The following is a 57,671-nucleotide window of genomic DNA, read 5'->3' on the forward strand; positions in this document are numbered from 1 at the left end:
AATTAAGAGAGATAGTTTGTGAATAATCTGAAAGGCCGGGTTTAATCCGGCCTTTTTTATTTCAGCAAGTTCTCTGTTAGTTTACTTATGGATCGCAAGGAGGCTGCCGAATAAGGTAATGGCCGCCAGGCTATCGACTCTTTTCTGCTTCCCTATGCGTTGTATCCAAAACCATTCTAGCCTTTATGCGATCACGATCAGTCGCATTGCATCCTGCTATTCCCTTCTATGTAGGCCGATACCTCCATCTGTTGATTTAAAGATGAGTATCTCTATCATCAGCCACCATCACCTGATAAGTGCGACAAAAGTTTAGCTGTGATTATAAGTTTTCAAGTCATTTGATTTGAATGACGCCAGCGCTTGACAAAGGGCCTTTCAGCGGTTCCGCATTTTAAAGACATAAGCAAGGCGTTTGACATGCGGAGGCTTATATAAGTAGTCAAGAATCAAATTTACTCTCAGATTCACCTGCATAACTGAGAGCACGGCCGCACGCCGAGGGGTCGAAAATCTCCTTCGCTGGATATTGAACTTAAATCTTGCAAAAGAAACCAGCAGCGTTTGCAAGCACTATGCACCAATACCCACCTGAAATTACTTTCAAAACAAAGCAAATCACTTTTATAAATCCAAATTAAGGAAAAATTATTCGTGAAGATGATTTTTAAAAAAGCAATTCACTATATATTTACCAATAGAATTTGGCTTATTTCTGCAATAGCTATTTCATTTCTTGTTCCATGCAATACTGGATATGGGAGTCTTGGAAATGCATGCCTGACGTTCGTAATGTTTGCGGTTGCAAGAAAAAATAAAATAGCACTGAGTTTGTTATTTATATTGTTTATCGCCATCATCTTATACATGCCAGCCGGGCACTCCTACGGAAGAATAAATATAGGCCATGCGGCATCCTTTTTGCAAACAAACACGTCCGAAGCAATTGAGTTTATTAAACTAAATGTTATCGGTATTGTTTTATGTTGCTTGGCAATGCTTTTTCTCTTTATTTTTGTTATTGCATCATGGGGTTCAAATTCAAGTTCAAAAAAAATCCAGTATTTATTTCTTATTGTGTTTGTTTTATTAAATATAAATTCGTATCCAAAACGATTTGCCATTGCAGCGTGCATGGGGTTCTCAGAGGCAAAGGCTGAAGTTGAAATCTTAAAGCAAGGTATTTCAGTTAAAGATCAATTCACTATCATCAAAAAAAATATTCAGTATAAAAATATATTAGTCATTATTGGTGAAAGCGTTACGCGCGAATACATGTCTGTTTATGGCTATCCGCTAAATACAACGCCGTGGCTAAAAAATGCCAATGGTGATTTTTATACGAATGTAATTTCACCTGCGCCAAATACCTTTCTCTCACTGCCAAGAACACTGGCAAGGTTTGATGAAAATAAAAAAGAAGCCGCAAATAATATTGTAAATTTATCAAACAAAGCAGGTTTGGAGACGTATTGGGTGTCAAATCAAGGGCGCATTGGGCGGTTTGACACTCCGGCAACAATTATTGCGTACCATGCCAAGCACAAGTTTTTTTTAAATAGCGGAGATTATGACGGCGAAAGAAATTCTGATGACTTTCAAATGCTGCCTCATATAGGCAATATCATTCGTGGTAAAGAGGATAAAGTGATATTTGCACACATGATGGGTTCGCATCCCAATCCATGCGACAGGCTTCAGTCCTATCCATTACACTTCAATACCGGCAATAAAATTATAGATTGCTATCTCTCATCAATTCAAAAACTCGATTTATTTATAAAGAGTGCTGCCGAGATTTTAGAGCAGAATGGTAAGCCTTATGTGATTTTTTATTTTTCGGATCACGGGCTAACCGTTGATAATTCAAGCAATCCGGTTCGGCATGGCAATTCTCTTCGAGAGAATTATGATATTCCATTTTTTATTATTGATAATAAATCCACGGAGCATAGATTAATAGATGATCAATTTATTAATTCTACGTTTTTATCGAAATTCTCTGAGAGGGTTGGTATTGAGTACAAGCTCCCTTTGGATGGGGTGCTGAATTTGGACAGTATGATTTATAATGGTACTTCTTTCATTAATTATAAATCGTTACCAACTTCCAAAATAATTGGCGGTAAACCGTAAAGGAGAAGGTGGAGCGCCGCGTTGCAGTGGTTAAGCAGGCCCAGAAAAATATGACCCCCCGAAAAACCGGGGGTTCGTCAGCAGCAAAAAACGCCTGACACTGTCAGGCGTTTTGCTTTGTCAGCCAGGCATTACCACTTGTAGCTGACGGTGGCGCTGATATTGCGCTTCTCGCCGTAATAGCAGGCGTAGCTGCTGTAGCACGAGGCTACGTAGGTTTTGTTGGCCAGGTTGTTGGCGTTGATCTGCAGCGTGCTGCCTTTCAGCGACGGGCTGAACTGGCCCAGTTGCAGCCGTAGCCGCAGATCGTACAGCGTCACTCCCGGAATCGTCAGGGTATTGGCGCTGTCGGCCCACATCCAGCCGGTATGGCGAATGCCGCCGCCCAGATTGATGCCGTTGTCAAAGGCATAGTCCAGCCACGCCGTGGCCTTGTGTGCCGGGGCCAGGTACGGTGTTTTGCCCTGGTTGCTGCCTTCGGTCACTTCCATGTCGGTATAGGTATAGCCAGCCAGCAAGGATAGCTGCTTGCTCAGCTTGGCATTGGCTTCCAGCTCGACACCGCGCGAGCGTACTTTGCCGATGGGGTCGTATGCGAAGGTGGTGGCGTTGTACTGGGCAACATTGCTTTGGCGCAAGTCGTAGACGGCGGCCGATAGCTGGATGTCGTTGGTCGGCTGATAACGGATACCGACTTCGCTTTGCTTGCTTTGCATCGGCTTGAGCACATTGCCATTGCTATCGGTGGCATAGGCCTGGCTGGGATCAAAGCCTTCGCTATAGCTCAGGTAAGGGCTCAGGCCATGGCCGCCTGGTAAACCAGCCCCAGCCGACCGGTGGTCTTGCCACCGTCCCAGCTATTGCTGACACCGGTGCCGGTATTGGTTTCCGACACCTTGGCCTGGTCGTGGCGCAGGCCGCCGGTTAGCTTCCAGTTGCCCCATGCCAGCTGGTCTTGCAGGTAGACACCGGTTTGCTCGCGTTTGCGATCAAAGTACTTGTAGGACAGCGGGTGGCTGCTGTCGTCATACACGGTGTTGAAGGGGTTGATGGTGGTGCCGGTGTAGGTATAGGAGTTGTCGCCCTTGTTGCGGCTGGTCTGGTAGTCCACGCCAGCCAGCACGGTGTGCTTCATCCCCAGTGCATTGAAGTGGGCTTCCAGGCTGTTGTCGATGATGTGGGCGGTGGAACGTTCGCTGGAGCGGGCATAGGTACGGTTCAGCAAATCGGAGCTGTCCGATACCCAGCCGACATCGGAGTATTGGCTCAGGTCGGTCTTGCTCAACTGCAGGCGGTATTGCTGGCGGAAGGTCAGCACATCGTTGAAGCGGTGCTCCAGCTGATAACCAAAGTATTGCTGATCGCGGCGCATGCCGTCGCCACTGGAGCCTTCATTGAAATCGGTGGAGATGGTTTTGCCGTTATGCGGTACCACGGTGCCGTAATAGGGCAGGGTGCCGTGGTAGCCGGTGCTGGGGTCTTTTTGCAGATAGGCTTGCAACAGCAGATTGGTGCTGTCGCTGATTTTCCAGTTCAGCGAGGGGGCCAGCACATAGCGCTCGGTGCTGGCACCGTTTTGTTGCTGGTCGGCGGCGCTGCCCTTGGCCACCAGGCGGTAGGACAAGTCGTCGCGCCCGGCTACCGCCCCGCCAAAATCAAGCCCCAGCCAGCGTTGCTGGTGATTGCCCACGGTCAGCGATAACTCGTGGTAGTCCGATTGCAGCGGCCGTTTGCTGGTGATGGCCACCACCCCGCCCGGGGCCGCCTGGCCATAGCTGGCTGAGGCCGGCCCGCGTACCACATCCAGCCGTTCCACCACATACGGGTCAATCTGCAAGGTGTTGTAGCCATCCGGGTCGCCAAACAGGCGCAGGCCGTCGAGGAATTCATTGGCAGTGGGATGGTCGCTGAAGCCACGCAGCACGATGTAGTCGTAGCGGGTGGTGGAGCCTACCGCGCCGGTAAACACCCCAGGGGTGTAATTGAGTGCTTCGCTGATGGTGCGGGCTTGCTGGTCTTCAATTTGCTGACGGGTAACCACGGACACGGCCTGCGGAATGTCCTGCAGCGGTGTATCGGTTTTACTGGCGCTCTTGCTGCTGCCCACCTGATAGCCCCGGGTGGGGGCTAGCGCATCATTGCCTTGATCGGCGCTTACTTTCACTGTGTCCAGCGTGGTGCTGTCTGTGGCGGCATAGGCCTGTTGCACGGCCAATGCCAGGCTGGCCATGCACACTGCATGACCCAGAGCCAGGCTGGCCGATGGGTGCTTGTTGCTGCTGTTCATCACGGTTTCCTTGATGGGTGACGGATACCGCTTCCCGCGTCCGGCCCCCTGCCGGCTTGCTCAACGAGAAGCGTTCGACCATGACTGCGGTGTGAGACCGGCATCACGTCGATGCTATAATGCTATTGATAATTATTATCATTCGCAATAATATTGTGAAAATTCAGATTGCAGGAGTGGAATTCATGACGGCAAGCAGCACGCAACAGGTGGGATGGCGGGCTTCCTGTAAGCCCGTGGCGCTGGGCTAAGTACCCGCCACGACAGCCTTGTCCGCCCGGACGACCCTGCAGGGGTTGGCCGGTGCCGGGCCTCCCACTCACTGGCACAGCCAGTTCCCGGAGCGATGAAAACATGAAGCAGATTCTTGTCCCGCAAGCCGCCTATTCCCGCTTGATTGTCAGGAGGGTGATGGCATGAACAGCAAGATCCACGATTTTGTTGCCATTGGCATCGGCCCTTTCAACCTGGGCCTGGCCTGCCTGACCCAGCCGCTGGACGGCCTGGACGGTGTCTTTCTCGATCAGGCCAGCGGTTTTGACTGGCACCCCGGCATGCTGCTGGAAAATGCCACGCTGCAAACGCCGTTTCTGGCTGATCTGGTCACCATGGCGGACCCCACCAGCCGCTTCAGCTTTTTGAATTACCTCAAGCACAGCGGGCGGATTTACGCCTTTTACATCCGCGAAGACTTTTTCATGCTGCGCCAGGAGTACAACCAGTACTGCCAGTGGGTGTGCGCCCAGTTGGACAGCTTGCGCTGGCAGCGCAGGGTGGAGCGGGTGGAATACGACGAAATCAACCATCTCTATCAGGTGCATTGCCACAACCTGGCCACCGGTGAGAGCGAGCTATACCGTGGCCGTCATCTGGTGCTGGGTACCGGCACGGTGCCGCTGTGGCCCGCGTGCTGCCAGTCGGTGCAGGGGGTGGCCAGCCACTCCGCCAGCTATCTGGCCGACAAGGCCAGCTTGCAGCGTCAGTCTTCCATCACCATTGTTGGCAGCGGCCAGAGCGCGGCAGAGATTTATTACGACTTGCTGCAGGACATCGACCGTTACGGCTACCAGTTGAACTGGCTGACCCGCTCGCCGCGATTCTTCCCCTTGGAGTACACCAAGCTGACGTTGGAGCTGACTTCGCCGGAGTATGTGGATTACTTCCACCGGCTGTCGCTGCCGCAGCGCGATCAGTTGTTGCAGCAGCAAAAAGGCTTGTTCAAGGGCATCAATGCCAGCCTGATCAACGACATTCACGAACTGCTGTACCGCAAGCACCTCAACGGCACGCCGGATACCCTGCTGCTGGCCAATACCGCGCTCACCGCTTGCCGCCATGACAAGGCCAGCGGGCGCTTTGTACTCAGCTTGCAGCAGCAGGAACAACAGCAGGACTTCCAGCTGGAGACCGCCGGGCTGGTACTGGCTACCGGTTATGGCTACCGGCAGCCCGCCTTCCTGGCATCCATTGCCGGGCGTATCCAGCGCGATGAGCAAGGCCGCTTTGCCGTGGCGCGCGATTACAGCATCGATGCCGACCACCGCCTGTTTGTGCAAAACGCCGAACTGCACACGCATGGCTTGTCGTCGCCGGATCTGGGCATGGCGTGCTACCGCAATGCCCGGTTGATTCACAGCATCACCGGCATTGCCCACTACCCGGTGGAGCAGCGCATTGCCTTCCAGCAATTCTCCGTGCCGCCATCGCAGCCCGCGCCGGAGCGGATGAGCGCATGAGGCGGGCATTGCTGGCCCTGACAACGCTGGCGGTGGTGGGCGATGCGGTATTGCTGCCGTTTTATCCCCAGTACTTTGCCAGCCGCTTCGGGGTGAACGATGCCAGCCTGGTGGGCAATTATCTGGCGGCCATTTGCCTGGTGGTGATGCTGGCACTGCCAGCCTGGGCGGCACTGGCGCGGCGGGTGGACTTGCTGCGGCTGTTGCCGCTTACCCAGTTGGCGGCGGCCTTGCTGTGCCTGTGCGCTGCCTTCTGCAACAGCATGACGGCCTTTTGGCTGGCTTCGCTGGCCATGGTGGCGTGCAAGGCCAGCTATCTGCTGATCTACCCCTTGCTGATGAGCCAGACCCCACCGCAGCAGCATGGCAGCCTGATTGGCCTGCTGTCGGTGATTGTCCATTTTGGTGGCATTGCCGGTGCCCTGCTGGGCGGCGCTTTGCTGGGTCTGCTGCCACCGGGGGACGTGTTCTTGCTGATGGCACTGGCCGATCTGCTGCAAATGGGCATCTGCCTGTGGCTGTGTCGCCAGCCGCACGCTCCCGCCGCGCTGGCCGAGCCGAAGGAGGACGCCGCCGCTGCGGTGGCGGTGCCCGGCGCACTGTGGCGGTTGGGACTGCTGATGCTGTTGTTCTATTGCAGTGCCTATCTGGTACGCGGCTTTTTTGCCCTGTACTGGCAGCAGCAAAGCGGTATCGACAACAGCCTGCTGGCCGCTGCGGTATTTGCCCTGCCTGCGGTCATGGCTTTGCTGGGGCTGTGGCAGGCGCGGCGGCGTCAGCAGCGCGGCCTGACATCCGGCGGCCTGCGCCATCTGTGGTGGTTGGGGGCGGCGGGCTTGCTATTGCAGGCACAGCCCTGGCTGCCGCTGTTGTTGCTGGGGCGCTGCCTGTTTGGTTGGGCGCTGTTTCAGCTGACGGTGTGGCTGGATGTGCAATTGTTCCGCCACAGCAGCCCGGCACGTTATGCCCGTGACTACAGCCGCATCAGCCTGTGCCAGAACCTGGGCGTGTTGCTGTCCTCTTCCGCTGCCGGTGCGCTGGTGGCAGGCCATGGCTTGCTGGCCCCGTTTGTGGTGGCCGCGCTGGGGCTGCTGCTGTGCTGGCTGTTATCCCCTGTCTTGCTGCGGGAACCTGCCCCGGCATTGTCCCAAGGAGTTTGCCCATGACCACGCCTTCCCCCTTGTTCAGCCGTCAGGTGGCGGGGTTTGGCTGCTTTCGCCTGCATGACTTGCGCATTGCGCAGGACATCCCCTTGCTGCATGACTGGGTACAGCGCGATTACGCGCGCTATTGGGGCATGCAGGGGCATGAGCTGGCAGCCGTCAGCGCCGCCTATGCGGGCTTGCAGGCCAGTGGCCATGCCCAGGCCTGGCTGGCCTGGCTGGATGAGGAGCCGGCTTTCCTGATGGAGCGCTACGACCCGGCCCATGACGAACTGGGCCGCCATTACCCGGTACAGCCCGGCGATATCGGCATGCATCTGCTGCTGGCACCGCCAACCCGGCCACGCAGCGGTTTTAGCAAGGTGGCGATGGATACGGTGCTGGCTGCGCTGTTTGCCGACCCCACTGTCTGCCGCGTGGTGGTGGAGCCGGATGTGCGCAACGACAAGATCCACCAGCTCAATCGCTATGCCGGTTTTGTTTATCACGGCGAAATCCAGCTGCCGCACAAGCGTGCTGCACTGGCCTTCTGCACGCGGGCGCAGTTTGCCGCCCACCTGCAGGCCATGAGCAGCCAGCCCGCGTGTACACGCTGACAATATTGACCCTGCCGGGGTGGGCGCCATCTGGCTGCCACGCCCCGGCCTAAGGAACACCATGCAAAACCTCAATCATCAACATCCGCAACAACTGGTAAGCCATTTGCAACCGGCCGTCTGGGCCAAGGTCAACCGCCTGCTGGTGCGCAAGGCCATTGCCGAGTTTTCCCACGAACTGCTGCTCACGCCGGTGCTGCAATCCCGGCAGGATGACTGGGGCAGCTACCAACTGCCCATTCCGGATGGCAGTGGGGAATACAGCTTCCGCGCCCGTGTGCTGGCGCTGGAACATTGGCTGATCGACCCGGCATCCATCCAGCGCACCGTGCAGGGGGCCGCCGCCGAGCTGGACGCCTTGGCCTTCATCATCGAATTCAAGACGGTGCTGGGCATTGGCGATGACATGATGCCGGTGTACCTGGAGGAGATCAGCAGCACCCTGTATGGCAGTGCCTACAAGCATGCCCGTGGCGGCTTGAGTGCACAGGAACTGACCCGTGCCGATTTCCAGTCGGTGGAAACTTCCATGATGGAAGGGCATCCGGGTTTTGTCGCCAATAACGGTCGTATTGGTTTTGATGCGGTGGATTACCTGCACCATGCACCGGAAGCGGCGGCACCGCAGCGGCTGATCTGGCTGGCGGTGCACAAAGCGCGTGCCACCTTCTCGTGCGCGGCTGACCTGGACTACCAGCGCCTGCTGCAAGAGGAGCTGGGCAGCGAGGCACTGGCCGGCTTTGCCAGCCAGCTGGCGGCGCAGCAACTGGAGATGGACGACTACCTGCTGATGCCGGCGCACCCGTGGCAGTGGTTTAACAAGCTGGCCATTTCCTTTGCTCCGGAAGTGGCGCAGCGCCATATCGTCTGCCTGGGATATGGCGAGGATGCCTATCTGGCACAGCAGTCCATCCGCACCTTCTATAACATCAGCCAGCCGCAGCGCCGCTATGTGAAAACCGCGCTGTCCATTCTCAATATGGGCTTCATGCGCGGGCTGTCGCCGTATTACATGCTGGCCACCCCGGCCATCAACGACTGGATCCGCCAGCTGGTGGACAGCGATGCCTATCTGCGCCAGCAGGGTTTTGCCATCCTGCGCGAAGTGGCTTCCATCGGTTTTCGCAATCCCTATTTCGACAGCGGCATCAGCAAGGATTCGCCGTACAAAAAGATGTTGTCGGCACTGTGGCGCGAAAGCCCGGCGTCCTTGCTTGGGCCGGGAAAACGGCTGATGACCATGGCGGCGCTGCTGCATGTCGATGCCGACGGCGCCTCCTTGCTGGCTGCGTTGATCCACAGCTCCGGCCTGGATGCGCGCAGCTGGGTGGCCCGCTATCTGCAAGCCTATCTGGCACCGCTGCTGCACTGCTTCTATGCCCACGAGCTGGTGTTCATGCCGCATGGGGAAAACCTCATCCTGCAACTGGAAAACAATATCCCGCAGCGCGCCATCATGAAGGACATTGCCGAAGAAGCCGCCATCCTGAACCCGGACGCCGCCTTGCCTCCGGCGGTGGCCCGCTTGGCCGTCAAGGTGCCGGAAGAAATGAAGCTGCTGGCGCTGTTTACCGATGTGTTCGACGGCTTCTTCCGTTACCTGTCCGCCATGCTGGATGAACATTGCGGCCTGCCGGAGCAGGCGTTCTGGCAGGAGGTCGGTCAATGCGTGCGCAACTACCAGGCGCAATTCCCGCAGCTGGCCGAGCGCTTTGAGCGCTACGACCTGTTCATGCCGGAGTTTGCCCGCTCATGCCTCAACCGGCTGCAACTGGGCAATAACCAGCAAATGCTGGACCTGGCCAACCCGGCGGGCAATCTCAAGTTTGCCGGTACCTTGTGCAATCCGCTGGCCAGCCATGCGGCTACTTGATGAAGCATCCGGCGGCACCCTGCCGCTGGGCAGTGTGCTGCCACTGCTGGCCCAGGCCTTGCCCGGACTGGAGGGCCGGGTAGGGCCGCCCGCACCGGATGAGTTTGGTGTTGACCACGCTGGCAAGGCCATCGAGCCGTTGTTGCAGCAGCTGCGGCAGCAGCATCCGGAAGCAGGCCCGCATTACTGGGGCTGCCGCAGCTGGAGCCTGCTGCTGTGGCAGCCTGCCTATGCCACGGTGCTGGCGGTGGAGCTGGCTGGCGTGCTACCCGATTTCACCATGCTGCACCAGCGTCTGCTGCCCGGCATGGTGGCGGGCTTCAGCCTGCCGGATCACACCCTGCTGCGTGCCACTGCCGCCAGCCTGCGCCAGCAGGCGGCACGGCAACTGGCGGCCATCGCCGCCAGCCTGCATGTCCAGTTGCATGCCCGGCAGCCCTTGCACCCCAAGCTGGCTGGCCGCCTGCTGGCCGACTGTGTGGCCGCTGCTTTGTTGCGGCTGCAACAGCAGCGCCCGACGCTGGATAACGCCACCGTAACCGACTGGTGTGAGCAGTGGCTGGATGCCTTGCAGCTGCCGCAGGCCAGCGGCTTGTGGCCCGTGGCGTTGGAGCAGGGCGGCGAGCGGCTGGCACTGGCACGGCGCGCCTGCTGCCAGCACTTTCGCCGTTGTGACGGGACACTGTGCAGCACGTGTCCGAAATTAAAACCGGCAGCGCGCATTGCGCTGCTCAAACAGGAGTGGGCACAACAAGATGTTGAGCTTGCATGATATCCAGGTGCAGCGTCAGGGACGCCGCCTGTTAGACATACCGTCCTTGCAGCTGGACGGGACGGCATTCACCGTCATCCTGGGCCATAACGGCTCGGGCAAATCCACCCTGATGAATGTGCTGGCCCGCCAGTTGCAGCCGGATCGGGGGCAGGTATTGCTCGATGGCGTGCCCAACGCGCGTCTGTCGGCCCGCCAGTTTGCCCGTCAGGTGGCTTATTTGCCGCAGCGGCTGCCGGATGCCGCCGGGCTGACGGTGACCGAACTGGTGGCCTTGGGGCGTTATCCCTGGTGCGGGGTGTTTGGCCGCTGGGGCGCGGAGGATACCGCCATGGTGCAGCAGGCCATGGCCGATACCGATGTCAGCCAGTATGCGGCACGGGCGGCGGACAGCCTGTCCGGTGGTGAGCGCCAGCGCGCCTGGATTGCCATGCTGCTGGCCCAGCAGTCGCCGTTGCTGTTGCTGGATGAACCCACCTCGGCGCTGGATCTGGCCCATCAATACGAAATGATGGGCTTGCTGCGCCGCTTAAACCAGCAAACCGGGCGCGGCATGGTGGTGGTGCTGCATGACCTCAATCTGGCGGCGCGCTTTGCTGACCGCATCATCGCTTTGCAGCGCGGTGCTTTGTATTTTGACGGTACTCCGCTGGCGCTTTTGCAGTCGCCGCGCCTGTCCGGCCTGTATGGGATAGAAATCCGCCTGCTGCAGCAGGACGGTCAGCCCTGTCCGGTGGCGGTGGTGGCCTGAGATGGAACATGTCATTGCCAAGCCTGGCCTGTACGGCCGACTGCCTGGGGCGCTGTACTGGGCATTACCGGGATTGAGTGTATTGGCGGGCCTGCACCTGTGGCTGGACGGAGGCCTGCCACCTGCTGGCGCGTGGTGGCAATTGCAGGACGTTGCCAGCCTGCAGTTTTTTTATGCCAGCTTGCCACGCATGGTCATGGCCTTGCTGGCTGGGGCGGCGCTGGGCCTGTCCGGCAGCCTGCTGCAACAGCTCAGTGGCAATCGGCTGGTGTCGCCAATGACGCTGGGTATTTCGTCCGGTGCCTGGCTGGGGGTGGTGCTGGCCGCCATCGTGCTGCCGAACCATCCGTCCTTGGCCAGCGGCTGGCCGGCCTTGCTGGGTGCCATGCTGGCATTGGCGCTGGTGCTGCTGCTGGCCGGGCCGCGCGGCTTGAATGGCTTGCCGCTGGTGCTGGCAGGCATGGCGGTGAATCTGCTGCTGGGCGGCATGGCCACCATGCTGGTGTTATTGCACGACCAGTACGCCAGCAATCTGTTTGTCTGGGGGGCCGGAGACCTGGCGCAAATCGACTGGCAATGGACGCAGTGGCTGTTGCCGCGCCTGGCTCCGGCTGTGTTGCTGTTGTGGCTGGCACCGCGTCCGCTGGCCATGCTGTCGCTGGGCGTGGCTGCCGCACGCGGTCGGGGACTGGCGCTGGGCACCATTCTGCTGTTGCTGCTGGCGGCATTGTGGCTTGGTGCGGTGACGGTGACGGCGGTGGGGCTGATCGGCTTCATCGGCTTGTTGGCACCCAATCTGGCCCAGTTGCTGGGCGCACGTCGTCCACGGGCGCAACTGGCTTGCAGCGCGCTCTTGGGGGCGGCGTGCTTGCTGGCGAGCGATTGTCTGGCGCTGGCCATCGGCCAATGGGCGGGCAGCAGTCTGCCCAGCGGCGCGGTGACGGCCTTGCTGGGTGCGCCACTATTGCTGTGGCTGGTGCGCCGCAGCCTGACTACGGCACAGCAAGAGGCGGTATTGCAGATGCCCGGTGGTCAACGCCAGTGGCGAACCGCTTACAGCCTGATGCTGCTGGCCGGTGTGCTGTGCCTGTGGCTGCTGAGTGTCAGCCTGGCACCCGGCCCCGATGGCTGGCAATGGCGCTGGCCGGATGCCTTGTTATGGTCGCTGCGCTGGCCGCGCAGTCTGGTGGCGCTGAGCGCCGGCGCGGGGTTGGCGCTGGCGGGCGTGTTGTTGCAGCGCTTATTGCGTAACCCGCTGGCCAGCCCCGATTTGTTGGGCTTGTCTGCCGGCTCCACCTTGTGCATGTTGCTGGTGTCCGCTTGGCTGGGGCGCTCCTTGCTGCAGGGCGGCACCATGCTGGCGCTACTGGGAGCCTTGCTGGTGCTGGCTGGCCTGCTATGGCTGGGTCGCCGCCATCAGTATGCGCCGGGGATGATGGCCCTCAGCGGCATTGCATTGGCTGCCATGCTGGATGCCCTGCTGCAAACGGTGCTGGCCAGGGGCACGCCCGACAGCCTGGCGGTATTGGCCTGGTTGTCCGGTTCCAGTTACCGGGTGACGCCGGGCCAGGCGCTGGGGCTCAGCCTGGCGGTTTTGCTGTTGGCCGTGCTGGCGCTCGCCTGCCAACGGGTATTGACCTTGCTCAGTCTGGGAGATGGCCTGGCGCAGGGGCGGGGCCTGCATCTGCTTGCCGCCCGTCTGGGCTTGCTGCTGCTGGTGGCATTGCTGACGTCGGCGGTCACTGCGGTGCTGGGGCCGGTGGCATTTCTTGGTTTGCTGGCACCGCATATCGCCAGCATGCTGGGCGCGCGCCAGTCGGCAGGCCAGTTGCTGGTGGCTGGCTTGCTGGGGGCCGGTTTGCTGTTGCTGGCCGACTGGTTGGGACGGGTGCTGATTTATCCACGGCAACTGCCGCTGGGCATGCTGGCATCGGTTTTGTGTGGTTGTTATTTCCTGTTGTTGCTGGGGTGGCAGCGCCTGCGGCGTGGAGGTGGTCAATGAGACGTGCTTGGGTTTGCATCCTGTTGTGGTGGGCCGTGCTGGGCCAGGCCATGGCTGGCAGCCTGGATGAACTGGCGCTTGCCCCGGCCATGCCAGCGGCCAAGCGTATTGTGGCGCTTAACTGGGAGGCGGCAGAAAACCTGCTGGAGTTGGGAATCACCCCGCTGGCGGTGGCGGATGCCGACGATTACCGCCACTGGGTGGCGCAACCCTTGTTACCCGCCAGTGTGGTGTCGGCAGGCAGTCGGCTGGAGCCGAATCTGGAATTGCTGGCCAGTTTGAAGCCCGATCTGATTTTGAGCAGCCCGGTACTGGAAACGGTACGGCCTCGGCTGCAAGCCATTGCCCCGGTGTTGAGCATCGACGCATTCCGCCAGAACGAGGACCACGCCAAGGCGGCTGAAGCCATTTTCCTGCAACTGGGCCGCGTGCTGGGACGTCAGCCGCAGGCGGCTGCCAGGTTGCAGCAACTGGCCCAGGGTTTTGTCCGTTTACGCCAGCAATTGCAGGACAAAGGCGCACAGCGCCTGCCTCGGGTGCAGGTAATCCGTTTTGCCAATGCGTCCAACGTGTATGTGTATGGCAGTAATGCCATGCCGGTACTGGCTTTGCGTCGGCTGGGGCTGCGCACCACCAGCACGGCGGCGGCTTCGGTCTGGGGCATCAGCCCGCAGCGGGTGGTGGATCTGGTGGCCTGGCGCGACGATGTGGTGCTGTATCAAGAACCATTTGCCGAAGCCGGGCGGCTGTTTGTCAGCCCGCTGTGGCAAGGCATGCCCTTTGTCCGGCAACAGCGCCTGGCAGCGGTGGCCCCTGCCTGGAGTTATGGCGGCGTGGGGTCGCTGTATTATCTGGCGCAGCGCATGACGGCTGCTTTGTTGCAGTTGCCGCTGCTGGCTGACCAGCCGATGGCAGAGAACCGGCCTAGCCGCCGGTCATCGACATAAAGCGCACCACCTGCTGCGGCTGCTGGATGAATTCGTGTTTTTCCGGTTTCAGTTCGATGGCGCTGCGAATGGCAGCTTCCAGTTCGGCATCACTACAGCCGGCACGCAGCAGCGGGCGCAGCTCCAGTTTTTCTTCCTGTCCCAGGCACATATACAGGGTGCCATCCACCGACAGCCTTACCCGGTTACAGGTGGCACAGAAGTGCTGCGACATCGGGGTAATCAAGCCCAGGGTAAAGCTGGCATCGGCATTCTGCCAGTAACGGGCCGGGCCGCCACCCAGGCTGCGGCTGCTGGCAATCAGGCCGTGCTGGTGCGTCAGCTTGTCCAGCAACTGGCTCAGGTCCAGTCCTTGTGCCTGCTGACCGGTGCTGCCCATGGGCATGGCTTCGATCAGGCGCAGGATAAAGCCTTGCTGCATGCAGTAGGCCAGCATGGATTCGATATCGCCATCATTCACCCCGGCCAGCGGCACCATATTGATCTTGATGCTGGCAAACCCGGCGGCTTTGGCTGCGGCCAGTCCGTCCAGTACCTTGCCCAGGCTGTCGCTGCCGCTGATGCTGGTGACGCAGTCGCGGCGCAAGGAATCCAGGCTGATATTAAGCCGGTGCAGCCCCGCGCTTTTTAGCGCGCCAGCCTGCGCCGCCAGTTGGGTGCCATTGCTGGTGAGCGACAGATCTTCCACACCGGGCAGGGCTGACAGTGCCCCCACCAGTTGCGGCAGGTTGCGCCGCAGCAGCGGCTCGCCACCGGTCAGGCGGAAGCGCCGGGTACCCAGCCGGGCAAAGGCCGCCACCACGCGTTCGATTTCGTCAAAGCGCAGCCAGTTGGCTGGCTCTTCGAAGCCCTTGAAGCCCTTGGGAATGCAGTAGCTGCAACGCAGGTCGCAGCGATCGGTGACGGATACCCGCAGATAGTCGATGGCTCTGCCAAAACGGTCGGACAGCATGGCTGGCACCAGTAGGGGAGAATGGTTGCCAGTGTATGCCGCTGCTTCAGTCTTGCCAGTTGGCCAGTGGTGGGCATGCATCTAGGTCAGAGGGAGTAGGGCGGGATGGCAGAGCGGGCAGGTGGTGTCCTGCCCGGCTTATCCGGCGGCGATGACGCAGTTGCGGCCCTGGTTCTTGGCCTGGTATAGCGCGCTGTCCACCCGCATGATCAGGCTTTCTACCGTTTCCTGTTCCTGGTGGATGGCTACGCCAATGCTGACGGTGATGGCGGGCAGCTTGTCGTGGCGCGTTTGTGCCACGGTCTGGCGCAAGGACTCGGCCAGGTGCAGGGCGTTGTCGCGGCTGGTTTGCGGCAGCAGGATGACAAATTCTTCGCCCCCCCAGCGGCATACGCTGTCCACGGCACGCACACGGGATTCCAGCGTCTTGGCCAGCCATACCAGCACTTCGTCGCCGGTAAAGTGACCGTAGCGGTCATTGATGTGCTTGAAATTGTCGGCATCCAGCAGAATCAGGCTGAAGTCATTGCCAAAGCGTTGTTTTTCCTGAATGGAGCGTTCCAGTTGCAGCAACAGGTGGCGGCGGTTCCACAGCCCGGTGAGCGGGTCTTTCAGGGCGGCTTGTTCCAGTTCGGATTTCAGCCGCTTTTGCTCGGTGATGTCGTGAATCACGCACAGCATCAGGCGTTTGCCGTTAATGATGACCGGGCCGGCATAGGTTTGCACGTCGCGCAGGCTGCCATCAGCCAGGCGGTGGACAAAGCTGAGCGGCTTGTGTCCGCCAGGCAGCTGGGCAATGTGCTGCATCACCGGCAGGATGGCCCGGCCCATGGCATTGATTTCCCAGGTGTGCTTGTCGGTGAATTCGGCCCGGCTGTAGCCATAAAAGCGGATGGCGGCCTGGTTGACGTTGACGATGCGGCCTTCGTCGGCAGGGTCGATCAGCAGCATGGGGGCGCTGTTGGTCTGCATCAGCATTTCGTGAAAACTGCCTTCTCGCCCTGCGGCAGCCGGTAAGGAATGCGGTGATGTAATGCTGGAGAGCATGCCTTCCACCAGAATGGCATGGCGGCCATCGTCCAGCAGCAAATGCCCCAGATGGCAGCCCAGGGCCTGGGCTTCGTCCTGTTTTTGCAGTGTCCAGATTTCTACCACTTGCTCGTGCTGCAACATGGTGGGCGTGTAGTCGGCCAGCTTTTCCTGAGCGCGGGCCGACAGGCAGCCGCCGCGCAGATCGGCCACGGTTTGCCGGCTGGCCATGGCCAGTGCCTGCCGGTTGGCAAACAGGATTTCATCGGTGGCCGGCAGGATGATCCATACCGGGGTGGTGAGCGCGTCCAGCAGCGCATATGCATTCATGGCGGCAAGCAGGCCAGAGGGGGCCGGTGATGGGGTTATACATGACATGGTAGTTGTCCTTTTGCCGGCCTTCAACATGGATGCTGCTGAATCCGGCAAGGTTTCAGGGCAACTTGTCCAGGCCGTGTTCGACGGCAAACAGGGCAGCTTGTACCCGGCCGTTCAGGTTGAGCTTGCGCAGAATGTTCTGCACATGCACCTTGATCGTGCTCTCGGCCAGGTCCAGTGAGCGGGCGATTTCCTTGTTGCTGACGCCTCGGCTGAGCCAGGCCAGGATTTCCCGCTCGCGCTGGGTCAGTTGCTCCACCCCGGCGCGCTTGCTGCGGGATGCTTCGCCGCCGCGCAACTGCAGCAGCAGCTTGGAGGTCATTTCCGGGGACAGCACGCTATCCCCCTCCACGGCGCGGCGGATGCTTTCCAGCAGGAAGTCGGCATTGATGTTTTTCAGCAGATAGCCACGCGCACCGGTTTTCAGGCATTCGGCCAGGTCTTCGCCGTCTTCCGATACGGTCAGCATCAGTACGGCCAGTTGCGGCTGGGTCACCAGGATTTGTGCCAATGCCTCGCGGCCATTCATTTGCGGCATGTCGAGGTCCAGCAGCACGACATCTGGTTTCAGTTGCTCGCACAGTTTCACGCCTTCCAGACCGTCGGCGGCTTCGCCCACGATTTCAAAGTCGCTTTGTCTTTGCAGCAGGGCTTTCAGGCCGCTGCGGAACAGGGTGTGGTCGTCGACCAGCAGGATACGGGTGGTTGTCATGCAGCTTGTCTTTCGGTATGGGGTAGCAGCAGGCTGACTTCGGTGCCGCCGTCGGCATGGGCTTGAATGTTGATCTGGCCGTGAATGCGCGCGGCGCGCTCTTGCATGATGGACAGCCCGACGTGGCTGGCACGGCGGCTGGCCACCAAGGCTTCGTCAAAGCCGCAGCCATCGTCGCGGATCTGCATGTGGAAGTCGGCATCGTTGCGAATGTCCACCCGCACGCGGCGGGCGTGGGCATGCTTGCGTACGTTGGACAGTGCCTCTTGCAGGATGAAGATCACCTGCAGTTGCTGTTGCGGATTAAGTGCCAGGCCGTTGCCGCTGAGGTTGAGCAGAGCGGGGACGCCTGCCTGTTTTTCAAAGCGGTCAAGCAGGGTGCGTACTGCGTCGCCGAAGTCTTCCTTGTTGATGCGGGTGCGGAAGTTGAGCAGCAGCTCGCGCACGTCTTCGTAACACTCCTGTACGCCGGTGCGGATGAAGGCCAGGTTTTCCTGGGCCTGTTCGGTGTGCTTGTCGGCCAGCGCCGCTTCCAGCATCTGTACCTGCAGGTTGAGGAAGGACAGCGACTGGGCAATGCTGTCGTGCAGGCCCTGTGCCATCAGATTGCGCTCTTCGGCCACGGCAAATTGCTGATCGCGGGCGGCCAGGCGCTGGTTTTCCACCGCCACGCCCAGATGACTGCCCAGGGTTTCCAGCAAAAACTGGTCTTGCGGGGGCAGTTTGGGGGTTTGGTAAAAATACAGGGTGAAAATGCCGACATTGTTTTGGTTATGCCGGATATGAAACACCGAAATGCTGGCAAAGCCGGCGCGCTGACAGTGCTTTTCCTCAATGACTGGCAGGCGGTCAAAGCGGTGGATGACGGACACCGGCTGTTGTACGGCATCGCCGCACAGGCAGCCGTCGATGGGGGCGCAGTCGTCGTGCTCCACCATGTCCTTTGGCAGGCCTTGCTGGGCAATCAGCTCCAGTCTGCCGCGCTTGAAATCCACCAGCCGCACACTGCCGGCATCCGCTCCGGTCAGTTCGATCAGCCGACTGATGAAGCCGCTGCACATATTGTCCAGCGTGTGCGAGCCATGCAGGAAGGCCGTGACATTGTAGAGTGCCGCCAGCTGGCGGTTTTTTTCTTCCACCGAGCGGGTTTTGCCCGCCACTTTCTGTTCCAGCGTGGTGTAGAGGTCCTGCAGGCGGTCTGCCATCTGGTTGAAGCCGGTGGCAATGGTGGCAAATTCGTCATTGCTGTCCACTTCAACCCGTGCGTCCAGCTTGCCGTCACGCAGACGCATTATGCCTTCACCCAGGGCGTTGAGTGGGCGGATGACCAGCAGGAACAGCAGGAACATCATGCTGAAGGAGCCAACAATGGCCATGGCAATCAGCGCCATCTGGAAGAAGCGCAGCAAGGTGGTATTGCGTGCATTGTCTTCTTCCACCAGCCTGACCAGCCGGTCGATGCGGTTGACGAAGCTGGCTATGTCGGGCCGTTCCATCTTGCGGCTGCTGGTGCTTTGCCCGGCGGCGGCTTCCAGCAGCGGCAGCATGTCGCGCTGCCAGGATTGTTCGATGCTGGCCACCTGCTGATGCACGGATTGATTGTCAGGCAGAAAAAGCGGCCGGGCCGGGTCGCCTTTTTTCAGGCGGGCCAGGATAAAGGCAAATTGCTGTTCTTCATCATGCACCGTGGCCAGCGGCGCGCCTTCGCTTACCTGCAGGGCGATGTGGTAGCTGCGCATGCGCAGGCTGCCGGCATCGTTGATGGCGGCGGCGCCGCCTTCCAGCTTCCATGACAGCACCAGGGTATAGCCGATGGAGGTCATGGCCAGCAGCAGCCAGGCAATGGTCAGCATCAGCAGCTTGGTGGAAAGGCTGCGCAGTTGCGGGGTCTGGTAAAGCATCATCTGGGTACTGGTCCGGTAAGGCTGGTGGGGAGCAGGATCGGGCCGACGCAGGGCCAGAACCGTGTCTGTTTCCAGCTTAACAATAATGGCAGCAGAGTGTGGCGACAATTCACCACAAGATGGAGTATCCGTCATGATTCCTTACCTGCTGCAAGCCACGGCTGGCAAGGATTTGCGCTTGTATATCCCTCATAGTGATTAGTTCCCCTTCCCCATCTGCCGTTGTTGCCTAGCTCCTCATGCCGCCCGCAGTGCTGCTATCGGTGAATATTTCCCGCGCCCATAAAAGGGTTAAATGTCTATATCCCAATAGTGGAGCAAAAGCATCATGGCTTCTTTACGCTTCAAGCAGTATGCCGTGCTGGCATCCAGCACCGTGGCATTTACCATCTGTTTCATGATCTGGATGATGTTTGCGGTACTGGGCATTCCCATCAAGCAGCATTTGGGCCTGAATGAAACCGAATTCGGCATTCTGGCGGCCACGCCGGTATTGTCCGGTTCGCTGATCCGTGTGCCGCTGGGCATCTGGACCGACCGTTTTGGCGGTCGCATTGTACTGTTTTTGCTGATGCTGATCTGCGTGCCCTTCATCTTCATCATGCAATATGCCACCGCTTACTGGCAGTTCTTGGCCATTGGCCTGCTGGTGGGCCTGGCTGGCGGGGCTTTTTCGGTAGGCACACCTTATGTAGCGCGCTGGTTCAAACCGGAACAGCAGGGCATGGCCATGGGTGTATTTGGTGCCGGTAATGCCGGTTCCTCGCTCACCAAGCTGGTGGCACCGGGCATCATTGCCGTCGGTGGCTGGCAACTGGTGCCGTCGGTATACGCCGGCATCATGCTGGTGACTGCCATTTTGTTCTGGCTGTTTTCTTATCAGGATACGGCGCATCTGGTCAGCAGCAAGGCAAGCCTGCGCTCCCAGTTGGCCCTGATGAAAGACCCGGCCGTGCTGCGTTACTGCCAGTACTACTCGGTGGTGTTTGGCGGCTATGTGGCGCTCGCCTTGTGGATGACCAAGTACTACGTGGGCGAGTACGGCTTTGACATCAAGCATGCGGCTTTTCTGGCGGCCTGTTTCTCCCTGCCTGGCGGCGTGCTGCGTGCCATGGGTGGCTGGTTGTCCGACCGTTTCGGCCCCTACAAAGTCACCTGGGGCGTGATGTGGACCTGCTGGGTTGCCTTTTTCATCCTGTCTTACCCGCAAACCGATTTCAGCATTACCACCACGCACGGCGTGCAAAGCTTCCATATCGGCATGGGCGTAACCCAGTTCACCCTGATGCTGTTTGGCGTGGGCATTGCCATGGCCATCGGCAAGGCTTCGGTGTTCAAGTTCATCGCCAATGAGTTTCCCGACAATATCGGCGCGGTATCCGGTGTAGTAGGCCTGGCTGGCGGCATGGGCGGTTTCCTGTTGCCCATCCTGTTTGGCGTGCTGCTGGATGTGACCGGTGTGCGCAGCAGCGCCTTCATGCTGCTGTACGGCACGGTGTGTGTGTCGCTGGTGTGGATGCATTTTTCTTTCAAGCCTGAGCAGGGCAAGGCTGCGGCCAAAGTGGCTCGCCAATCGGCCTGAATGCTGCAACCCCATTTTTGATTGACGGCCAAGGTGCCGTCAGGGAGGACGTGATGTCACATGTACTGGACCGGTGGGAACCGGAAAACAAAGACTTCTGGCAGCAGGAAGGCAAGGCAGCTGCCCGGCGCAATCTGTGGATTTCCATCCCCGCGCTGATGCTGGCCTTTGTCATCTGGCAGGTGTGGAGCGTGGCCGTGCTGAATATGCCCAACATCGGCTTCAGCTACAGTCAGAACCAGCTGTTCTGGCTGGCCGCGCTGCCGGCGCTGTCGGGTGCCACGCTGCGGATTTTCTACAGCTTCATGGTGCCGATTTTTGGTGGCCGCAAGTGGACCGCCATTTCCACTGCCAGCCTGCTGATTCCGGCCATCGGTATCGGCTTTGCCGTACAGGACCCCAATACCAGCTATATCACCATGGTGGTGCTGGCTTTGCTGTGTGGCTTTGGTGGCGGTAATTTCAGCTCCTCCATGTCCAATATCAGCTTCTTTTTCCCCAAGGCGGAAAAAGGTACGGCGCTGGGCCTGAATGCCGGTCTGGGCAATCTGGGTGTATCGCTGGTGCAGTTTGTGGTGCCGCTGGTGATTACCATGGGCGTGTTCGGTGCCTTTGGTGGCGAACCGCAGGTATGGGTGAAAGCAGCCGTACACAAGAAAATGTGGCTGCAGAATGCCGGCTTTGTCTGGGTGCCCTTCATTGTGATGGCCACCATTGCCGCCTGGCTGGGCATGAATGATATTGCTTCGGCCCGCGCTTCTTTTGCCGATCAGGTTGTTATTTTCAAGCGCAAGCACAATTGGCTGATGTGCTGGCTGTATATCGGTACTTTCGGTTCCTTCATTGGTTTTTCTGCTGGCTTTCCGCTGCTGATGAAAGGCCAGTTTCCGGATGTCGATCCTACCAAGTACGTATTTTACGGCCCGCTGGTGGGGGCGCTGGCGCGCCCGGTAGGCGGCTGGCTGGCTGACAAGATTGGCGGTGCCAAGGTAACCCAGGCGGTATTCCTGCTGATGATGCTGGCTGTTGGTGGTGTACTTACCTTTTTGCCGAATGCAGGTCAGGGCGGCAATTTCCAGGGCTTCTTTGCCATGTTCCTCTGCCTGTTTGCCCTGACCGGTGTGGGTAATGGCTCTACCTTTATGCAAGTGCCGGTGATTTTCCTCACCTTGCATCAACGTCTGGCCGGCAAGAGCGAGGCTGCACAGAAGCAGGCGCAGGCCGATGCCACCCGTGAAGCTGCTGCCGTATTGGGCTTCTCCGGTGCGATTGGTGCTTACGGCGGCTTTTTCATCCCCAAGAGCTATGGCACGTCCATTTCCATGACGGGTGGTGTGGAGGCCGCGCTGTATGCCTTCATCTTGTTTTATGCCAGCTGCGTGCTGATCAACTGGTGGTTCTATGCTCGCAAGAATGCGGAAATTCGTTGCTGACAAGCCGTAAAGTAGCGTCTCCTGGTTAACAGGAGGAAGTGGGGGAAGCGCAGATGCTTCCCCTTTATTATTGGGGCGGCATATTTATTGCTAACTAAAAATTGCCTATGCTGAAATCCATTACAGCAGGTCATTTACCCCAAGACGATTGTGAGGCCGTCATGTTGTCCAGACTTTCCATCGCAAGCAGGCTTGGTCTGCTGATTTTGCCCTTTGTGCTGGTGATTGCCGGCCTGGCGGGTGTGCTGTCGCTGGAAAAATGGCAAAGCCTGTCCCGGCTGCAGGCTTCCGGCCAGCTGCTGCAGGTGGCTGGCAAGGCCAGCGGCCTGATTCACCAATTACAGGCAGAACGGGGCCTGAGCAATGGATTTCTGAGTGCGGCAGGCAGCAGCCTGCCGGATGAGCTGAAAACAGTGCGCCAGCAAACCGATAGCGCACTGGCCGATTTCCACGCCAGCCTAGCGACACTGCCGGATGCCACCCAGGCCGTAGCGGCAGAAAACCAGGTACGCACATTGCTGCAGGGGCGTGCTGCCGTTGACAGCCGCAGTCTGCCGGCCAGCCAGATGTTTACCGCCTATTCCGACAATATCGAGCAACTGATCGGCCTGATTGCCGGCCTGGCTGGCAGCACCAGCAATGCAGGCCTGCTGCGTGATGCCGTGGCGCTGGTCAATTTGCAATGTCAGAAAGAATTTGCCGGACGCGAACGCGGCTTCATCAACGGCGTACTGGGGCGTGGCAGTTTTGACCAGCCAGCATTGCTGCAGGCTGCCGGCATGCAGGCACGGCAACAAGCCTGTGCCAGTCAGTTGCGCTTGGTGGCAACCGGCCAGATCAGGCAGGCATCGCAGCAGGCCGATCAATCAGCCGAAGCCGCTGCCGTGCAAACCATGCGCCAACAAATGATGTCCGCCCCGCTGGGTCAGCCGCAGGGTGTGGCACCGGCGCTGTGGTTCAAAACCGCCAGCGCACAAATGGCCAACCTGAAAAAACTGCAGGATGCCCTGTTGCAGCAGCTGGATGACAATGTGCAGCAACTGTTGTCCCAGGCCACTTTCCAGCTGTGGTTCACCCTGCTGGGTTCCGCTGCCACCATCCTGCTGCTGTCGGTACTGGGCTGGGCCATCTACCACAGTGTGGAACGGCCTATTTCCAGGCTGGAGCAGCTGATGAGCGGCATGAGCCGCGATTTCGACCTGTCACGCCGCGCCGCGCTGCCTGGCAGCGATGAAATCGCCCGGATGGGCAATGCGTTTGACCATCTGGCAGACGCCTTTGCCGACACTCTGCGTCAGATCAAGTCCGAAGCACACCAAATGATGGCAGCAGCCCATTCCTTGAGCGATGTCTCCGCCCGTGCCGCCTCCACGGCGGAAGTGCAGAGCCGTTCCTCGGTGGATATTGCCGCTGCCATCGAGCAAATGTCTGCCGGTATTGCCGCCGTCACCGACAACGCCTTGCAGGCCATGCAGGTGGCACAGGACATGCAGAGCTGTGTGGACGATGGCCGCGAGCGTATGCACAGTACTGCGACGACACTGAGTGAAACCGCAGATGGTCTGACCCATACCGGCGAAAGTGTCGATATGCTGCGCGACAAGTCTGAGGGCATTCACAGCATTGTCACCGCCATCCGCGAGATTGCCGATCAAACCAATCTGCTGGCGCTTAACGCAGCCATCGAAGCTGCGCGGGCCGGTGAGATGGGGCGTGGCTTTGCGGTGGTGGCTGATGAAGTGCGCAAGCTGGCCGAGCGTACCAGCAAGGAAACACTGGATATTGCCGCACTGATCGAGGATATCCGCCGCGAAACCCGTGATGTGGCACAGCAGATGGCAACGGCACGTCAGCGCATGCAAGGTGGCATGGCCGAAGTGGATTTGACCGTGGAAGACCTGGCGCTGATTCATGGCAAGGCCAGCGACACGGCTGACAAGAGCCGGAACACCACGCTGGCGATGCAGGAGCAAACCGCTGCCAGCAACGACGTAGCCACCAATGTCAGCAAGATTGCCGCCCTGGCTGAAAACAATGCTCATATTGTGCAGGAAGCGGCCACCTTGTCCGGCCAGCTTAACCTCACTGCCAGCAAGATGGTGGCGCTGGTTGATCGCTTCCAGCACACCAGCCACTGAGCCAGCGCTGTGCATGCTGGCTCAGCAAGAGTCCGCCGCGCGCGTATGTCGTGCAGCGCGGCGGACTAGCACTGGCTGTCTGGTGCCTGGCCAATCGGCATGCGGTGGATGCCTGATTTACTGGTACTGCACGGTGTAATTGACGCTGGCGACGACCGTGCCGGCAGTTGCCACACCAGTGGCATGATAGCGCGCCAGATAGTTCATGGTGGCGCTGCCGCTGCTGATCGGGAATGCCATGCCGCTACTGCCAAAGGTGCTGCTGGTTTGCCCGATCAGGATGTGCGTGCTTGCAGTCGTGTTGTAAATGGCCACGTCGACATTGCTTGCGGTTCCCGTATTGATCAACCGCCCGGCGGAGTTGACATTGCTGTCATTTTCAAACCAGACGGCAGCCTGCGTGGCTGCGCCGGTACAGCCGTTCAGCGAAATGGAAAACGGGGTAATGCCTGAGGTGGCCGAGGCGATGGGCAGTGCTTTGGAGGAGATGGACGGCAAGCTAATGGAGCCATTGTTGCCGCTTCCCGCGACGCTGATGGTACAGGTGGTTGTGGAAATACTACCTGTGAATGAAATAGTCCCGTCATACGCATGTGCTTGCGAAATGAACCCTACGAAGGCAATACAGAAGGTGGCGAATGTGCGCTGCATGGAACGGCTCCTGATGGTATGTTTTCCCGAAATACTGTCAAAGGCAATTCACTCATCTTTTAGTAAAACTTATTAATAGTGGGATGAGCTTGAAGTTGCCTTTTATATATAGATAGTTTTTCTTGATCTGAGGAATTTCAGTCCTTTAGGACAGTTCAATTGGGGAGCGTGCTCCCGACCGGGCCACGTTGCCGGTTGCTGCGTGAACCCGCCTCAAGGCAGCCAGCCTGTGTAGTTCTGCCTACTCCTTATGGCTTAGCAAGCCTCCTCACTCTGCGTCGTCTGCTTGCCACCAGTGGCGAATGGGCGCTGTTGTTGTCCGGCCGTAATCTTTGCAGGGTAAGCAATGTCTGCGCGGCTGGGCCGCGACGCCGCACCTGGCGGTAAAAACTCGGAGGCAAGATGAGCCACTTTCTGGACAGACTGAATTTCCTTGGCAAGGTAAAATCCACCTTTGCCGATGGCCATGGCGCGGTGGTCAATGAAGACCGCCAATGGGAAGACGCCTATCGCCAACGCTGGCAGCACGACAAGATCGTACGTTCCACCCACGGGGTGAACTGCACCGGCTCCTGTAGCTGGAAGGTCTATGTAAAGAATGGCCTGATTACCTGGGAAACCCAGCAGACCGACTATCCGCGCACGCGCCCGGACCTGCCCAATCACGAACCGCGTGGCTGCCCGCGTGGCGCGTCCTACAGCTGGTATGTGTACTCGGCCCAGCGCGTGAAATACCCGATGATCCGTGGCCGTCTGGCCAAGCTGTGGCGCGAAGCGCGCAAGAACATGAGCCCGGTAGAAGCCTGGGAACACATCAGCCAGAACCCGGAACTGGCCAAGCAGTACAAGAGCAAGCGCGGCCAGGGTGGTTTCGTGCGCGCCAACTGGGATGAAGCCAACGAAATCATCGCGGCTTCCAATGCCTACACCATCAAGAATTACGGTCCGGACCGCGTGGTGGGCTTCTCGCCGATTCCCGCCATGTCCATGGTGTCCTACGCTGCCGGTAGCCGTTATCTCAGCCTGATTGGCGGCGTGCCGCTGTCCTTCTACGACTGGTATTGCGACTTGCCGCCCGCCAGCCCGCAGGTGTGGGGCGAGCAGACCGACGTGGCCGAGTCGGCCGACTGGTACAACTCCACCTACCTGATGGTGTGGGGTTCCAACGTGCCAATGACCCGTACCCCGGACGCCCACTTCTATACCGAAGTGCGCTACAAGGGCACCAAGACCGTGGCTGTTTCCAGCGACTTTGGTGAAATGGCCAAGTTTGGCGACATCTGGCTGGCACCGAAGCAGGGCACCGATGCCGCGCTGGCCATGGCCATGGGTCACGTTATCTTTAAAGAATTCCATCTGGACAAGCCGTCGGCCTACTTCACCGACTACATCCGCCGCTACACCGACATGCCGATGCTGGTGACGCTGCGCCAGGATGGCGAACGCTATGTGCCGGACTACTTCCTGCGCGCCAGCCATCTGGCGAACAACCTGAACGAAGACAACAACCCGGAATGGAAGACCCTGGTTTTTGACGAAACCAGTGGCGACATCGTGGCACCGACTGGTTCCATCGGCTTCCGCTGGGGTCAACCTGAAGGCAAGACCGGCAAGTGGAACCTGCAGCAGCATGACGGCAGCACCGGGCGTGAGGTATCGGCCCGCCTGTCGCTGATTGAAAACCGTGACGAAGTAGTTGGCGTCGGCTTCCCTTACTTTGGTGCCGAACACGAGGATCTGCTGACCCGCAACGTACCGGCCCGCCAGGTTGTGCTGGCCGATGGCAGCACCGCGCTGGTGGCCACGGTATTCGACCTGATGGCAGCCAACTACGGTATCGACCGTGGCCTGGGCGGCGGCAACGTCACCAATGACTACATGGCCGACGTACCGTACACCCCGGCCTGGCAGCAAAAACACACCGGCGTGAAGCCGGAAATGGTGATCCAGGTAGCGCGCGAATTTGCCCAGAATGCCGACCAGACCCATGGCAAATCCATGGTGATTGTCGGTGCTGCGCTCAACCACTGGTATCACATGGACATGAGCTATCGCGGCATCATCAATATGCTGATGCTGTGTGGCTGTATCGGCCAGAGCGGTGGTGGCTGGTGCCACTATGTGGGCCAGGAAAAACTGCGTCCGCAAACCGGTTGGGCTCCGCTGGCCTTTGCTGGCGACTGGGTACGTCCGTCACGCCAGATGAACGGCACCAGCTTCTTCTACGCCCATACCAGCCAGTGGCGGCATGAAAAGCTGGGCATTAACGAAATCCTGTGTCCGACGGCTGACGGCAAGATGGCCAATATGAGCCTGATTGACTACAACGCCAAGGCCGAACGCATGGGCTGGCTGCCGTCCACCCCGCAGCTGACCACCAACCCGCTGGATATCACCCGCGCCGCCAAGGCCGCTGGCCAGGATGCCATCCCGTTTGCCGTGGACAGCCTGAAAAATGGCACGCTGGACATGTCCTGCAACGACCCGGACAACCCGAAGAACTTCCCGCGCAATATGTTTGTGTGGCGTTCCAATATTCTGGGTAGCTCCGGCAAGGGCCACGAATACTTCCTCAAATACCTGCTGGGCACCCAGAACGCAGTGATGGGTAATGAGGAAGATTGCATCAAGCCCACCGAAATCACCGTACGTCCGGCAGTGGAAGGCAAACTGGACCTGCTGGTTGTGCTGGACTTCCGCATGTCCACCACCTGCCTGTATGGCGACATCGTGTTGCCGACCGCCACCTGGTACGAGAAGGACGACCTGAATACGTCCGACATGCACCCCTTCATCCACCCGCTGTCCGAAGCCGTGCAGCCGCTGTGGCAGGCCAAGTCCGACTGGGAAATCTACAAGGGCTTTGCCAAGAAGATTTCTGAAATCGGCAAGGACTACCTGGGCGTGCAGCAGGATCTGGTGCTCACCCCGCTGATGCACGACACCCCGCAGGAACTGGGTCAGGCTTTCGATCCCAAGGACTGGAAGAAGGGCGAGTGCGAGCCGATTCCGGGCAAGACCATGCCTGCCATGACCGTGGTAGAGCGTGATTACGGTGCCATCTACGACAAGTTCACCTCCATCGGCCCGCTGCTGGAAAAAGTGGGCAATGGCGGCAAGGGCATCAGCTGGAAAACCGGCCATGAAGTGGACGTGCTGCGCGGTCTGAACCATACCGTGACCGAAGGCGCGGGCAAGGGTCAGCCCAAGCTCAATACCGCCATCGATGCGGCTGAGATGATTCTGACGCTGGCACCGGAAACCAATGGCCATGTAGCGGTGAAAGCCTGGGACGCCTTGTCCAAGATCACCGGTATCGACCACACCCATCTGGCGCTGCCGCGCGAGCATGACAGCATCCGCTTCCGCGATGTGCAGGCGCAGCCGCGCAAGATCATTTCCTCGCCCACCTGGTCTGGCCTGGAAAGCGAAGAAGTCAGCTACAACGCCGGTTACACCAATGTGCACGAGCTGATTCCATGGCGCACCATCACCGGCCGCCAGCAGTTCTATCAGGATCACCAGTGGATGCGTGCTTTTGGTGAAGGCCTGTGCGTGTTCAAGCCGCATGTGGATCTGAAAACCACCCAGGCCATCCTGGGCAAGAAGTCCAACGGCAACCACGAACTGGTGCTCAACTTCATCACCCCGCACCAGAAATGGGGCATCCACAGTACCTATTCGGACAACCTGCGCATGCTGACGCTGTCGCGCGGCGGCCCGCACGTCTGGGTATCGGAAGTGGACGCCAAGAAGGCCGGCATCGTCGACAACGACTGGATCGAAGTGTTCAACGTCAACGGCACGCTGACTGCCCGTGCCGTGGTATCGCAGCGCGTACCGGAAGGCATGACGCTGATGTACCACGCCCAGGAGAAGATCGTGAACGTGCCGGGCGCGGAAACCAGCGGCAAGCGCGGCGGTATTCACAACTCGGTAACCCGTGCCGTGACCAAGCCGACGCACATGATTGGCGGTTACGCCCAACTGTCCTGGGGCTTCAATTACTACGGGACAGTCGGTGCCAACCGTGACGAATTCGTCATCGTGCGCAAGATGAAAAAAGTTGACTGGATGGATCAGCCTGCAGGAGAAGACAAATGAAAATCCGTGCACAAATCGGCATGGTGCTGAACCTGGACAAGTGCATTGGCTGCCATACCTGTTCGGTTACCTGCAAAAACGTCTGGACCAGCCGCGACGGTGTGGAATACGCCTGGTTCAACAACGTGGAAAGCAAGCCCGGCATCGGCTACCCCAAGGACTGGGAAAACCAGGAAAAATGGCAGGGCGGCTGGGAACGCAAGCCCAATGGCAAGCTGGTGCCCAAGCAGGGCGGCAAGATGCGCATTCTGGCCAATATCTTTGCCAACCCCAATCTGCCGTCGATTGACGACTACTACGAGCCGTTTACCTTCGATTACGAGCACTTGCAGAACGCGCCGGAAATGCAAACCCCGCCGACTGCCCGCCCGGTATCGGTGCTGACCGGCAAAAAGATGGACAAGATTGAATGGGGCCCCAACTGGGAAGACGACCTGGGCGGCGAGTTTAGCAAGCGCAGCAAGGATGCCCTGTTTGAAGGCATCCAGAAGGAAATGTACTCGGCTTTCGAGAACACCTTCCTGATGTATCTGCCGCGCCTGTGCGAACACTGCCTGAACCCGGCCTGTGTCGCCTCTTGCCCGTCCGGTTCCATCTACAAGCGTGAAGACGACGGTATTGTGCTGATCGACCAGGACAAGTGCCGTGGCTGGCGTATGTGTGTGTCCGGCTGCCCGTACAAGAAGATTTACTACAACTGGACCAGCGGCAAGGCCGAGAAGTGCATCTTCTGCTATCCGCGTATCGAAGCCGGTCAGCCGACCGTATGCTCGGAAACCTGTGTAGGCCGCATCCGCTACCTGGGCGTGCTGCTGTACGATGCCGACCGCATCGAAGCCGCTGCCAGCGTGGAAGATCCGAAGAGCCTGTACGAAGCCCAGCTGGGCGTGTTCCTGGACCCGAATTCGCCGGAAATCCAGGCCGAAGCCCGCAAGCAGGGTATTCCGGAAGCCTGGATCAGCGCCGCGCAGAACTCGCCGGTGTACAAGATGGCCATGGAATGGAAAGTAGCCTTCCCGCTGCATCCGGAATACCGCACCCTGCCCATGGTGTGGTACATCCCGCCGCTCTCGCCCATCCAGAGTGCGCTGGAAAACGGCCTGATTGGTGAGAACGGCATCATCCCGGACGTGAAAGACCTGCGTATTCCGATCCGCTATCTGGCCAACCTGCTGACCGCAGGCAAGGAAGAACCGGTGGTGAGTGCGCTGGAAACCATGGTGGCCATGCGCCGTTACATGCGTAAAAAGAGCGTTGAGAAAATCAGCGATCCGGCCACCTTGCGCGGCACGCATCTGAAACCGGCCCAGGTGGAAGAAATGTACCAGGTGATGGCGATTGCCAATTACGAAGACCGCTTCGTGATTCCGTCCAGCCACAAGGAAATGGTGGAAAACACCTTCGAGGACAAGGCCAGCTGTGGTTTCACCTTTGGCAATGGCTGCTCCGGCGGTACGTCGGAACCCAGCCTGTTTGGCAAGAAGAAGGCCACCCCCATCGTGTTCCACGACATGCGGCGCGACCGCAAGGCCAACGCCGGGAGCTAAGCCATGAACCAGTCACTGTTCAAGATTGCCTCGGCCCTGCTGTGTTATCCGGAGCCCGAGTTGCTGGCGGCGCTGGATGACATTCGCACAGCCCTGCAAGCCAGCCCCACGGCAGCCAGCATGCTGGAACCGCTGCTGGCCCAGCTGGAGGGCAGCGAGCTGATCGCGCTGCAGGAAAGCTATGTGCAGACTTTCGACCGCAGCCCGGCACACTCGCTGCATCTGTTCGAGCACATTCATGGCGAGGACCGTGCGCGCGGTCAGGCCATGGTGGACCTGATGGAAGAGTACAAGGCCCATGGTTTCGAGCCGGTGTGCGCCGAGCTGCCCGACTACGTGCCGCTGTTCCTGGAATTCCTCTCGCAGTGCGAAGCGGAAGAGGGCAGCCGCCTGTTGGGTGATGCGGTACACGTGCTGGGCCATATCGCTGGCAAGCTGCGCGAGTCGTCTTCGCCTTATGTTGGCGTGCTTGACCTGCTGGTATGGCTGTCGCCAGTGCCGCCGGAGCCCTTGAGCGTGCCGCCGATCCGCGACATGGACGAACTGCTGGAAACCTTTGGCCCCGGTGCGGATGGCAGCGAGCCGCTGCTCAAGCCCGCCCTGCCGGCCATTGCTCCGGTCAACTTCTACCCGTCGCGACCCGGCGCCTGAATCTGCCCGTTTCCGGCCCGCTCTGTCATGAGCAGGCCGGAACAGCAAGGAGAGAGATATGGACTATCTGCATCAATTTGTATTCGGGATCTATCCCTATATCGCGCTCAGCATTTTCCTGCTGGGCAGCCTGATCCGCTTTGAGCGCGAACAGTACAGCTGGAAGAGTGAATCCTCCCAGCTGGTGTATCGCGGCAATCTGCGGCTGGGCAACATCCTGTTCCACATTGGCGTACTGGGGCTGTTCTTCGGCCATCTGGTGGGCCTGCTCACCCCGTTGAGCGTGTGGGAAGCACTGGGTGTCACCCACAGCTTCAAACAGGTATTTGCCATGACGGCCGGTGGCATCATGGGTTCGCTGGGCCTGGTCGGCCTGCTGATCCTGCTGCATCGCCGCCTGAGCAACCAGCGCCTGGCCGCCAACAGCACCTGGCGCGACAAGCTGGTGCTGCTGTGGCTGCTGGCCACCCTGGTACTGGGCCTGTGCACCATCGCCGTATCCGCCCAGCACCTGGACGGCCACGAAATGGTACTGCTGATGACCTGGGCGCAGCATGTGGTTACCTTCCGTGGTGATGCTGCCCAGTACATCGTGGCTGCTTCGCCCATCTTCAAACTGCACCTGTTCATGGGGATGAGCGTGTTCGTCATCTTCCCCTTTACCCGTCTGGTGCATGTATGGAGCGGCTTTGGTGCGCTGTCCTATCTGGGCCGTGCCTGGCAGCTGGTACGCCCGCGCGCCTGATTTGCCAGCACATCGATTTAACCAAGGCCCTGCGGGGCCTTTTTTCATGGATGTCCTGTTCTGCAAGGAGGAGGGCTGCTATACCGGAAATTCATCTGCAGCGCTTGCTGCGTGCTGGTTTGTGTTGTCGGTCAGTCCACATTCACTGTGCGGTCAGACTGACATGTTAAAAGTGGCCTGCTGCTGCAGCCGGATGAAATGAACAGGACTTGCCGTCGATCAGCGCTGCTGGCTAGGTCGATGGCATGTATGCTGTTAGTATTTGATTGAATCAATGAATACAGCTGTTATTTTGATTTGAAAAATATCGGGGAAGGTTTGCGGCTTGCTGTACCAATCCGGCATCGTACGCGCTGCATGGCTGGGGCATTTCCGTTGCCACCACGCTACTGCCAGCTGTCCTTGTCAGCTTGTTTCCTGCTGGATGCACGCTTTGCCTGACCCGCCATGTTGTGTCGCCAGTCGACAGACTGACGGCTTGTTGTCCAGCAGAGCCATCACCATGAACAGCAATTACAAAGCCACCGAGGCAGATTACTACCATTACATGCGCGGCAGGTTGTTCAAGCCGGTGGTGTTTCTGGAGAGCGCCGGCATCGTCTTCATCATTGCCAGCTTTGTCATGAATCCCTATCTGGCTGCCGGGCTGGGCAATACCGAAGCCATGCTGCTGGCTGCCATCATCCTGGTGGGGCTGGTCAAGGCCCTGTCGCCCAGCGTGCTGGTATGGCGTGCCGGTACCATCGCCTATTCGGTATTGCTGACGCTGATTTTTGCGCTGGAAGTAAAAAGCATGGCCGGTCCGGGCGACCCCTTCATCATTCCCATCATCATTACCATCTGGTTTTACAATTCCTTTGTCACCCCCTCCAAGCACGACTGTCTGGCCATTCTCAGTTTTACCGGTGCCTCTGCCTTTTATATTTGCGGACTGGGCCCGGCAGCCAGCATGTCGCCCGCCTTGTTTGCCTTGCTGGTGTTTGGCGTATTCGTGGTGGCCATCACGCTGAACCAGACCATGCAGCACAATATGTACTCCATGTTCTTCATGCAGGACGAATTCCGCCGCCTGGCCGAAATCGACCCGCTGACCCGCATTCCCAACCGGCGTGCGCTGTTTGCACACCTGGACGAGCGCTTGCCTGCCGGCAAGGACCAGCACTGGTTCTGGGTGCTGATTGATCTGGATGACTTCAAGCAGATCAACGACAGCCATGGCCATGCAGTGGGGGATCAGGTACTGGTGTGTTTTGCCGACCTGCTGGAACGCATGAGCAAGCCCGGCTGTCCGGGCCGCATCGGTGGCGAGGAGTTCGGCTTGCTGCTGTGCCGGTCATCTGCTGCGGAAGTTGATCAGCTGCTGGAACAATTGCAAGCCGCCGCCGCAGACGCCCGGCCCGCTGGCGTGGTGTTCAGCTTCAGCGCGGGCGTGGCGGTGTTTTCCGAGGGCATGGCCACCAACGAGGTATTACGCGCGGTGGATCAGGCCATGTATGCGGCCAAGCGCATGGGCAAGCGCCGGGTGCTGTTTGCTGGTGATCTGGTGGAAACCGCCCTGACCGACTGAGCGCAACAAGCTGCAGCCTGCATCCCTTGATTCAAGCGCAAGATGCAAGGTGCCAGCGCCCGGCATCTGCGCGATAATCGCGCCAGCGCGGCACCTTTGGCCGCATGGCCGGAGCCAACATGCAGCAGGCGGTGGAACACGCGTTTGAGATTGCCTTGCCGGCGGATTATCACGCCGCCAGTGTGCTGGCCTATCATGGTCGCGACCCGGCAGGCCCGGCGGAATGGCAGCAGGGGCTCCAATTGCGCAAGGGCCTGTTGCTGCAGGGGGCTGCCGTGGAGGTGCAGCTGCGTTTCGCCCCGGACAGCTTGCTTGTCCGGGTGTGTGGCGCAGCCAGCCACGACTGGCCGGCCTTGCTGCCCGTGGTAGCGCAGGCCGTGCAGCGTATGGCCGGTCTGGGCGGCCCACGCGATATCTGGCTGCAACTGGCCACCCGGTTGCCAGATGCCGCCCGCCTGCTGGATAACAAACCCGCCCTGTGGCTGCCATTGACGGCAGAGCCGTTTGAGGCGCTGTGCTGGGCCATTATCGGCCAGCAAATCAATCTTTCCTTTGCCACCGCGCTCAGGCGCAGCCTGATTCAACTGGCTGGCGTGCCGATTGCCGGCAGCACGCTGCTGGCCCATCCCGGCCCGGCCCAAGTGGCCGCGCTAGCGGCGGAGCAACTGACAGCGCAGCGCTTTTCCCGCTCCAAGGCAGCGTATTTGCTGGGGGCTGCCCAGGCGGTACTGGACGGCAGCCTGCCGCTGGATGCACTGCCCGGCCTGGATGCGGCTGCGGCAGAAAGCCGACTGCTGGCCCTGCGCGGTGTGGGGCCGTGGACCGCGCGCTATGTGATGCTGCGCGGCCTGGGTTTTGCTGACAGCGCACCGATTGGTGATAGTGGCCTCGCCACCGCCTTGCAGCGCTTTTATGCCTTGCCAGCCCGGCCCGATGCCCGCCAGACCGAACAACTGATGCAAATCTTTTCCCCCTGTCGCAGCCTGGCTACCCTGCATTTGTGGGCCAGCCTGACGGAGCATGCATGAAACCCGTGATCACCGATTTGTTCAGTCAGGATGCGCCTGACTTGTCCAGCACAGCGCAGGCATCTTCCCGTGCTGCTGCACCATTGTTTGCCCAGGGTGGCTTGTGGGACGGTGGCAATGCCCGCACAAGCCCCGCTGCAGCCAGTCCGTCGCCCGAGGATGACCGCATGACGACGTTAAGCGTGCCGCCCAATGCTGCCTGCCACGGTGTGGTGGATACCCGTTTCGGCCCCGCCATGGTGTGGCTGGACTTGCAAGGCCGTCTGTTGCGGCTGGATTTTCATCTGGAGCAGGAAATTCAGCGCGCAGTGTTGTCCGGCAGCCGCCGTGACGATGCCGCCGTGGCCGAGGTGGCGCGCCAGCTGCATGAATACCAGCGCGGCGAGCGGCGCAGTTTTGATATTCCGCTGGCAGCGCATGGCACGGATTTCCAGCAGGAAGTGTGGGCGGCGCTATGCCAGATTCCCTACGGCCAGACCATGAGCTATGGCGAGCTGGCACTGGCGCTGGGCAAGCCAGGCGCTGCCCGCGCAGTAGGGCGGGCCAATGCGACCAATCCGATCGCGTTGATCGTGCCCTGCCACCGTGTATTGGGGGCGGATGGCAGCCTCACCGGCTATGCCGGTGGCCTGGCGCTGAAAGCGGACTTGCTGCGTTTTGAACAGGAAAACACCGTACCCGGCCTGTTTGCTGGCTGAAGCCAGGCCTTACAACAAGGGCCCCAGCATGGCCACGGCGTTGTTCCACAGCCGTCGCCACAGCGGCCAGGCGCTTACCTGTTCCGGGCTCACCAGGCTGCAATGCTGCAAGTATTGTTGCTGCCGCTGGCGCAAGGCTGCGGTTAATTCCCGGTCGTGGCACAGCAGATTGTTTTCGTAGTTCAACTCAAAACTGCGCCGGTCCAGATTGGCCGAGCCAATCAGGCAGATCTCTTCATCCACCGTCAGCAACTTGCTGTGCAGCAAGCCGCCGTGATATTCGGCAATCACCACCCCGGCGGCCAGCAGTTCGGCGTAATAACTGCGGCTGGCAGCGCTCACCACCAGCGAATCGTTGCGGGCTGGCAGTTGCAAGGTGGTGGCCACCCCGCGCTGGGCTGCCGCGCACAGTGCCGATTGCAAGGCTTCATCCGGCACGTAGTAGGGGGTGGTAATGGTCAGGCTGCGCTGGGCGCTGTACATCAGTGCGACAAACAGCTCCGGCATGGCCGAGTGGCGCGCAGTGGGGCCGGTGCCAATCACCTGGGCCAGCACACCGGGCGCAGGGCTGTCTTGCGGCGGTGCCGGGGTGGCGGTCAGCAGTGGTAGCAGGTCTTCGCGGGTGGCCAGCATCCAGTCGGTGACAAACAGCCGCTGCATTTGCTGCACCACCGTGCCTTGCACCCTGATCACCGCATCCACCCACGGGGCAAAGCGCGGCTTGATGCGGAATTCCGGGTCGGCACAATTCTGGCTGCCGCAATAGCCGCTGTAGTGGTCGATCACCACAATCTTGCGGTGATTGCGCAGGTCTATCCGGCCACTGAAGGGGCGCAGCAAAGGGTTGCCCACCGGCAAGGCGGCCGCCGCTTTCACCCCGGCGTCTTGCATCTGCTGCCACAAGGGAGAGCGCAGCAGCAGGCGCGAACCCACATCATCCACCAATACCCTACACCTTACGCCACGCTGCGCAGCGCGCATGACCGCCTGAGCCACCCGGCTGCCGTTGTTATCCGGCAGCCAGATGTAAAACAGCAGGTGCACATGCTGCTGCGCGGCATCAATGTCGGCTACCAGGTGGTCTATGGTGCTGTTGCTGTCAGTCTGCAATTCGGCCCGGTTGCCCGCGCTGGGGGCAAAGCCGCTGATGGATTGGCCGACACGAAACAGCTGGGCTGCTGAGGGGGACAGTGTCGTCAGCGGGATGCTCTGCCGCAGGGCTGGCAGCGGTGGCAGTTGCTGCTGGATGCGTGCCAGCCGGGCCATGCGGCGGCGGCCTATGCTCACTTCACCCAGCAGCAGATAGGCCAGCATGCCCATCACCGGCATGCTGGCTACCACCACGGTCCAGGCCACCCGTGCGGCGGGGTCGCGATAGGGGCGCAGCAGCACGCGCATGATCAGCAGCAGTTGCAGGCTGATATGCAGCAGGACGATAAGGGTGGTGGTGGCAGGCATGCGCCACATCATGCCAGAGCAGGTCTGGCTGCGTCCAAGCCGTGTGGCTGCCTGCATTGACGCCACTGGAGACGGCTGCACACAATGGCGGCTGCACAGCAGGAGGGCGGAAGATGGGGAGAGCAGCGGGCAAGGGCCGGCAACTGGAGGTGGGTGGGCGCATCATTCATGTGCACCGTTTGCCGCTGAAGCTGGGGCAGGATATCTACCACGTGGCCATGACCATGAGCTGGCCACAGTTTTACGTCGCCATCGCTGCGCTGTTTTTTGTGCTCAACATGCTGTTTGCCAGCTTGTACCAGCTGGGTGAGGCCAGTATTGCCAACCAGTTTCCGCGTGATTTCTGGGGTGCGTTTTTCTTCAGTGTGGAAACCCTGGCCACGGTGGGTTATGGCGACATGCACCCGCAAACGGTGTACGCGCATTGCATCAGCATGCTGGAAATCTTCATCGGCATGATGAGCCTGGCGCTGGTGACCGGTGTCACCTTTGCGCGCTTTTCCCTGCCGCGCTCGCGCATTGTGTTTTCCCGCCATCCGGTCATTCGCCAGATGGATGGCCAGCCGGTGTTGATGCTGCGTGCGGCCAATGCCCGGCAGAACGTGATTGTGGATGCCAGCGCCCAGCTGCATGTGCTGTTTGATACCGTCAGCCGCGAGGGTACCCGCCTGCGTCGCCTGCACGACCTCAAACTGCAGCGCCAGCACCATCCCATGTTTGTGCTCAGTTGGACGCTGATGCATGTGATCGACGAGCACAGCCCGCTCTACGGGCTGGATGGCGATGCGCTGGCCGGACTGCGCGCCGGCTTCATCCTGTCCATCAGCGGCAGCGATGAAATCACCCGCCAGAGCATGGCATCGCGCCATGTGTTCCACCACGACGACATCCGCTGGAACCACCAGTACCAGGACCTGCTGTATACCGATGAGCACGGTGAAGACCATGTTGACTTCGGCCTGCTGCACGCCATTGCTCCCATGCCCGACAGCCAAATCCCCGGTAGCCAGCCTGGAGGCTGAGCGACTGCTGCTTCCTTCCGCTACAATGTCCCGGCCTGTCGCTCAGGACCAGCCGGCCTCGATGCCGGCTGCCAATAACAGTGGCGGCCCACCGGGCCAGCCGCATCAGGATGTGAAGGAAAATTCATGGCGGGAGCCAGCCTGTTAACCTTGATTGATGATATTGCCACCGTGCTGGATGACGTGGCGGCCATGACCAAAGTGGCCGCGCGCAAGACGGCTGGGGTATTGGGGGATGACCTAGCGCTGAATGCGCAGCAGGTAGCCGGGGTGCGTGCCGAGCGCGAATTGCCGGTGGTGTGGGCAGTGGCGCGCGGCTCACTGCGCAACAAGGCCATTCTGGTGCCGCTGGCACTGGCGCTGAGCGCTTTTGCGCCGTGGGCGGTGATGCCCTTGCTGATGCTGGGCGGGGTGTATCTCTGCCTGGAAGGCATGGAAAAGCTGGCGCACCCCTTGCTGCACGGCAAGGAAGAAGACACCGCCCATGAGGCCGAGCTGGAAGCCATGCTGGCCGACCCGGCTATCGATCCGCTGGCGGTGGAGGCCGAAAAAGTAAAGGGTGCCATCCGCACCGATTTTGTCCTGTCTGCCGAAATCATTGCCATTACGCTAGGGACGGTGGCCAAGGCTGCATTTACCTCGCAACTGGTGGTGCTGGTCGGTGTGGCGCTGATCATGACCGTGGGGGTGTATGGTTTTGTCGGCCTGCTGGTGAAACTGGACGATATTGGTTTGTTCCTGCTACGCCGGGGTGGCGCGTTCAACAGCCTGATCGGACGCGGGCTGATACAAGGCATGCCCTGGCTGATGAAGACTCTGGCGGTGATTGGCACCGTGGCCATGTTCATGGTGGGCGGCGGCATCATCAGCCATGGCTGGCCGGCCCTGCACCATGCCATTGAGAGCGTGGTGCATCCGCTATCGCACTTGCCTGGTATCGGTGCCTTGGCCCGGCTGTTGCTGCCCGCCATTCTGGATGTGCTGGTGGGCATGCTGGCTGGTGCGCTGGCACTGGCTGTGGGGCTGGGCTGGCAGCGTCTGCGCCGTTGAGATTCAACTGCGGGAGTGGGGCAGCGGCAGTTTGCTGGTGTGCTTGATGGCGTCCAGAATGATGGTGGACTTCACGCTGCGCACCAGCGATAGCTGCATCAGCCGATTCATCACAAAGCGCGACAGCGAGGGCAGATCTGCCACCACGATGCGCAGCAGGTAATCGGCCTCGCCTGCCGTGGCATAACATTCCAGCACTTCCGGCAGCGCATCGATGGCCTGGGCAAATTCGTGCAGCGAGCTTTCGCTGTGGCGTTCCAGGCTGACATGGGCAAAGGCCATCACCGACAGGCCGATTTTGTCCGGCAGGATATTGACCTGATAACCTTGCACCACCCCGTTTTCTTCCATGCGCTGCAGGCGGCGGCCAATCTGCGAGGCCGACAGTGCAATCTGCTGCGCCAGCTTCTGGTGGGTGCTGCGGGCATCTTGCTGCAAGGCCTGCAGAATCTGCCAGTCAAAACGATCCAGTTCCATTTGTGCAGCTTCTCCGCGTTAATCAGTGGTTTTGTGCGGGAAGTATGCAAAAAAACAGTCATCATGGCAAAACTTGCGGACCTGCCGCAGCGGACAGCTTCTACACTGAAAGCATCCCCACCTATCGGATGTGCCGCCATGAACGACCGCAGTGACTTTGTCGTCCCCGACATCACCACCCGCAAAAACCAGGGTTTGGGCCATGATGCAAGTGACTACACCCTGGCACAGCCGCAGGAACGCTATACCGCGCAGGATCACGCCACCTGGGCCACGCTTTATCAGCGCCAGAGTGCTATGCTGCCTGGCCGCGCCTGTGCCGAATTCATGCAGGGCTTGCAGCAGCTGGAAGTGGATGCTGACCGCGTACCGGATTTCGAGCGCCTTAACGACAAGCTGCTGGCTGCCACCGGCTGGCGCATTGTGGCGGTGCCGGGCCTGATTCCGGATGATGTGTTTTTTGAACACCTGGCCAATCGCCGTTTTCCGGTTACCTGGTGGCTGCGCGAACCGCACCAGCTGGATTACCTGCAAGAGCCGGATGTGTTCCATGATCTGTTCGGCCACGTGCCCTTGCTGATCAACCCGGTGTTTGCCGATTATCTGCAAGCCTATGGCCAGGGTGGCATGAAGGCGAAGGATCTGGGTTTTCTGCCGGTGTTGGCCCGGCTGTACTGGTACACGGTGGAGTTTGGCCTGATCAACACGCCGGAGGGCATGCGCATTTACGGTGCGGGAATTGTCTCCAGCAAGTCCGAGTCGCTGTACTGTCTGGACAGCGAAAGCCCCAACCGTATCGGCTTTGATCTGCAACGGCTGATGCGCACCCGCTACCGCATCGACACTTTCCAGAAAACCTATTTTGTCATCGACAGCTTCCAGCAGCTGTTTGATGCCACGGCGGTGGATTTCACCCCCATCTACCAATCACTGCAAAGCATGTCGGTGCTGGGCGCTGGTGATATCGATGCTGCCGACAAGGTATTTCACGCAGGCAGCGGCGAGGGCTGGGCGGATAGCGACGATCTGTGACGCAGGCGTTGCGGACAAGCACAAGGCCAGCACCCGAGAGGCGGCTGGCCTTGTGCTTGTGTGCTGCTGCTCCTGGCTCAGGGCGCGGCTTCCACCCGGTTGCGGCCCGTGCGCTTGGCCTGGTACAAGGCCTGGTCCGCCGCCTTGATCAACGCTTCCACCTTGGCGTGCGCCGTGGATTTTTCTGCCACGCCAATGCTGACGGTCAGGCTCAATGCCAGCCCGGATGCCACCATATTGCGGCTGGCCAGCGTGGCGCGGATGCGTTCTGCCACCTGGATGGCCGTGGATAGCCGGGTATCCGGCAGAATGATGAGGAATTCCTCGCCACCAAAGCGGCAGATGATGTCGGTACGGCGGCAGAACAGCCGCAGGATACCGGCAAACTGCTGCAGGATAGTGTCGCCTACATCGTGGCCGTGCTCGTCATTCACCACCTTGAAGTGATCGATATCCAGCATCAGCGCCGACAGCGGCTGCTGGCTGAGCTTGGCTTCGTCCCAGATCTGCGGCAGGTAGCGCATGGCATAGCGGCGGTTGTACAGCCCGGTAAGGCCGTCGGTCTGGGCGGCTTCCTGGGCCAACTGGTTGTCGATGGACAATTCTTCCAGATGGCGGCGCAGCAAGGCTTGTTCCTGGCGCAGGCTGCGCTGCTCCTGGATGATGCGCTGCCCGGCCTTGAGCCTGGCCTGCAGGATGCGCGGCGGTATCGGCTTGCTGATGAAGTCGTCGGCACCGCTGCTGAATACGGCGGCCAGGTTTTCCTCGTCGTCCAGGATGGTCAGTACGATGATGTAAATCTGCCGACCTTCGGGGATGGCGCGCAGACGGCGGATCAATTGCAGGCCATCAAGTTCGGGCATGGCCAGATCGGTAATGATCAGTTGCGGCTGTTTTTCCAATACCAGCTCAAAGGCTTCCAGACCGTTGGCGGCCACATCAACCTGATGGCCCAGAATCTGCAGCAGGCGCTGCAGCATCATGCGCTGGCTGGCTTCGTCTTCCACCACCAGAATGTGCAGGGCTTCCTGCTCTTCTTCCGGCTCGGGCGGACGCGGGGCAATCTGCTGGCGGCGTTCCAGCAGGGAGAATGACTCCTGCTGTGGCGTGGGAATGGACAGCTGGGCATTCCATTCACGCCATTCGTGCAGTACCTCGTCGCACAGCCGTGGGAAGTGGCTGGGGTCAACCTCCAGCCGGCTTGCCTGCTTTTTTAGTTCTTCATAGCCGTGGATACGCGCTTCACCGGCAAGAAAACACAGATCAGCCAGCCGGGTGGCCAGATGCAGGCACAGGCACAGGCGTGCCGCGCGTGAGCTGTCTGCGCTGCTGGGCAGGAAGGGGTCTTCGTGCTGTTTGACGGCCTCGCAGAACATGGATGGCAATCCCCAGTCACGCAGCAAGGCGGTGGCGATGTCCAGATGGTGGTAGCCAAAGCGCGCTTCTTCATGCCGGGCCAGGCCAGCTGCATAGGGGCCGCCTTGTTCGCTAATCAGCACACCATAGGCTTCCGGGTGCAGTGTGGCCATGGCCAGTTGGCCAATGGAAGACAGCATGCCGATGGTGAACAGCTCGCCGGGGGGCGCAATGCGCAGCTGGCTGCCCAGCAGTTGCATGGAGGCACCGCAGGCCAGCGCGCGCGACCAGTGAAAATCGTAGTCGAATTCCCGGCATTGGCCTCGGCGGTGTTCGGCCACCAGGGCAAAGGTCAGGGCAACCTGATGCACTGCATTCAGCCCGATGGACATCAGTACGTCCGGCGTCAGTGCCACAGCGGGGCGGCTACGTACAAATGAGGCGGAGTTGGCCAGTTTGAGCAGGCGGCCAATCATCACCGGGTCGGTGTTCAGAACGGCAATCAGCTCGGGCAGTGGCACATTGTTGTGCTCGCTCAGCTGCATGATTTTCAGCACGGTTCCCTTGGGTGAGGGTAGGTTGCCGCTGATTTTCAGTTCATTGAAGGTGGCAGCTTCAAGCATCTGGCGCTCCCGGTGGCTGGTGCGTCTGGCTGGCTGCATTGTGTTCGTCGGCGTATTGCTGGCGGATGTTCATGACTTCGGGCCACAGGGCAAACAGTGCATCGACACAGGCTGGGTCGAAGTGACTGCCTTTGTGGCTTTCCAGGTAGTGCTTGGCCTTGTCCAGCGGCCAGGCTTGTTTGTAGGGACGTGCGGAGGTAAGTGCATCGAAAACGTCGGCTACGGCGACGATACGGCCCCACAGCGGGATATCGGTGCCGGACAGACCGTGCGGGTAACCGGTGCCGTCAAATTTTTCATGGTGGCTGGCTGCCACCACGGCTGCGCATTGCAGCAGCGGCGAGACCGAGCCGTTGAGGATTTCATGGCCAAACAGCGGATGCTGGCGCATGACTGCCATTTCCATTTCGGTGAGCTTGCCAGGCTTGAGCAGGATGGCATCCGGAATGCCAACCTTGCCGATATCGTGCATGGGGGCGGCTTCCTGCAGCATTTCCTGTTCCTGCAGCGGCAGGCCCAGCTGGCGGGCAATCAGGCGGGTATAGCTGGACATGCGCAGCAGGTGGGCACCGGTTTCCGGGTCTCGGTATTCCGCTGCGCGCGACAGGCGCAGGATGGCTTCCTTTTCGCGGGCGCGGATTTCCGCCGTCGCCAGCTTGACTTCTTCCATCAGCCAGGCGGCACGGTTTGCCAGTTGCTGGCTGCTTTTGCGCAGGGCCAGCAGATTGCGCACCCGTACTGTCAGCTCCACCTTGTCCACCGGTTTGGTCAGGAAATCGCGCGCGCCCTGCTGCAAGGCCAGGTGGCGCACATCGCGCTCGGTATCGGCGGTAACCATCACCACCGGCACCTCCTGCCGGTGCGGCAGGGCGAAAAAGCGGCGCATGAATTCCAGGCCATCCATCCCCGGCATCATGTAGTCCAGCAGGATCAGATCCGGTTCGAATTGGGCGCACCAGTCCAGCGCTTGCTGCGGGTCGGCAAAGGTGTCTACGGTGACGCCATCCAGCCGTTGCAGAATATGGCGCAGCAGCAACAAATTGGTGTCGTTGTCGTCCACCACGATGACATGAGACATTGCTCAGTCCTTTCCGTAAGCGGCAATGAAGGCCAGCAGGGCATCCATTTCGCTTTCAATCTGTACCGCAATGCTGCGAATTGCTTCCAGATTGTTGTCTACTGCTGCGGCATGCAACTGCCCGGCAAGCGCCGCCAAGATATCGGCGCCGACATTGGCGGCACTGCCCTTGAGCTCATGAGCCAGTTGTCGCAGCCCCTGTCCGCCTTGCTGGATGTCCAGCCGCAGGCGTTCTCGCCAGCGCAGCAGGGAGTCGCGGAAGATATCCAGCATTTCGGCGATGCCGGCCGGATCATCCCCCAGGAATTCGGTAAGGCGCTGTACGGTGAAGCTGCCTGGCGGGCTGATGGCGCTGGGCGCTGGCGGTGCGGCGGTTTCCGGATGCAGTGGCAGCCAGTGTTGTAGCAGGGTCTTGAGTCTGGCGTATTCGATGGGCTTGGCCAGATAGTCGTCCATGCCGGCGGCGATGCACAGTTCGCGATCCCCTTCCATGGCATTGGCGGTCATGGCAATGATGGGCAGGTGCTGGCCTTGCGCGGTGTCGCTCTCCTGACGACGCAGGATGCGGGTGGCCGCATAGCCATCCATATGCGGCATCTGGCAGTCCATCAGGATGGCATCGTATTGCTGTTGTTCCACCGCCTGCAGTACTTCGCCGCCATGGCTGACCACATCGACCTGGTAGCCCAGCTTGTGCAGCATGCTGGCGGCAACGCGCTGGTTGACCGGATTGTCCTCAGCCAGCAGCAGCCGGTGATGATCATGCTGATGCGGGACGGGATTTGCCGGGGTCATGGTGTCGGCTTGCGGGGTATGCAGGCGGATATTGCCCGGTGTCCATTGCACGGTCAGCGCATCCAGCAGGGCGGATTGCTTCATCGGCTTGTGCAGTACGGCGATGCCTTGCTGCAATAGGCTGGTCTTGCGGTTGCCATCTTGCTCGTGCAGACACACCACCATGGGGATGCCTTCCACCTCCAGTGTCTGTACGGCTTGTTCCAGGGTGGCGTCCGACAGCGGTTCCACCAATAACAGTACATCCGGGGTACTGTCGGCAGCAGCCAGCTGGCGCAGGGTTTCCAGCAACTGGGCCAGGCTGCCGGCACAGTGATGTGGCAGCGCCCAGCTGTCCAGGTAATGGCTCCACAATTGCTGGTTGTTGCTGCTGTCGCCGGCCAGCAATACCAAGTGCTGGCTGGGGGGAGGGCTGCTTTGCAGGCAGTAGTCATGGCCGGTGGCCTGTAGCGGCAGGGTGATCCAGAACTCCGAGCCGACTCCCGGCGTGCTTTGTACGCCAATATCGCCGCCCATGGCTTCGGCCAGCCGTTTGCAGATGGCCAGCCCCAGCCCGGTTCCGCCATATTTGCGCGTGGTGGAACTGTCTGCCTGCGAGAAGGGCTGAAACAGCCGGGTGCGGGCCTGCTCGGTCAGGCCGATGCCGGTGTCCTTGACGCACAAGCGCAATAGGGCCTGCTCGCCCTGTTCCTGCTGCAGCGTGGCGGAAACCAGCACCATGCCATGCTCGGTAAACTTGATGGCATTGGATAGCAGGTTCAGCAGGATCTGACGCAGGCGGGTAGGGTCGCCCAGCAGGCTGTCCGGCACTTCGGGGGTGGCGAAGCTGGCCAGGGTCAGCCCCTTGCTGTGTGCCTTGTTGGCCACGATGTCCACGGTGCCTTCCAACAGCTGGCGCAAGGAAAAGTCGATGTTTTCGATTTCCAGCCCGTCGGCTTCGATCTTGGAGAAGTCCAGAATGTCGTTGATGATGGACAGCAGGGTGTCTGCCGACATTTTGATGGTGCGGGCAAAATCGGACTGCTCGGCATCCAGCGGCGTGTCCATCAGCAGGTCTATCATGCCGATCACGCCGTTCAGCGGCGTGCGGATTTCATGGCTCATGGTGGCCAGAAACTCGCTCTTGGCGCGTGCGGCGGCTTCGGCGGCACGGGTGGCCTGCAACATTTGCTGTTCGCGCTGGCGGATGGCGCTGATATCGGCAAACGTGGTGACGCTGCCAACCAGTTGCCCCTGCAGCAGCAGCGGGGTATTGCTGACACGCACTTCTACTGCCCGGCCATCCTTGCTGAAGAACACTTCTTCACTGGAACGGTAATTGTCCTTGCGCTGCAATGCCTGATAGAGGGGGCAGTCTTGCAGCTCCAGAACACTGCCGTCGGCACGGTGGTGGTGAATGCAATCATGTACTCTCTGGCCGTGCAGCTCGGCAAAATGCCAACCCAGGATACGTTCTGCTTCCTGGTTCATGTAGGTCAGACAGCCCTGCATGTCCATGGCGATGATGCCATCGTCCATATTGTCCAGCAGGGTGGAGAGCCATAGTTCCTGTTTCTTCTGCTGGGTGACATCGCGCAGTACCACCCGCAGGCAGTCCGTGCCTGCTGCTGGCGGCAGGCTGAAGAAGCTTGCTTGCAAGGACAGTGCCTGGCCAATGCGGTCGGTCATCACCAATTCGGTGGCCTGGGCTGGCTCACCTTGCAGAACGCGCTGGCATTGCGCCCGGAATGCAGCCTGGCTGTCGCTTGCCAGCAACTGGTATACGTTGAGGTCGCCAAGCTCCGCCTGGTCATAGCCCAGCGCCTGTTGCCAGCGGATGCTGGCGTACAGTATCTGTCCATCTGCCGTGCAGTCTTGTACCAGGTCTCCCAGTTGCTCCAGTTGATGCAGCAAGGCGTTGTGCCATGGCGCGCTGCTGCCCGCGAAGGCGGCGGTGCTGTTGGATGGCGCGGGAAGGGACTGCGGTTGTTGTTCTTGCACGTTCAACTGTGTTCCACCGGCTATGTCTTGGTAAAGGGCGGTCATCGCACATTGCGCATGCCGCCTGGTCAATCGGCTTTATTCCGGGGTGGCCAGTGCGGCTACCAGGCTGTCACGCGTGAGCGGTTTGGTAACGATGGCATTGAAGCCGGCCTTGAGCATGGCATCCTGTTCGTCACTCATGGCATGGGCGGTGTAGGCAATCAGGCGCAAGTCCTGCCAGCGCGGCTCTGCGCGCAGCTTGCGGCACAGTTCTATGCCACTCATGCCGGGCATGCTGATATCCAGCAGCACGCAGTGATAGTCGTGCTGTTGCAATTGCTCCAGCGCTTCGAAGGCGCTGACGGCCTGGTCTGTTTTCCAACCCATGCGTTGCAGAAACAGGCCTGCCACCTTGCGATTGATTTCGTCGTCATCAACAACAAGAATGGTGTCCAGCTTGCTCATGCTTATTTTCCTTCCAGCGGAATGCTGACGTGGAATACGGTACCCACGCCAACTTGTGATTCAAAACCAACCTTGCCGGACATCAGCCGTACCAGTTCCTTCACCAGTGCCAGGCCCAGGCCAGAACCGCTTTGGGTACGGGTCAGGAAGGCATCTGCCTGGCGGAACTGCTCGAACACCAGTTGCTGCTGATCGACCGGAATGCCGCAGCCGGTATCGCGTATGTCCAGTTGCAGCTGGTGTGCGCTGACTCTGGCATCAATCTGTATGTGGCCGTGCTCGGTAAACTTCACCGCATTGTGCAGCAGGTTGTTCATTACCTGCGTCAACTTGGTCCGGTCCAGCCTAACCGTATCGGGGCAGTCTGCCGCCTGTTGGTAGCTGAAGTCCAGTTGCAGTCCCTTGCCGGCTGCCTTGGGGCGAAACAGCTCCACCGTGTCGCGCAACATCTGGGCCAGGTTAACGTCGACAATTTCCATCGGCATGCGCCCGGCTTCAATGCGAGCCATGTCCAGAATGGAGTTCACCAGCGTTAGCAGATGTTGTCCGCTCTTGTGAATCATGCTGGCGGTTTCCAGTTCGCCAGGGTCGCTCAGCGAGGCCTGCAGAAACTCCGAACACCCCAGAATGCCATTCAGCGGCGTGCGCAGTTCGTGCGACATATGGGCCAGAAACTCCGACTTCATGCGGTTGGCCGACTCTGCTTGAATCTTGCTCTTTTTCAGGCGCAGCACCATTTGATACATCACAAAGCCTGCCGTGCAAATCAGCAGGCTGACAATGGCAGCAACCAGAAAATAGGCATTACGGTGTTCGTAGTAGTCGGCCATGGCCTCGTTTTCGCCCACCCCCATCAGCACGGCTAGCGGGTAACCGTCCACCGCGCGGAAGCTGACAGAGCGTTGCACATGGTCGATGCTGCTTTGCTGCTGATAATTACCACCATCTTTGCCCGGCCATTGCCGAAACAAATTGCTGCTGCGGATATCCATGCCGATGCCGGTGCCACCGGCACTGGTGCGCGCCCGGACAATGCCATCCTGGCCAACCAGTGTAACCACGCCGGTCTTGCCGATATTGAGGTCTTTGTAGAAGTTGGTGAAATAGAAGGGGTCTACCGATACCACCACCACGCCGCCAAAACTGCCATCGGGCTTGTTGATGCGGCGGGTAAACTGCAAGGACCATTTCTTGGAAGCACGACCCTTCACCGGCTTGCTGATGAACAACTGCCCGCTATCCTTGGCGATATGCACCTTGAAATGTTCGCGGTCACTCAGGTTCATGCTTTTGGTATTGGGGACGCTGGACAGCTGCAACATGCCATCCGGCCCGATAATGTACAGACCGACAAACAACTGGCTCTGGATAATGCCCTTGTCCAGATAGCTGTGAATGTCCATCTTGTTGCCTTCGGACTCGTACTGGTATTTCAGAAACAGTACCGACTGATCCACCGCACGGATGGTGCGGGAAATGTGCTCCTCGAACACCCGAACCAGGTTTTCGCTTTGCCGCTGCATTTCCAGCTGGTTGCGTACCTTGTCAATATTCACCTGCCACAGCACGGCACTCCAGATCATGGCGACCAGAAGCAAGCTGAACAGTGGAATCATCCACTCCAGGTTCAGGGCACCCAGACCGTGCTCGAACAGCCGCGCAAGGCCGCGTTTCTCTTGTTTCATCTTTCCCCCGCTTGCTGTTTTCCGATGAGGAAACAGCCATTTCATTTATTGTTGTACTGGCTGATGCTTGGGCTGCATGTCTTATTGTGTTTTCTGCTGCCGCATGTGCGGCGCAGGGACTGCAGCCTGTTTCCCTTCACCAACCAGACTCCATGCTAGCTACCCGCTGTCGATTGCACTTTGACTTAGGGCATGCTCATGTTTTTTTATAGGATTCAACTTTTAAAAGCGACAGCGATTACCGCAGGTGTCAGATCAAATTACTGCCCACAACGCCAGCATCACACCGATGATCAGCACACCCATCAGAATCTGCGAGGTATTGCGCTCCTTTTGCAGAGCATATTTCATGCTGCTGTGCGCCGACTCCAGCCGCGCCACCTTCTCTTCCAGCTCCAGGCGAGATTCATCTTGCGTCGCCAGTGACTGCAACATGGCTTCGCCGCCTACTTCCTGAATATGCTCCTTATCCCATACGCCCAGCAGGCGGCTGATCTTGTCCTTGAAATACAAGCCGGTGCGTTGTGCAGCGTCCTGCCAGTCAAACTGGAAACCTTGGCTCGCGTAAAAAGCATTGCGGCGCAGTTTCTCTTCTTCGCTGGCATTGCTGGCAATGGCAATCATCCCCGGATTGATGGCGTAGTCGGGATAAATGCCCTTGACCCAGGCAATGGTCTGGGCAAACAAAAAGGTGTCCAGCCCTTGTCCGGCAAACGCTTCGGTGCAGTTGACACCATTCTTGGGGCCGAAAGTAACCGAGCGGCTGGGGTGATCCACGCGAACCCAGGCACAGTTATAAGTGGTGTGAAAGCGCGCATCATCATTGGCGTAATGTTGCCATTGATTGCCTTCTATCCAGGCAAAACCACGAAACTGCAGGCGGAAGAAATCTGATTGACCTGTCATGGCGCGGCTGCGATGCAGGATGCCATAGATGGGCGTAGCGCTGGCACTGAGCGTCAACACCGTTTCTCCCAGCGGCATGGCCATGGTCGCGAGGGTGTTCTCGTTTTCCGGTGCGCGTACTTCCGCTTCTGGCGGTGGCGCGGGCTTATTGGTGTTGGCGGGCGTATTCATGCGCTAATCATAGCGTACTCATGCTGCAGCGTTGTGCAGGAAATCCTGAAATCAGTGCATGCCAGGCTTGTTGTTGGTGCGGCGCAGCAAAAAATGTCGGTTTTTTCCGACGCCATGCCGGTAAAAAAGCTGGCACGGTGTTTGCATATAGGTAGGGGCATACCCGGTGGCGCCGGGTTTGCGAGTGAGTCTGTCCCGTTGCAATCTGCGGCTTTAATCGTGCATCAAGCCAGGCCTGGGCAATTTGCCCAGGCCCTTTTTTTATTCACGTTGCGGTGGAGTCATGGGAGCTGTCTTGTTCTATTCCGATTCCCTGTCCGGCCCATTCCTATCATTTTCACAATCACAGTAAAAACAGGTTTTGTATCCGCATATGCGGATAATGATTTTCCTGCCGCGTCCGCGCGGCGGCGGGGAAGGGGCCTTTCTGTGGCCAAAGGCCCCTTCCAACCCCAAAAGCCACCCCACAAGCATGGCCTGCGGCTGCCCGACAGGGCCCGACCGGGGCCCGACCGGGGCGAGGCGCGCCTGAACGCGCGATTTGCTAGCGTCAAATCGCTCAGACATTGCAGGCGCTTAACACCTCGCCCCGGCCACCCATCGGCATGCTTGACGGGGCCCGTGGGCGCATTGGTGCGGTGCTTGCAGTAGCGAAGCTCTGCGCAGATGGAGTACTGGTGTAGGCTAAGAATAGGTTAATGCCATTGTGCTAAATATGACTGGTGCCGGCCACAACCTGTCATTCGACAGTTCAGGAAACGTGCCATTGGATTGGTCGCTTGACTCAGATTACTGCCGTTGTACTGCTATGGCAGCGAAGGACTGAAGTGAGGCGTAAGCTGTCATAGGGAGACTCTGGGCCAGAAGCGGTCATTGCTTAGATATGAAGACAAAGACATAGGTTCGGCCACAGCGGCCAGTCAGCGACTCAACTAGTAAAGACCGGGTTACTCAGAAAATCGGACACGCCCACTCTTGGAGATAGCATGGCTGTTTATGTGTTAATTTTTATTTTGAATGGAATAGTCATTTCCGGTGGAGTAATAATTATTCAGTGGGGCGGAGAGGGGATGTGTCATAATTACCCCTTGATTTGTACATTTCTGGCTTATTTTATTATCGCCACTCAGGCATGCATGTTGGTATTTTTTATTTCAAAATCAAATTCTTTTATAAACGCTGTGCTGGAAAGAGAGGTGGGGTTGTCTGGCGCAAGGTTTATTGTATATGCGGCACAAATTCTGTATTGCTGGATATTATACTTTACGAATATTTGAATAAATCGTTCCAGATTTTCTCATTGAATTTTTATTCAACCATTATCTTTATTTTGAGGAAATCATGACTGCAACTGCTAAGGAAGCACTTCTAGCTGGCTTGCTTGATGGTATGCCAACAATTGGCAGCCAAGTCCCTCCTGCACAGTTGCAGGCTGATAAGGCCGAACTATAACCCCTAGACAGCCAAACGGGGCGATGGCTCCACTCAGATACCTGCCGTTGAACCAACACTCCCTTGACCGTCCGGAACGGGTCGAAAGCTTCCGCAGGAGCGAATTTTGGCCGCTTACGGCCAGGAGCGGTCGTACACCAATGGCTGCTGTCAGGCAGTCTGATCACCAAAGAGCGAGCTCAATTTCATGCGTCACACAAGACTTGCCACCTCCCTTTTGTTCGCCCTGATCGGGGCAGGCGCTTTCGCTGCACCGCCATCCGGTTACCAACTTGTATGGCAAGACGATTTCAGTGGTACCACGCTGGACTTGGGTAAGTGGAAACCGGCCACCAACAAACGCGACAACGCTCAATTGACCGCCAATGCCGCCAAGGTCACCGATGGTCGGCTGCGCATCACCACCTATACGCAGGACGGCACACACTACACGGCCTTTCTCACCACAACCGGCCACTACCAGGCCACCTACGGATATTTTGAATCACGCATTCGTTTCCATGATGCTCCTGGCGAGCACTGCGCTTTCTGGCTGCAGTCGCCAACCTTGGGCAAGCCGCTGGGCAATCCTGCGGTGGCTGGTACGGAAATCGACATCATGGAGCACCGGGTGCAGGACTCGGCAGGCCGCAGCATCGGCGACCTTGCATCGTTCAATCTTCATTGGGATGGCTACGGCGCTGATCACAAACACATGGGTTCAAGCTGGCGAGCTCCTGATTCGCTCGACGGCGGTTGGCACACCTATGGGCTGCTTTGGACGACCGACGCCTATGTGTTCTACGTGGATGACACCGAACGTTGGCGCAGCAGTAATGCCGTCTCCCATGCGCCCGAGGAAATCCGCCTGACCTGCGAAGTCAAGGACAAGGGGTGGGCCGGACAGATTCCCAGCGGCGGTTATAGCAGCGTCGACAGTAGCCCCTACGGAATGGAGGTGAACTGGGTCAAGGTTTGGCAGATGCCGTGACCCAGGTTTGAGGCAACGGCACTGTCTTCGTCTGGCCAGGGGCGGTCATCAACTAGCCTGTAGCCGTTTTTGGCATGCTGCCAAAAATTATACTCATTTCAATCATATTTTTTGCCACCCGTTATTAATATGTTATCTCGCATATTTTCCGCCTTTCTGGTATTTGTTACATTCTTGATTGTTCAACTCTCATTGTCTTTTGTGTGTGGGGAACTGGTGGATTGGTTGCTGCTAGATAACAACCCCGATTGGTACGAAGGGCCGTTTGGTGGTATTCATCAATTTTTCGTATTTGTTTTTCTAATTCCATTTTCAATTTTCATTACCATTAAAGCATGGAAGAATAGAAAATATTTATGGAAAGCAAAGCGTGAATTTTGATTTAATTATACCGTGATCGCTAGGTGATGCACCAAGATTTTCCACCATCCAATGGTGGGGATTGAATTCAGTTTAAATATAGATGCGGAATAAAATGAGACAATTTTAGATTACTTTGAAAGCATTGTTGAAGACTGCTGCTGACTAAGCAGTAATCATCTCTAGTGAGTCATGAGTCTTCTTAATAAAATAATTCACTACTATTATTTTAATTCCCAAATTGAAATATCCCACGACGCAGAAACTGCAAATAATTTTCCTGTTTTTTGCATTGCTATGGAATTGACGCGCCCAGATGTGTTTAGGCTATCTGCCATCACATTTGAACTGGCATTTATAATATGCACGTGAGGTTCTTTTTCACCATTACTTCCAACTATCAGAAACTGCCCATCTGAAGAGTAAGCTAGCCCACTTTGCCCTCCTGTGCTTTTGCCATGCAAAGGATTTGCTAATATTTTTTTGTCTTCAAGATTAAAAATCTTTACGGATTCAGTGGTAAAAAATTCACCTAAAGGCCCCATGCCAGTCTCTGTTCCTGTTGCTATCTCATCTTTCAATGGATTGGAAGTTAAAACCGTGACTCCCGCACCATGTGTAGTGGTGTAAGCTTGGATATTTTCATCACTGGTATCATCGTATGCACTTGTTATATACACCCCGCCCTTTTGGTAGCCCATCACATCCTTCATTGCGAATTCTGTAACACCAAATGCAAATCGGTTAGAGTGTGGAAGAGCTTCAATATCATTTATTCTTGCCAATTTATGCTCAAACCATACTTTTGTTCTAATAATTTTCCAGTTTTTTGTTGATATGAATGAAGAAGAGGGAAAACGATTTTTCTTATCAAAACTGGAGTATGCAACTGCTAGAACTGTACTGTCATTGCTAAATTTTAATGTATCACATGCATGGGGAGTGGAGGCTACAATTAAATTCCAAGAGTATGCATCCCATACTTGCATATGAATAGGTTCTCCGGGTGGTGATGACATGCAACTGGCCAAGTATCTTCCGTCGGGGCTCCAAGATAGTGTATGAAAGCCCCCCATTGTTGGCGGGACTGGAAATTTAATAATTTTAGTAATTTTCTTCTCTTTAATATTCCAGATGTGAATCTCATCACTTTGTGTGCTTGCTGTGGCCAGCTCACTACCATCGCCACTCCAAGCCAAGCTGGTAGGTATGAATTTATCGTGAAGCGTAAATAGATACTTGGTAACTTTCCCATTTCGTGCAATATCTTCAAGGGGATGGCGTATGGAAAATGCTCCAATTTTGTTTGAAATTAACCATATTAAAATAATGAATATTAAATTTTTCATTATCATGCCTTTTTGAAAATAAATGCATCAATTTGAAATATTTTTCTTGTATAAAAATAACGACACAACATGAAATTATTTCTCTTTTTATTGAGCCTCTCCCCCTGTGAAAAGAGGAAAATTCCTCACTCTATTTACTATGCATGATAGCTTGCTTAGCATGTGCAAATTCAATAATTCATGGTTCATGATGTGGCTGCCGAACAACGGCAGCTTTGGGTCGAAAGCAGAAGTTCCACTTTCAGTAGTTTTGATTCGGTATACCAAGCCACCCATATCACCTGATTCTCCACCGCACCGACGCCGCCCACGGGCCCCGTCAAGCATGCCGACGGGTGACCGCGGCGAGGTTTTAAGCGCCTGCAATGTCTGAGCGATTTGACGTTAGCAAATCGCGAGTTCAGGCGCGCCTCGCCCCGGTCGGGCCCTGCCGGGCAGCCGCAGGCCATGCTTGCCGGGGTGGCCTGGGAGGTGAAGGAGGGCTTGGCCACGCAAGCCCTCCTTCCCGCCCGCCGCGCGGAAGCGGCAGGTAAATCATCATCCGCGTAGCGGATACATGCTCTGTTTCACTGAAACGCTGGCCAGCGCCAGACTAGCTGGGGATTTTTCCTGCAAAGCGCTGGCATATGCCCGCAGGTGTTAGCGGTAAATCCGAAACGCTGACATACCTGCACATCTTGTCAGTGCTTGCTGCGGTCCTTACCCTTGTCGGTCCAAGTTACGGGTCATAGCCTTGCCTGGCTGTGTGAATCCACATGGTCGGGTTTGGCGATCCGTTTTTACTTGGCAGGCTGAGTGTCTTTAACGAAAGCCTGTTTGCACACCTGCACGCATTGATTTTTCTATGGCGGGCCAGGTGGGGAGACCTCCGGGTCTGCCGGGTCCAAGTAACCGGTTCGCCAGCCCCGCTTTGGCCTGCCACCCGCCTGGCGACGAGTTGGCAGCTATACCTCTCAACTTGGAGTCCACTTATGGGCAAGCGTCCTTCATTATTTTCAGTTAGTCCTCCTCGTGAATTCACTTTTCACCGCAAGCCGCTCCGTGTATTCACACACGAACAAGGCCCGCGCTTTGTCGCGGCCGATATCGCCAAACTGCTCAAATACCGGGATGAAACCGCCCTGCAAACCGCACTGGGCAACAAGGCGGGTTGCCTGCTGAAACCGGTCAGCGGCCCGGCCCTGCTTACCCTGAGCGAAGCCGAGCTGCGCGATGTACTGCGTACCTGCGGCAAAGCACAGGCGCAACAACTGCAAGGCTGGCTGGACGACACCCTGCTACCCATCTTGCGCAAAGGCACACACGCTGATCAGGACAAGCTGCAACTGGCCTACGCACTGGCCGGTGAGGCGGCGCGGCAGTTGGGGCAGGCGGTGTGGGAGTCGGTATTGGCGGGGGAGGCGGACTGGCAGCAGTCGCGCTGGCTGATTTCCTTGCACTATCAGGCCGAGCAAGGGCAGCGCAGGCCATCCGGCAAAACGGTGGCCTTGCAGACCGAGGTGAGTACGCTGGCGGCTTTGGCTGAGCGCGTGGCGGCGGGTGGGGTGCTGCCGGTCAGCACGCGCGAGCTGATCAAACTGGCGGCAGCCTGTCATCTACGCTTGGCTGAGCGCATGCAAAAGCAGGCGCTGCGGGTTTAGGCCCGCAATATGGGCAGCCGGTCAAAACGCTGGCCGAACAGCTGGCGGGCGTCCTTGCCCCACCAGTCTTGCACGACGGTGCTGTAGATCTGGCGGAAGTCGATGGCGTAAGGCAGGTTGCCATCGGTCAGCCCGGCCAGCGGGGCGGTTTGGCCATACAGCCCGCCTTTGACGCGGCCACCCAGCAGGAAGTGGCTGTTGGCGGTGCCGTGGTCGGTGCCGCGATTACCGTTTTCGCGTGGGCGGCGGCCAAATTCGGCATAGCTCAATACCAGGGTGTCGTCCCAGCGGCCTTGCGCCTGCATGCGGGCTTTGAGCAAGGCCAGGCCGTCGGCCAGTTCGCCCAGCAGGCGGGCCTGGGTGGGCTGCTGGTTGCCGTGGGTGTCAAAGCCGGTAAGGGTGATACGCGCCACGGCAATGCGGGTGCCGTTTTGCAGAATGTCGGCCAGGGTGTTGATAGCCTGGGCGAAGCCGCCTGCTGCCTTGGGTGGCGCGGTGGGGGCGTCGGCCGGGTTGGCGGGCGGCTTCATGGCCGGTTGTTGCAGGGCGTTGGCGGCAGTGCGGATGTCGCCTTCCACTTTCAGGATGTGGGACAGGGCGCTGCTGATCGGCGGCCAGCTTGGCCTGGCGGGCAAAGTCTTGCGGATTACTCAGCACCACGGCGCGGGCGCCACCATCCAGCGGGCCCAGGTTCTGGCTGGACAGCACTACGCCATCGGCAGCAAAACCGGGTGGGGTGGGCTGGCTGCGAAACAGCCGTGTCAGCCAGCCTTCGCCCAGATACTGATTGCTGGCCGAGGCGGTTTCCCAGATTTCGATGGAGCGGAAGTGGGATAGATTCGGCTCCGGGTAGCCCACGCCTTGCAGCACGGCCACTTCCTGGTTTTGCCATAGCGGCAGCAGGCTGTGCATGGCTGGGTGCAGGCCCACTTGTTCGCTTAGTTGCAATACCTGCGGGCGCGGAATGCCGATGCTGGGACGCAGGCGGGTGTAGTCGTCGCTGGCATAGGGAATAACGGTATTCAGCCCGTCATTGCCGCCTTTGAGTTCCACCAGCACCAGCAGCCGCTGGTAGCCAGCCGGGGCCAGTGCATAGCTGAGATTGGGCAAAACCGATACCAGCAGGCCGGCACCCATAGCTTTGAGAAATTCGCGGCGTTGAAACATGGCAGCTTCCTTGTGGGCGATTCAGTGCACTTGATAGGCCGGGTCCAGCAGCAGCGGGGCAATGGCCTGTGCGCCGGTCATGTCGGCTGGGAGTGGCTGGGCCGGGGGCACGGCCAGCAGCAGGCGCGCGGTATCGGCGGCGGTGTTGACGTGGTAAATGGCCGTCCACTCGTCTGGTTGCAGTTTGATGGGGCGCAGGCCCGCTTGAACCAGGCGGCGGATGCGCGCTTCACGGCCACGCATTTCATCCATCTGGCCATCGGCATTGGCAAAGCTGTTGCGGATGGGGGCGGCATCGTGGCTCAGCCGGTCGAGAAACTGCTTGCGGGTGAGCAGGGTGGAACTGTTGATCCAGACATCGCCACCGGGCCAGCCTTTGACATTGGGTGGGTTGAACACGTCCTGCCCCAGTTGGCGGTTAAGCCCGGCCAGCGCACGCCAGTCTGGCGGGGTGAGGTCGAAGGTCACCAGGGTACCCACGGTCAGCTCTAGCGGTGATTTCACCAGCTGGCCCTGGCTGCTCCAGAAGGCGGGGGTGAGCAGCATGGCACGCAGCAGCGGGCGGATTTCGTAATTGTCGCGGTAGAACAGGGCGGACAGGCGCTGGATGTCTGCTTGGTCCGGGTTGGGGGAGACCAGATATTTCCACAGTTTGAGGGTGACAAAGCGCGCGGTTTGCGGCTTGTGCAGCAACATGTCCAGCACGTCGTCGCCGTCAAAGTTGCCTTGCTGGCCGAAGATGGTTTTGTCGCCGTTGTCATGCAGATTGGGGCGGTAGACAAACTGGAAATCCTTGTCCAGCGACCAGCCGGTAAAGGCGCGGGCGGCTTCGCGGATGTCCTGTTCGCTGTAATGGCCTTCGCCCAGGGTAAACAGCTCCATCACTTCGCGGGCAAAGTTTTCATTGGGCTGGCCCTTGCGGTTATTCACCGTGTCCAGATAGCGCATCATGGCCGGGTCGCGGGCAATGGCGTGCAATAGCTGGCCAAAATTGCCCACTGCCTGCTTGCGCAGCAATACATTTTGTTGATACATCAGCTGCGGCACGCCTACTTTGTCCAGCCCGGAAACAAAGTGGTTATGCCAAAACAAAGTCATTTTTTCGGTTAGCGGGCTGGGCGTGATACGCATTTCTTCCAGCCACCAGCCGCGTAATTCCTGCGCATGCTCGTTGCGCTCTTTTTGCAGGGCTTTCTTTTCGTCTTCAGTCAGATTGGCTTTGCCGGGGCGTTCAAACGGTTCGTTCACCCAGGCAGGCGGGGCGGTGAGGG

The 57,671-nt window shown here is 58.8% G+C and carries 43 protein-coding genes (1 of these 43 running past the window's edge); 25 read left to right on the plus strand and 18 right to left on the minus strand.

The features are described from left to right. Positions 1 to 660 precede the first annotated feature (660 nt). Complete coding sequence (locus ACODR9_RS19650; RefSeq protein ID WP_488811633.1) at positions 661 to 2,136, plus strand: phosphoethanolamine transferase; 1,476 nt, start codon at positions 661 to 663, stop codon at positions 2,134 to 2,136. A gap of 131 nt (positions 2,137 to 2,267) precedes the next feature. Here ACODR9_RS19650 and ACODR9_RS19655 read toward each other — a convergent pair whose 3' ends face one another. Together ACODR9_RS19655 and ACODR9_RS19660 are read right to left on the minus strand one after the other, a co-directional pair. Further along, entirely contained in the window at positions 2,268 to 2,993 is a 726-nt protein-coding gene (locus ACODR9_RS19655) for a TonB-dependent siderophore receptor (protein WP_488811635.1), read from the minus strand. After that, complete coding sequence (locus ACODR9_RS19660; RefSeq protein WP_488811524.1) at positions 2,933 to 4,423, minus strand: TonB-dependent siderophore receptor; 1,491 nt, start codon at positions 4,421 to 4,423, stop codon at positions 2,933 to 2,935. The genes ACODR9_RS19655 and ACODR9_RS19660 overlap by 61 nt, the downstream gene beginning before the upstream one ends. A 416-nt stretch (positions 4,424 to 4,839) precedes the next feature. Here ACODR9_RS19660 and ACODR9_RS19665 point away from each other — a divergent pair, with 416 nt between their 5' ends. From ACODR9_RS19665 to ACODR9_RS19700, 8 genes are all read left to right on the plus strand, one after another. After that, on the plus strand, positions 4,840 to 6,159 hold the full coding sequence (locus tag ACODR9_RS19665) for a lysine N(6)-hydroxylase/L-ornithine N(5)-oxygenase family protein (RefSeq protein WP_488811526.1): 1,320 nt from the start codon (positions 4,840 to 4,842) through the stop codon (positions 6,157 to 6,159). Beyond that, positions 6,156 to 7,325, plus strand: coding sequence for an MFS transporter (locus ACODR9_RS19670; RefSeq protein WP_488811528.1), 1,170 nt, complete (start codon positions 6,156 to 6,158; stop codon positions 7,323 to 7,325). The genes ACODR9_RS19665 and ACODR9_RS19670 overlap by 4 nt, the downstream gene beginning before the upstream one ends. Further along, positions 7,322 to 7,918, plus strand: coding sequence for a GNAT family N-acetyltransferase (locus ACODR9_RS19675; protein WP_488811530.1), 597 nt, complete (start codon positions 7,322 to 7,324; stop codon positions 7,916 to 7,918). Before ACODR9_RS19670 ends, ACODR9_RS19675 begins: the two co-directional genes overlap by 4 nt. A gap of 61 nt (positions 7,919 to 7,979) precedes the next feature. Further along, a complete protein-coding gene (locus ACODR9_RS19680) occupies positions 7,980 to 9,791 on the plus strand; it encodes an IucA/IucC family protein (RefSeq protein WP_488811532.1) in 1,812 nt (603 codons plus the stop codon). Next, complete coding sequence (locus ACODR9_RS19685) at positions 9,778 to 10,563, plus strand: siderophore ferric iron reductase (RefSeq protein WP_488811534.1); 786 nt, start codon at positions 9,778 to 9,780, stop codon at positions 10,561 to 10,563. The genes ACODR9_RS19680 and ACODR9_RS19685 overlap by 14 nt, the downstream gene beginning before the upstream one ends. Next, positions 10,547 to 11,314, plus strand: coding sequence for an ABC transporter ATP-binding protein (locus tag ACODR9_RS19690; protein WP_488811536.1), 768 nt, complete (start codon positions 10,547 to 10,549; stop codon positions 11,312 to 11,314). Before ACODR9_RS19685 ends, ACODR9_RS19690 begins: the two co-directional genes overlap by 17 nt. A 1-nt stretch (position 11,315) precedes the next feature. Next, positions 11,316 to 13,316 (plus strand): Fe(3+)-hydroxamate ABC transporter permease FhuB, encoded by a 2,001-nt coding sequence (gene fhuB, locus ACODR9_RS19695; protein ID WP_488811538.1) that lies wholly within the window; start codon positions 11,316 to 11,318, stop codon positions 13,314 to 13,316. Further along, positions 13,313 to 14,263, plus strand: coding sequence for an iron-siderophore ABC transporter substrate-binding protein (locus ACODR9_RS19700; RefSeq protein WP_488811540.1), 951 nt, complete (start codon positions 13,313 to 13,315; stop codon positions 14,261 to 14,263). Before fhuB ends, ACODR9_RS19700 begins: the two co-directional genes overlap by 4 nt. On the opposite strand, the gene moaA is transcribed toward ACODR9_RS19700, so the two are convergent. From moaA to ACODR9_RS19720, 4 genes are all read right to left on the minus strand, one after another. Then, positions 14,241 to 15,215 carry a GTP 3',8-cyclase MoaA gene (gene moaA / locus ACODR9_RS19705; protein WP_488811542.1) on the minus strand — a complete coding sequence of 325 codons (975 nt, stop codon included), beginning with the start codon at positions 15,213 to 15,215 and terminating at the stop codon, positions 14,241 to 14,243. The two genes, ACODR9_RS19700 and moaA, sit on opposite strands and share 23 nt — an antisense overlap. A gap of 138 nt (positions 15,216 to 15,353) precedes the next feature. Then, entirely contained in the window at positions 15,354 to 16,622 is a 1,269-nt protein-coding gene (locus ACODR9_RS19710; protein ID WP_488811543.1) for a GGDEF domain-containing protein, read from the minus strand. Positions 16,623 to 16,677: 55 nt separating this feature from the next. Continuing rightward, positions 16,678 to 17,334, minus strand: a complete 657-nt coding sequence (locus tag ACODR9_RS19715) for a response regulator (RefSeq protein WP_287882355.1) — start codon at positions 17,332 to 17,334, stop codon at positions 16,678 to 16,680. After that, positions 17,331 to 19,373: a type IV pili methyl-accepting chemotaxis transducer N-terminal domain-containing protein gene (locus ACODR9_RS19720; RefSeq protein ID WP_488811545.1), complete on the minus strand. Its 2,043-nt coding sequence runs from the start codon at positions 19,371 to 19,373 to the stop codon at positions 17,331 to 17,333. Before ACODR9_RS19720 ends, ACODR9_RS19715 begins: the two co-directional genes overlap by 4 nt. Before the next feature lie 193 nt (positions 19,374 to 19,566). On the opposite strand from ACODR9_RS19720, the gene ACODR9_RS19725 reads away from it, so the two are divergent. The 3 genes from ACODR9_RS19725 to ACODR9_RS19735 all read left to right on the plus strand — a co-directional run bounded on the left by ACODR9_RS19725 (position 19,567) and on the right by ACODR9_RS19735 (position 24,391). After that, a complete protein-coding gene (locus ACODR9_RS19725) occupies positions 19,567 to 20,820 on the plus strand; it encodes an MFS transporter (protein ID WP_488811547.1) in 1,254 nt (417 codons plus the stop codon). Between the two features lie 53 nt (positions 20,821 to 20,873). Then, on the plus strand, positions 20,874 to 22,253 hold the full coding sequence (locus tag ACODR9_RS19730) for a NarK family nitrate/nitrite MFS transporter (protein ID WP_488811549.1): 1,380 nt from the start codon (positions 20,874 to 20,876) through the stop codon (positions 22,251 to 22,253). 161 nt (positions 22,254 to 22,414) lie between these two features. Then, positions 22,415 to 24,391, plus strand: coding sequence for a methyl-accepting chemotaxis protein (locus ACODR9_RS19735; protein WP_488811551.1), 1,977 nt, complete (start codon positions 22,415 to 22,417; stop codon positions 24,389 to 24,391). Between the two features lie 117 nt (positions 24,392 to 24,508). Here the strand turns inward: ACODR9_RS19735 and ACODR9_RS19740 are convergent, their stop codons facing one another. Then, positions 24,509 to 25,042 carry a fimbrial protein gene (locus ACODR9_RS19740; RefSeq protein ID WP_488811553.1) on the minus strand — a complete coding sequence of 178 codons (534 nt, stop codon included), beginning with the start codon at positions 25,040 to 25,042 and terminating at the stop codon, positions 24,509 to 24,511. 402 nt (positions 25,043 to 25,444) lie between these two features. On the opposite strand from ACODR9_RS19740, the gene ACODR9_RS19745 reads away from it, so the two are divergent. From ACODR9_RS19745 to ACODR9_RS19775, 7 genes are all read left to right on the plus strand, one after another. After that, on the plus strand, positions 25,445 to 29,146 hold the full coding sequence (locus ACODR9_RS19745) for a nitrate reductase subunit alpha (RefSeq protein ID WP_488811555.1): 3,702 nt from the start codon (positions 25,445 to 25,447) through the stop codon (positions 29,144 to 29,146). Further along, a complete protein-coding gene (gene narH, locus ACODR9_RS19750) occupies positions 29,143 to 30,693 on the plus strand; it encodes a nitrate reductase subunit beta (protein WP_488811556.1) in 1,551 nt (516 codons plus the stop codon). The genes ACODR9_RS19745 and narH overlap by 4 nt, the downstream gene beginning before the upstream one ends. Before the next feature lie 3 nt (positions 30,694 to 30,696). Next, positions 30,697 to 31,344 (plus strand): nitrate reductase molybdenum cofactor assembly chaperone, encoded by a 648-nt coding sequence (gene narJ, locus ACODR9_RS19755; RefSeq protein ID WP_488811558.1) that lies wholly within the window; start codon positions 30,697 to 30,699, stop codon positions 31,342 to 31,344. 58 nt (positions 31,345 to 31,402) lie between these two features. After that, positions 31,403 to 32,089, plus strand: coding sequence for a respiratory nitrate reductase subunit gamma (gene narI, locus ACODR9_RS19760; protein ID WP_488811560.1), 687 nt, complete (start codon positions 31,403 to 31,405; stop codon positions 32,087 to 32,089). Between the two features lie 502 nt (positions 32,090 to 32,591). Next, entirely contained in the window at positions 32,592 to 33,656 is a 1,065-nt protein-coding gene (locus ACODR9_RS19765; RefSeq protein WP_488811562.1) for a GGDEF domain-containing protein, read from the plus strand. 104 nt (positions 33,657 to 33,760) lie between these two features. Further along, positions 33,761 to 34,684, plus strand: coding sequence for a DNA-3-methyladenine glycosylase family protein (locus ACODR9_RS19770; RefSeq protein WP_488811564.1), 924 nt, complete (start codon positions 33,761 to 33,763; stop codon positions 34,682 to 34,684). Next, a complete protein-coding gene (locus ACODR9_RS19775) occupies positions 34,681 to 35,382 on the plus strand; it encodes a methylated-DNA--[protein]-cysteine S-methyltransferase (protein ID WP_488811566.1) in 702 nt (233 codons plus the stop codon). The genes ACODR9_RS19770 and ACODR9_RS19775 overlap by 4 nt, the downstream gene beginning before the upstream one ends. A 9-nt stretch (positions 35,383 to 35,391) precedes the next feature. On the opposite strand, the gene cls is transcribed toward ACODR9_RS19775, so the two are convergent. Then, entirely contained in the window at positions 35,392 to 36,840 is a 1,449-nt protein-coding gene (cls, locus tag ACODR9_RS19780) for a cardiolipin synthase (protein WP_488811568.1), read from the minus strand. A gap of 113 nt (positions 36,841 to 36,953) precedes the next feature. On the opposite strand from cls, the gene ACODR9_RS19785 reads away from it, so the two are divergent. Further along, on the plus strand, positions 36,954 to 37,862 hold the full coding sequence (locus ACODR9_RS19785; protein ID WP_488811570.1) for an ion channel: 909 nt from the start codon (positions 36,954 to 36,956) through the stop codon (positions 37,860 to 37,862). Positions 37,863 to 37,988: 126 nt separating this feature from the next. After that, complete coding sequence (locus ACODR9_RS19790; protein WP_488811572.1) at positions 37,989 to 38,912, plus strand: DUF808 domain-containing protein; 924 nt, start codon at positions 37,989 to 37,991, stop codon at positions 38,910 to 38,912. Between the two features lie 3 nt (positions 38,913 to 38,915). Here the strand turns inward: ACODR9_RS19790 and ACODR9_RS19795 are convergent, their stop codons facing one another. Beyond that, the gene (locus ACODR9_RS19795) at positions 38,916 to 39,389 is read right to left on the minus strand and encodes an Lrp/AsnC family transcriptional regulator (RefSeq protein ID WP_488811574.1); all 474 of its coding nucleotides are present in this window, start codon (positions 39,387 to 39,389) and stop codon (positions 38,916 to 38,918) included. 138 nt (positions 39,390 to 39,527) lie between these two features. On the opposite strand from ACODR9_RS19795, the gene phhA reads away from it, so the two are divergent. After that, positions 39,528 to 40,421 (plus strand): phenylalanine 4-monooxygenase, encoded by an 894-nt coding sequence (gene phhA / locus ACODR9_RS19800; RefSeq protein ID WP_488811576.1) that lies wholly within the window; start codon positions 39,528 to 39,530, stop codon positions 40,419 to 40,421. A gap of 77 nt (positions 40,422 to 40,498) precedes the next feature. Here the strand turns inward: phhA and ACODR9_RS19805 are convergent, their stop codons facing one another. The 6 genes from ACODR9_RS19805 to ACODR9_RS19830 all read right to left on the minus strand — a co-directional run bounded on the left by ACODR9_RS19805 (position 40,499) and on the right by ACODR9_RS19830 (position 49,462). Beyond that, positions 40,499 to 42,400, minus strand: a complete 1,902-nt coding sequence (locus ACODR9_RS19805) for a diguanylate cyclase (protein ID WP_488811578.1) — start codon at positions 42,398 to 42,400, stop codon at positions 40,499 to 40,501. Beyond that, a complete protein-coding gene (locus ACODR9_RS19810) occupies positions 42,393 to 43,478 on the minus strand; it encodes an HD domain-containing phosphohydrolase (protein ID WP_488811580.1) in 1,086 nt (361 codons plus the stop codon). Before ACODR9_RS19810 ends, ACODR9_RS19805 begins: the two co-directional genes overlap by 8 nt. A gap of 3 nt (positions 43,479 to 43,481) precedes the next feature. After that, positions 43,482 to 46,253: a hybrid sensor histidine kinase/response regulator gene (locus ACODR9_RS19815; protein WP_488811582.1), complete on the minus strand. Its 2,772-nt coding sequence runs from the start codon at positions 46,251 to 46,253 to the stop codon at positions 43,482 to 43,484. Between the two features lie 78 nt (positions 46,254 to 46,331). After that, positions 46,332 to 46,700, minus strand: a complete 369-nt coding sequence (locus ACODR9_RS19820) for a response regulator (RefSeq protein WP_488811584.1) — start codon at positions 46,698 to 46,700, stop codon at positions 46,332 to 46,334. 2 nt (positions 46,701 to 46,702) lie between these two features. After that, positions 46,703 to 48,385, minus strand: coding sequence for a sensor histidine kinase (locus ACODR9_RS19825; protein ID WP_488811586.1), 1,683 nt, complete (start codon positions 48,383 to 48,385; stop codon positions 46,703 to 46,705). A 255-nt stretch (positions 48,386 to 48,640) separates the two neighbouring features. After that, the gene (locus tag ACODR9_RS19830; protein ID WP_488811588.1) at positions 48,641 to 49,462 is read right to left on the minus strand and encodes a hypothetical protein; all 822 of its coding nucleotides are present in this window, start codon (positions 49,460 to 49,462) and stop codon (positions 48,641 to 48,643) included. A gap of 986 nt (positions 49,463 to 50,448) precedes the next feature. Between ACODR9_RS19830 and ACODR9_RS19835 the strand changes: the two genes are divergently transcribed. After that, positions 50,449 to 50,739, plus strand: coding sequence for a hypothetical protein (locus ACODR9_RS19835; protein ID WP_488811590.1), 291 nt, complete (start codon positions 50,449 to 50,451; stop codon positions 50,737 to 50,739). Positions 50,740 to 51,101: 362 nt separating this feature from the next. Further along, on the plus strand, positions 51,102 to 51,884 hold the full coding sequence (locus tag ACODR9_RS19840) for a glycoside hydrolase family 16 protein (RefSeq protein WP_488811592.1): 783 nt from the start codon (positions 51,102 to 51,104) through the stop codon (positions 51,882 to 51,884). A gap of 584 nt (positions 51,885 to 52,468) precedes the next feature. Here the strand turns inward: ACODR9_RS19840 and ACODR9_RS19845 are convergent. After that, entirely contained in the window at positions 52,469 to 53,593 is a 1,125-nt protein-coding gene (locus ACODR9_RS19845; RefSeq protein ID WP_488811594.1) for a WD40 repeat domain-containing protein, read from the minus strand. A gap of 971 nt (positions 53,594 to 54,564) precedes the next feature. On the opposite strand from ACODR9_RS19845, the gene ACODR9_RS19850 reads away from it, so the two are divergent. Continuing rightward, complete coding sequence (locus tag ACODR9_RS19850; RefSeq protein ID WP_488811596.1) at positions 54,565 to 55,233, plus strand: BRO-N domain-containing protein; 669 nt, start codon at positions 54,565 to 54,567, stop codon at positions 55,231 to 55,233. On the opposite strand, the gene ACODR9_RS19855 is transcribed toward ACODR9_RS19850, so the two are convergent. Continuing rightward, positions 55,230 to 55,763 carry a DUF1501 domain-containing protein gene (locus ACODR9_RS19855; protein WP_488811598.1) on the minus strand — a complete coding sequence of 178 codons (534 nt, stop codon included), beginning with the start codon at positions 55,761 to 55,763 and terminating at the stop codon, positions 55,230 to 55,232. The two genes, ACODR9_RS19850 and ACODR9_RS19855, sit on opposite strands and share 4 nt — an antisense overlap. A 658-nt stretch (positions 55,764 to 56,421) precedes the next feature. After that, on the minus strand, positions 56,422 to 57,671 hold the 3' portion of the coding sequence (locus tag ACODR9_RS19860) for a DUF1800 domain-containing protein (RefSeq protein ID WP_488811600.1). Its footprint extends 193 nt past the window's final position; only the last 1,250 of its 1,443 coding nucleotides appear in the window; its start codon lies off the right edge, out of view — the gene reads right to left on this strand; its stop codon occupies positions 56,422 to 56,424.

The organism is Aquitalea sp. FG25 (assembly GCF_057809375.1).

Coding starts and splice junctions, on each gene's coding strand:
- ACODR9_RS19650 (WP_488811633.1), top strand. CDS start 661: ATGATTTTTAAAAAAGCAATTCACTATATATTTACCAATAGAATTTGG.
- ACODR9_RS19660 (WP_488811524.1), bottom strand. CDS start 4,423: ATGAACAGCAGCAACAAGCACCCATCGGCCAGCCTGGCTCTGGGTCAT.
- ACODR9_RS19665 (WP_488811526.1), top strand. CDS start 4,840: ATGAACAGCAAGATCCACGATTTTGTTGCCATTGGCATCGGCCCTTTC.
- ACODR9_RS19670 (WP_488811528.1), top strand. CDS start 6,156: ATGAGGCGGGCATTGCTGGCCCTGACAACGCTGGCGGTGGTGGGCGAT.
- ACODR9_RS19675 (WP_488811530.1), top strand. CDS start 7,322: ATGACCACGCCTTCCCCCTTGTTCAGCCGTCAGGTGGCGGGGTTTGGC.
- ACODR9_RS19680 (WP_488811532.1), top strand. CDS start 7,980: ATGCAAAACCTCAATCATCAACATCCGCAACAACTGGTAAGCCATTTG.
- ACODR9_RS19685 (WP_488811534.1), top strand. CDS start 9,778: ATGCGGCTACTTGATGAAGCATCCGGCGGCACCCTGCCGCTGGGCAGT.
- ACODR9_RS19690 (WP_488811536.1), top strand. CDS start 10,547: ATGTTGAGCTTGCATGATATCCAGGTGCAGCGTCAGGGACGCCGCCTG.
- fhuB (WP_488811538.1), top strand. CDS start 11,316: ATGGAACATGTCATTGCCAAGCCTGGCCTGTACGGCCGACTGCCTGGG.
- ACODR9_RS19700 (WP_488811540.1), top strand. CDS start 13,313: ATGAGACGTGCTTGGGTTTGCATCCTGTTGTGGTGGGCCGTGCTGGGC.
- moaA (WP_488811542.1), bottom strand. CDS start 15,215: ATGCTGTCCGACCGTTTTGGCAGAGCCATCGACTATCTGCGGGTATCC.
- ACODR9_RS19710 (WP_488811543.1), bottom strand. CDS start 16,622: ATGTCATGTATAACCCCATCACCGGCCCCCTCTGGCCTGCTTGCCGCC.
- ACODR9_RS19715 (WP_287882355.1), bottom strand. CDS start 17,334: ATGACAACCACCCGTATCCTGCTGGTCGACGACCACACCCTGTTCCGC.
- ACODR9_RS19720 (WP_488811545.1), bottom strand. CDS start 19,373: ATGACGGATACTCCATCTTGTGGTGAATTGTCGCCACACTCTGCTGCC.
- ACODR9_RS19725 (WP_488811547.1), top strand. CDS start 19,567: ATGGCTTCTTTACGCTTCAAGCAGTATGCCGTGCTGGCATCCAGCACC.
- ACODR9_RS19730 (WP_488811549.1), top strand. CDS start 20,874: ATGTCACATGTACTGGACCGGTGGGAACCGGAAAACAAAGACTTCTGG.
- ACODR9_RS19735 (WP_488811551.1), top strand. CDS start 22,415: ATGTTGTCCAGACTTTCCATCGCAAGCAGGCTTGGTCTGCTGATTTTG.
- ACODR9_RS19740 (WP_488811553.1), bottom strand. CDS start 25,042: ATGCAGCGCACATTCGCCACCTTCTGTATTGCCTTCGTAGGGTTCATT.
- ACODR9_RS19745 (WP_488811555.1), top strand. CDS start 25,445: ATGAGCCACTTTCTGGACAGACTGAATTTCCTTGGCAAGGTAAAATCC.
- narH (WP_488811556.1), top strand. CDS start 29,143: ATGAAAATCCGTGCACAAATCGGCATGGTGCTGAACCTGGACAAGTGC.
- narJ (WP_488811558.1), top strand. CDS start 30,697: ATGAACCAGTCACTGTTCAAGATTGCCTCGGCCCTGCTGTGTTATCCG.
- narI (WP_488811560.1), top strand. CDS start 31,403: ATGGACTATCTGCATCAATTTGTATTCGGGATCTATCCCTATATCGCG.
- ACODR9_RS19765 (WP_488811562.1), top strand. CDS start 32,592: ATGAACAGCAATTACAAAGCCACCGAGGCAGATTACTACCATTACATG.
- ACODR9_RS19770 (WP_488811564.1), top strand. CDS start 33,761: ATGGCCGGAGCCAACATGCAGCAGGCGGTGGAACACGCGTTTGAGATT.
- ACODR9_RS19775 (WP_488811566.1), top strand. CDS start 34,681: ATGAAACCCGTGATCACCGATTTGTTCAGTCAGGATGCGCCTGACTTG.
- cls (WP_488811568.1), bottom strand. CDS start 36,840: ATGCCTGCCACCACCACCCTTATCGTCCTGCTGCATATCAGCCTGCAA.
- ACODR9_RS19785 (WP_488811570.1), top strand. CDS start 36,954: ATGGGGAGAGCAGCGGGCAAGGGCCGGCAACTGGAGGTGGGTGGGCGC.
- ACODR9_RS19790 (WP_488811572.1), top strand. CDS start 37,989: ATGGCGGGAGCCAGCCTGTTAACCTTGATTGATGATATTGCCACCGTG.
- ACODR9_RS19795 (WP_488811574.1), bottom strand. CDS start 39,389: ATGGAACTGGATCGTTTTGACTGGCAGATTCTGCAGGCCTTGCAGCAA.
- phhA (WP_488811576.1), top strand. CDS start 39,528: ATGAACGACCGCAGTGACTTTGTCGTCCCCGACATCACCACCCGCAAA.
- ACODR9_RS19805 (WP_488811578.1), bottom strand. CDS start 42,400: ATGCTTGAAGCTGCCACCTTCAATGAACTGAAAATCAGCGGCAACCTA.
- ACODR9_RS19810 (WP_488811580.1), bottom strand. CDS start 43,478: ATGTCTCATGTCATCGTGGTGGACGACAACGACACCAATTTGTTGCTG.
- ACODR9_RS19820 (WP_488811584.1), bottom strand. CDS start 46,700: ATGAGCAAGCTGGACACCATTCTTGTTGTTGATGACGACGAAATCAAT.
- ACODR9_RS19825 (WP_488811586.1), bottom strand. CDS start 48,385: ATGAAACAAGAGAAACGCGGCCTTGCGCGGCTGTTCGAGCACGGTCTG.
- ACODR9_RS19830 (WP_488811588.1), bottom strand. CDS start 49,462: ATGAATACGCCCGCCAACACCAATAAGCCCGCGCCACCGCCAGAAGCG.
- ACODR9_RS19835 (WP_488811590.1), top strand. CDS start 50,449: ATGGCTGTTTATGTGTTAATTTTTATTTTGAATGGAATAGTCATTTCC.
- ACODR9_RS19840 (WP_488811592.1), top strand. CDS start 51,102: ATGCGTCACACAAGACTTGCCACCTCCCTTTTGTTCGCCCTGATCGGG.
- ACODR9_RS19845 (WP_488811594.1), bottom strand. CDS start 53,593: ATGAAAAATTTAATATTCATTATTTTAATATGGTTAATTTCAAACAAA.
- ACODR9_RS19850 (WP_488811596.1), top strand. CDS start 54,565: ATGGGCAAGCGTCCTTCATTATTTTCAGTTAGTCCTCCTCGTGAATTC.
- ACODR9_RS19855 (WP_488811598.1), bottom strand. CDS start 55,763: ATGAAGCCGCCCGCCAACCCGGCCGACGCCCCCACCGCGCCACCCAAG.